Consider the following 56,011-nt stretch of genomic DNA (forward strand, 5'->3'; position numbering starts at 1 on the left):
GTGACGAAGAAGGGGTTCCCGCCGGTCAGCGCGAGCACCGAGGGCGCGTCGATGCCGGTGCCGGCGAGGACCGTCCGGATGGCACCGATCGACAGACCCTTGAGCCCGATGCTGGTGCCTGCGTCGAGCCGGGCGATGTCGCCGAGCAGCGGGCGGAGCACGTGGTCGGGACCGATCTCACCGTCGCGGTAGGTGAGCAGGACGACGAGCGGCAGGGCCTCGACCCGACGGGCGACGAAGCGCAGCACCTCCACCGACGCCTCGTCGACCCACTGGGCGTCCTCGATGACGAGGGTGGTCGGCTCGCTCCCGACCGCGTCGAGCAGGCGTTCGGCCAAGGGCACGGGCGCGCCAGGGTCGGCCCCCACCTTCACGCCGAGGTCGGCCAGCACGTCGCGGACCGGCCCGAGCGGACGCGGGGTCTCCAGTGGGTCGCACAGCCCGCGGGCCACCCGGGTCCACTGCTGCCCGGTGGTGGCGACCCGCACGAGGGCGGACTTGCCGGCGCCGGCCTCTCCGGACACGGCGACGAAGCACCCCTGGGTGCGGCTGCGCTCCAGGGCCGTGCGGAGGTGTTCCAGCTGCGGCTCCCGCTCCACGAGCTCCACCCCGACAGGGTACGAGCCGCCGACCGCGGTCCGGAAGGTCTCGCGGTCGGCGGCCGTGGAGGTCACCGGGATTCGGCCCGGCGACGGCGGCGGACGTCGAGGACGATCCGGCGCGCGCTGCGCGGCCCGACCGGCCGCTGGGCTCCCAGCCGGCCCCCTGCGACCGTCTCGTTGAGGAAGACATGCATCTGGGCGTCGATCATGCCGTCGCCCCCGCCCGTTCGCTCTCGAGCTCGGTCGCGGTGTGCGGACCGAACTCGGCGACGACCTCGGCCACGACCTCGCACGAGAACCCGCCCCGGCGGGCGTGCTCGCGGATGGTCTCGGCGTCGGACGCCTCGTGGAGGCAGTAGATCTTGTCGCCGGCGACGTAGCTGCGGACCCAGTTGTACTGGACCCCGAGCGACTCGACGGCGGCGTTGGAGGTCCGGGAGATCTCGGCGAGCTGCTCGTGGGTGAGCTCGCTGGCGCCCTGGACTTCGCGTTCGATCAGGAAGAGCTTCATCGGATTTCCTTCTGTGGTGGTGTTGGTGATGGTGTGCGACGACCGCGTGCCGCCGCCCTCCAAGAGTCCGGTCGACCGTGGGTCCCGGGCATCGGTAGGCACTGCCCATCTGTCTGCCCGCTGGCTGCCCATCGACCTGCCCACACCGCTGCCCGGGTGACCGGGCTGCGGACGGCGACTTCGCGGCATACCGGGGCTCTGGGAGCATGGAGCCCGTGACCGAGCAGACCGCCACCGCCAGCACCCCCCTCGCCGAGCGCTCCGCCCAGGAGCTCCAGGCCTTCGCCCAGGAGCAGCAGGAGGCGTATGCCGCGCTGAAGGCGCGCGGCCTGTCGCTCGACCTCACGCGAGGCAAGCCCGCCGCGGCCCAGCTCGACCTGTCCGCGGACCTGCTGTCCCTGCCCCACGGCGTCAAGGACGCCGCCGGGGTCGACACCCGCAACTACGGGGGTCTCGAGGGCATCAAGGAGCTGCGCGAGATGTTCGCCGAGCTGCTGTGGGTCGAGCCCGAGCAGGTCGTCGCCGGCGGCAACTCCAGCCTCGTGATGATGCGCGAGGTGCTGGTCGACCTCTGGCTGCACGGCGGGGTCGACAGCGAGCGCCCGTGGAGCCAGGAGGAGAAGGTCACCTTCATCTGCCCGGTGCCCGGGTACGACCGGCACTTCACCCTGCTCGAGTGGTTCGGCATCGACATGGTGACGGTGCCCATGCACGACGACGGCCCGGACATGGACGAGGTCGAGCGGCTGGCCGCCAGCGACCCGAGCATCAAGGGCATGTGGCTGGTGCCGACCTACGCCAACCCCACCGGCTCGGTCGTGACGCAGGAGATCGCCGCGCGACTGGCCTCGATGCCGACCGCCGCCCCCGACTTCAAGATCTTCTGGGACAACGCCTACGCCTTCCACCACCTCACCGACGAGGAGGCCAAGAGCGCCGACATCCTCACGCTGGCGGCGGCGTCGGGACACCCGCACCGGCCGATCCTGTTCGCCTCGACCTCGAAGATCACCCTGGCCGGCGCCGGCGTCGCGTTCCTGGCCGGGTCGGTCGAGACGGTGAAGTGGTACACCACCCACCTCGGCAAGGGCGCCATCGGACCCGACAAGGTCAACCAGCTGCGCCACGCGCAGTTCTTCGGCTCCCCGCAGGGCGTGCGCGACCACATGGTCAAGCACCGGGCGATCATCGCCCCGAAGTTCGCCGAGGTCGAGCGGGTCCTGAGCGAGCGCCTCGGTGGCCTCGGGGTCGCCACCTGGACGAAGCCGACGGGCGGCTACTTCGTGAGCCTCGACGTCCTCGACGGCACGGCGTCCCGTGTCGTCCAGCTGGCCAAGGAGGCCGGCATCGCCCTCACGCCGGCTGGCGCCTCGTTCCCCCACGGCGACGACCCGCGCGACCGCAACATCCGCCTCGCCCCCACCTTCCCGCCGCTCGACCAGGTCAGCGAGGCGATGGAAGCCGTCGCGACGTGCGTCCTGCTGGCGGCGGCGGAGAAGCTCAGCGCCGCCTGACCCGCTCCTCACAGCTTTATCGGGTCTGGCAAGAACCTTGACCTTCACCCCGCTTCCGAAGTCGTGCGCAGGTCATCCTTCCCCCTTGACCCGATAAAGCTGGGTCCGGGCGGGGTATGCCGCGGGCTCCCCTTGCGGGGGCATCGCGGGTCCCGCAAGGTGGACGCATGAGCGACCAACCCGGCACGGAGAGCTTCGACGACGACCTCGGCAGCATCAGCCTCGACGACGCGACCGACTCGGGCAGCGGGCAGGACGACCTGCTCGACGCCAGCGAGGGTGACAACGAGCCCTGGTCGCCGCCGGACAGCCAGCCGCGCAACACCGAGTGGGGCACCACCGCCTGGGAGCAGGGCCAGGAGGAGACCATCGAGCAGCGGATCCGCCAGGAGGAGGCCGACCCGGACTCCGCCTACGGCGCGCCCGACGACGAGGGCGGGCTGGACTCCGGTGCCGTGGACGGCGACGACTTCGAGTCCGGCGCGTCCGACGACGACGAGCCGGACCCCTCCACCGAGTTCGTCGACGACGGTGAGGTCGGCGGCGCCGAGGCCGGGGCGGGCAGTCCCGAGTCGGCAGCCATCCACGTCGTCGACGACTGACCCAGCGGGCCAGCCGCAGGCGGGTGCTCACCGGCGCTGCTGACCCCAGCGGCCGGCGGCGCCGGCGGGTGCTCACCGGCGCTGATCTGCCTGAACGCCCGCCCGCGGGAAGGCCCGCTTCGTAGACTGGCCGCACCGCGCACGGACCCGCGCGGGCACCAGGGGGCGCTCGTGTACCTCGCCGACCGGCACCGCCCGGCTCCACCGGGTGCGCCCGCCACCCGTGGGGGCAGGGCGGCACGTGCACCGGTCGCGCGGACGGTCATCCTGCTCGGGCTGGTCAGCCTCGCCACCGACATCTCGTCCGAGTCCGCCGCGGCCGTGCTGCCGCTCTACCTCACCGCCGGTCTCGGGTTGTCGCCGCTGGCCTACGGTTTGGTCGACGGGCTGTACTCGGCCGCCTCCGTGGTGGTGCGCTACCTCGGCGGGTGGCTGGCCGACCGGCTGGACCGACCCAAGCAGGTGGCGCTGACCGGCTACACCGTGTCAGCGCTGGCCCGCACCGTGCTGCTGTGGCTGCCGGGGGCCGCGGTGGTCGCAGGGGTCCTGGGTGTCGACCGCCTCGGCAAGGGGCTGCGCACCGCCCCCCGTGACGTCCTCATCGCCGCCTCCAGCGACCCGGGGTCGCTCGGTCGCTCGTTCGGCGTGCACCGTGCCCTGGACACCACGGGGGCCATGCTCGGGCCGCTCCTCGCCTTCCTCGCCCTCTGGGCGGTGCCCGAGGACTACCGGCTGGTCTTCGTGATCTCGCTGGCGGCGGCGGTGATCGGGGTCGCCCTGCTCGCCCTGCTCGTGCCCGACCTGCGACCGGCCCGCGCGGCCAGGACGGCGGACCAGCACACCGGAGCAGCCGTGGACGTGGCCCGTCCCACCGTGCGGATGCTCGCCGAGCCCGGGTTCGCCCGGCTCGTGGGGGCGGCTGGCCTGCTGGGCCTGCTGACCCTCAGCGACGCCTTCATCTACCTCGTCCTGCAGGACCGCAACGACCTCGCCGCGCTCTGGTTCCCGTTGCTGTTCGTCGGGACCAACCTGGCCTACCTCGCGCTCGCCGTCCCGTTCGGGCGGGTGGCGGACCGGTTCGGGCGGGCCCGCGTGATGGTCGTGGGGCACCTGTTCCTCGTCGGCGCCTACGTCTGCGCCTCCGGCCCGGTCGGCTCCCTGGTCCTCGGCGCGGGCTGCCTGCTCCTGCTCGGCGCCTTCTACGCCTCCACCGACGGGGTCCTGGCCGCCGCGGCGGCATCGGTGGTCCGCCCGGAGGTGCGGGGCAGCGCGATCGCCACCGCGCAGTCCGCGGTGGCCCTCACCCGGCTCGCGGCGGCGGTCGTCTTCGGCTGGACCTGGACGCTCGTGGGGCCGGGTCGCGCGGCCCTGCTGATGGCCGCCCTGCTGGCCGTCGTCGTCCCGGTGGCGTGGCTGCTCCTGCGGTCCGCGCCCGGGCCCGGAGCCCGGCGATGAGCCAGCGCTCCCGGGTGGTGGCCCTCGCGGTGGTCGTGGTGCTGTGCGTCGGCGGCGTCGTCGCGTATGCCGTGTCGAGCCGGCCGGCGCCCGCCGCACGCACGCCGACGAGCGTCCCGAGCGCCTCGCTGGCCGAGGTGGAGGCCGTGCCGCACCTCGTCTACCGGTCGACGGCCCTGGGTCCCGACTTCGGCAAGGTGGCGATGTCCACGCTGGCCGACCCTGCCGGCCCGCGCGCCGTCACCGCGGACGCCTGCGAGCGCGTCGACCAGCGAGGAGGGACCACGCTCTGCCTCCGCTCGCGACCGGGGGTGGTGCTGGGCAGCTCGGTCACGGCCTGGGACCGCACCGGCCACGTGACCTACCGGCGCAACCTGCCCGGCATACCCAGTCGCGCGCGACTCTCCCCCGACGGCAGGTTGGCTGCCACCACGGCCTTCGTGGCCGGCGACTCGTACCTCAGCGCCGGCTTCGCCACCCGCACCTACGTGCACGACCTGGCGGCGGGCACCGCGGTCCACCTCGAGGACTTCGCGCTCACCCACGAAGGCCGCCGGATCACCCCGGTCGACCGCAACTACTGGGGGGTGACCTTCCTCGACGACAACACCTTCTACCTCACCGTCGCGTTCGACGGACGGCCGTGGCTGGCCCGGGGAAGCGTGTCGAAGCGGTCGGTCACCACGGTGCGCTCGGGCGCGGAGTGCCCCTCGCTGTCACCGGACGGGCGACGGGTGGCCTACAAGAAGCTGCAGCCGTCCTCGCGGGGGTGGCGGATCGCCGTGCTCGACCTGGCCACGGGAAGCGAGCGGCTGCTGGCCGAGACCCGCAGCGTCGACGACCAGGTGCAGTGGCTCGACGACTCCACCGTCCTCTACGGGCTCCCCCTGACCGGCGAGCGAGGCGGTGAGACCGACCTCTGGGCGGTCCCCGCCGACGGGGCCGGTGCGCCGCGCCTCCTCGTGCCGCAGGCCTGGTCGGCGTCGGTCGTCCGCTAGCGGCGGGCCCCGGACCGGTCCGACCACAGCGGATGCAAGACTGCCTCGCATGCCGCGCCCGGTGACCGACCTGCCCAAGGCGCACCTGCACCTGCACTTCACCGGCTCGATGCGCGTGGAGACCGTGCGTGAGCTGGCCGAGAAGCACCACCTCCACCTCCCCGACGCCCTCACGACGGGGTACCCGCCGCAGCTGAGTGCGCGCGACGAGCGCGGGTGGTTCCGGTTCCAACGGTTGTATGACGCGGCCCGCGCCTGTGTGCGCGACGAGGCCGACCTGAGGCGCATCGTCCGGGAGGCCGCGCTGGACGACGCGAGCGAAGGGTCTCGGTGGCTCGAGATCCAGGTGGACCCGACCTCCTACGCGCCCTTCGTCGGTGGCATCACCCCCGCCCTCGAGATTGTGCTCGACGAGGCCGCCGCCGCGTCCCGCGAGGGGTCGACGCAGGTCGCCGTGGTCGTGGCGGCGAGCCGCATCCGCCACCCCCTCGACGCCCGCACCCTCGCCCGGCTGGCGGCCCAGCATGCCGGCGAAGGTGCCGGGACCGTCGTCGGGTTCGGGCTCAGCAACGACGAGCGACGCGGGCAGACCGCCGACTTCGCCCCGGCCTTCGCCATCGCCCGGCGGGCCGGCCTGGCCTTGGTGCCCCACGCCGGTGAGCTGCTCGGCCCCACCGCGGTCGAGTCCACGCTGGAGGCGATCCGGCCGGACCGGATCGGCCACGGCGTGCGCAGCGTGGAGGACCCCCGCGTGCTCGAGCTCGTCGCTGAGTCGGGCGTCGCCCTCGAGGTGTGCCCTCGGAGCAACGTCGCCCTCGGGGTCTACGGCAGCAACGCCGAGGTGCCCCTGCGCACGATCGTCGAGCACGGCATACCGGTGGCACTGGGCGCCGACGACCCGTTGCTGTTCGGGTCCCGGTTGGCCGCCCAGTACCAGCTGGCCCGCGACGCCCTCGGCTTCACGGACGAGGAGCTGGCCACCCTCGCACGGGGCTCGGTGACGGCCTCGCGCGCGCCCGCCGAGGTGCGGGACGCGGTCCTGGCCGACATCGACACCTGGCTGGCGACCCCACCTGACGCGGCCGGACCCGACCCGAGTCTTTGATGGGTCCCCCACGCTCTGGTGGGGTCAACCCATCAAAGACTCGCTGGAGCTCGGGGCTGAGCGTCAGAGCTCGTGGCCGACGAACACCGGCTCGTTCACCAGGGTGACACCGAACGCGTCGTGCACCCCGGCCTGCAGGTGACGAGCCAGCTCGGCGACCTCGGCGGCCGTGGCGGCACCGCGGTTGGTGATCGCCAGGGTGTGCTTGCTCGACAGGGCCGCGCCGCTGCCGGGCAGGGCGAAGCCCTTCTCGAACCCGGCCCTGTCGATCAGCCACGCGGCACTGGTCTTGACGTTGCCGTCAGCGTCGGCGAACCGCGGCGGCGTCGACCCCTCGGCCCCCAGCCGGGTGGCCGCCCGCGACTCCAGCGCGGCGAACCGCCGGGCCGACAGGATCGGGTTGGTGAAGAAGGAGCCGCACGACCACGTGTCGTGGTCGGCCTCGTCGAGCACCATGCCTCGGTTGCGCCGCTGGTGCAGGACCGCCTCGCGGGCAGCGGCCAGCGGCACCCGGTCGCCCACCTCGACCCCGAGCTGGCGGGCCAGGTCGGCATAGCCCACCGGCTGGCTCAGCTCGCTGGGGATGAGCTGGAAGAGCACGTCCAGCACCACGTGGCGCGAGGACGCCTTGAAGATCGAGTGCCGGTAGGTGAAGGCACAGTCGAGCGAGCTGATCGTGCGCACCTGCTGCTGGGCGCGGTCCCACACCCGGACCGACGCGATGGTCTGCGCCACCTCCTGGCCGTAGGCCCCGACGTTCTGCACCGGCGTCGCACCGGTCGAGCCGGGGATGCCGGACAGCGCCTCCACGCCGGACCAGCCCTCGGCGACGGCCCGGGCCACGAACTCGTCCCAGACGACGCCGGCGGCGACGCGGACCATGACCCCGCCGCAGAGGTCGGCCGACTCGACGGTGACCCCGTCGGTCGCCAGGCGCACCACGCTGCCCGCGAACCCGGCATCGGCGATGACCAGGTTGGAGCCGCCGCCGAGGACCAGCAGTGGCTCGTCGGCGTCGTCGACCTCGCGCACGGCGTCGACCACGTCGTCGATCGTCTCGGCCGTGACCAGCCGCGCGGCCGGTCCACCGACGCGCATCGTCGTGAGCGACGCCAGGGCGACGTCGTGCTCGTCATGCATGGGCGCCCCGGTCAGTCGAGCTGGACGACGGCGATGCAGCGCCCGAGCACCTTGGCGCCCTCGCTGGTGGCGGTCAGCTCGACCGTGGCCCGGCGGGTGTCCTCGTCGACGCTCTTGACGACTCCGGAGACCTCGACCTCGCCGCCGCCCTGCGGGACGACCACGGGCTTGGTGAAGCGGGTGCCGAACTCGACGACCCGGCCACCGTCGCCGGCCCACTCCTCGACCACCGAACCGGCCGCACCCAGGGTCCACATGCCGTGGGCGATGACGTCGGGCAGTCCGACGGACTTCGCGAAGTCCTCGTCCTGGTGGATCGGGTTCTGGTCACCGGAGGCGTTCGCGTAGGCGACCAGGGTCTCGCGGGCCACGGCGATGGTGACCGGTCCGATGGTGTCGCCCGCGGCGGTCTGGGCCAGGCTCCGTGCAGCCACGGTCACTCCCCTCCTCGGATGACGATGGTGGAGGTCGAGGTGCACAGCGCCTCGCCCTCCTCGGTGGTGAGCTCGGTGCGGGTGGTGACCATCGCGTGGCCGCCCGCCTCGCGGACGGTGTCGACCGTGAGGGTGCCCAGCACGGAGTCGCCGGCCGTGATCGGGCGGTGGTGGACGAAGCGCTGCTCGCCGTGGACCACCCGGCTGTAGTCGATACCGGCCTCGGGGTCCTGGACGAACACCGCGTCGCACTGCTGCGCGATCGTCACGGCGAAGGTCGGCGGCGCGATCACGTCGCGGTAGCCGGCGGCCTGCGCGGCCTCGGTCGAGGTGTGCACGGGGTCCTGCGAACCCACCGCGGAGGCGAACGCCGCGAGCATCGCCGCGTCCACGGCATACGGGCCACTGGGCGGGTAGCTGCGCCCTGCGAAGTCTGCGTTGACGGCCATGCTCCCCACCCTATGGGGCACCGGCCCGGGCATGACAAAGCCGCCCTGGACCGTGGTCCGGGGCGGCTGTCGGGACGCGTCAGGTCAGCGGGTCTCGCGGTGGACCGTGTGCTTGCCGTCGCGGGGGCAGAACTTCTTCATCTCCAGGCGGTCGGGGTTGTTCCGACGGTTCTTCTTGGTGATGTAGTTGCGCTCCTTGCAATCCACGCACGCCAAGGTGATCTTGGGGCGGACGTCTGCGCTCTTGCTAGCCACGGGGCAACCTGCTCTCGGAACTGACTGGGTGTGAAATCGAGTGGGCCCGCTATACACGGGCAACGACGCATCAGAATACGCGAATCCAGGGTGAATCCTGAAATCGCGGCTGTAGCGGGAGCGGGGCTCGATCCCGCGACCTCACGATTATGAGTCGTGCGCTCTAACCAGCTGAGCTACCCCGCCATGGGGCGTGCGCCTCGCGGCGCCCTTCCCAGAGCCCCCTGTCGGAATCGAACCGACGACCTTTTCCTTACCATGGAAACGCTCTGCCGACTGAGCTAAGGGGGCGGGCACGAACCTCGCGGGCAGGACCCGCGCGGAAGTGCGACGGTGAGACTACACGGTCAGATGCCTCCACCGAAAATCGAGGGTATGCCGCGCGGCCGGGCCCGCGCGACGGCATTCCGCGTCGCCCTCAGATGACCCCGGAGCGGGGCCTTAGCGGAAGGCCTGCTGGCCCGTCATCGCCTGCCCGATCACGAGGGTGTGCATCTCGACGGTGCCCTCGTAGGTGAGCACCGACTCGAGGTTGTTCATGTGCCGGATGATCGGGTACTCGAGGCTGATTCCGTTGGCCCCCAAGATGGTTCGGGACATCCGGCAGATGTCGATCGCCTCACGGATGTTGTTGAGCTTGCCCAGGCTGACCTGCTCCGGCCGCAGTGTCCCGGCGTCCTTGCGACGGCCCAGGTGCAGGGCCAGGAGCTGGCCCTTGACGAGCTCCAGCGCCATGTCGGCGAGCTTCTGCTGGGTCAGCTGGAAGCCGGCCAGCGGGCGGCCGAACTGCTCGCGCTCGATGGAGTAGCGACGGGCGGTGTCGAGGCTGGACCGGGCGGCCCCGAGCGAGCCCCACACGATGCCGTAGCGGGCCTCGGACAGACACGAGAGGGGACCCTTGAGACCCCGGACCTCGGGGAACACCGCGTCGCCCGGGAGCCGGACGCCGTCGAGCACCAGCTCGCTGGTCACCGAGGCCCGCAGCGACAGCTTGTGCTTGATCTCGGGAGCCGAGAACCCCGGGCTGTCGGTGGGGACCACGAAGCCACGGATCCCGCCGTGCTCCTCCCCCGCGTTGGCCCAGACGACCGCGACGTCGGCGATCGAGCCGTTCGTGATCCACATCTTCGCGCCGTCGAGCACCCAGTCGTCGCCGACTCGGCGGGCCCTCGTGCGCATCGACGCGGGGTCGGAGCCGTGGTCGGGCTCGGTCAGGCCGAAGCAGCCGATCGCCTCACCGGTCGCCATCGAGGGCAGCCAGCGCCCCCGGTGCTCCTCGGTGCCCCAGCGGTGGATCGCGAACATCGCCAGCGACCCCTGCACCGAGACCAGGCTCCGCACGCCGGAGTCAGTGGCCTCGAGCTCGAGGCAGGCCAGGCCGTAGTCGACCGCGCTCATCCCGGCGCAGCCGTAGCCCTCCAGGTGCATCCCGAGCAGCCCAAGCGCCCCGAGCTCCTTGGTCAGGCCGCGGATGTCGTCGATCTCGCCCCGCTCGAACCAGTCGGCGACGAACGGCTCCACCCGCTTGTCGAGGAAGGCGCGGACGGTGCCGCGGATCGCCTTCTCCTCGTCGGAGAGCAGGTCGTCGATCCCTGCGAGGTCCATCGGGTCGAGTGGTGACTGCGGGGTCATGCCCGCAGTCTTGCAGCCCGGCTCTCCCCTTCTGTTGGAAGTGGAACTACCGGATATCCGGTAGTTCCACTTCCAACAGGGGGGAGAGCCGGAAGGTCAGTGCCGGTGGTCGACCAGCTCGGAGATGCGGGCGATCGCGTAGGCGTAGCCGCTGGGGCCGCACCCGGTGATGACGCCGTTCGAGACGGCGGACAGGTAGGAGTGGTGCCGGAACTCCTCGCGCTGGTGCACGTTGCTGAGGTGCACCTCGAACACGGGGAAGCTCACCGCCGCGAGCGCGTCGCGCAGCGCGATCGAGGTGTGCGTGTAGGCGCCGGCGTTGATGACCAGGCCCACGGCCGACTTGCGGACCTCGTGGATGGCATCGATGAGGACGCCCTCGTGGTTGCTCTGGCGGAAGTCGATCTCGAGCCCGGCCAGGCCGGCGGCCTTGCGGCACAGGGCCTCGATCTCCGCGAGGGTGTCGGACCCGTAGATCTCGGGCTCGCGCTCGCCGAGCAGGTTGAGGTTCGGTCCGTTGAGGACGACGACGGTCTGCTGGCTCATCGTGGCGTGCTCCTGTGCTGGCAGGGTGCCGCGTGGCCCGCGGCGGTGTGGGGTTGCGGCCACCCTTCCACGCGACCGACCACTTTCAGGGTAGGTCACCGCAGGTCCACATGTCCGGACGACCTCGTCATCGTCCGTTTGGGCGGGTCGGCGGCCATGGGCCGTGCGGTGGGTATGCCGTGGGGCGGGCTAGCCGCTCATCGCCCGCCAGATGACGATGACGGCGACCACGACGACGACGCCGATGGCGACCTGCTTGCCGTAGGACCTGAGCAGGATCGGCAGCACGGTGGAGCCCAGGTCGAGCGCGTCGTCCTGCTCCTTCGGCGGGGTCGGTTGCGGGGCGACCGGGGCCAGCGTGACCGGGGCGGGGACCTCAGCGGCCGGGGTGGGGACCTCGGCAGCCGGCGCGGGGACCTCGGCAGCCGGGGCGGGGACCTCGGGAGCCGGCGTGGGGACCTCGGGCCCTGCGGCAGATGCAGGTTTCGTTCCAATGGGGTGAGATCCCTGCAGCCCGGGGTCTGCAGCATCGTGGGGGTTGGCATCGCCTACCTTGCCCTCGATGCAGGCGATGAACTGGCCGAGCAGCTTGTCGGACACGTCCTGCATGACCCCCCGTCCGAACTGCGCCGGCTTGCCGGTCACGGCCAGGTCGGTCTGCACGTCGGCGCGGGTCGACCCGTTGCCGGCCTCGGCGAGCTGGATCGTCACGGTGGCGCCCGCCGTGCCGTTGCCCCGCTTGTCCTTGCCCTTGGCCTCGATCACGGCCCGGTGGGTGGCGTCGTCCCGCTCGACGAAGGCGCCCGTGCCGGAGTACACCAGCGCAATCGGGCCGAGCTTGACCTTCACCGTGCCGGCGAAACCCTCGTCCGTCAGCTCGGTGACGGTGGCCCCGGGGAAGCAGCCGCCGACCAGGGGCAGGTCCATGAAGGTGGCCCAGGTCTGCTCGACGGTGGCGGGCACGGTGAACGAGTGGCTCAGCTCCACGGGCTCACGCCCCTGCCGCGGCCAGGACGGCCCGTCGGGCGAGGACCGTGGCGAGGTGCCTGCGGTAGTCGCTGTCGCCGTTGAGGTCGGACGGCGGGTTGGTGCCCTCCGCGGCCGCAGCACAGGCCTCCCGCACCGCCTCGTCGGTGGCTGCCTTGCCCACCAGCGCCTGCTCCACGGCGGTGGCCCGCAGCGGGGTGGACCCCATGTTGGTCAGCCCGATCCTCGCCTCGGCGATCGTGCCGCCGTCGACCCGGACCGTCGCGGCGACCGCGACGATCGACCACTGGTGGGAGACCCGGACGAACTTCTCGTAGCGGTGGCCCCAGCCGGTGTGCTTCGGGACGCGGATGGCGGTGAGCAGCTCGCCCTCCCCCACCGCCGTCTCGAACAGGTCCTGGAAGAAGTCGGCTGCCGCGACGGTGCGCTCACCACCGCTGCCGGTGATGACGAACTCCGTCTCGAGCGCGAGCGCCGGAGCCCCCACGTCGCCGGCCGGGTCGGCGTGCACGAGCGCGCCACCGACCGTCCCGCGGTGCCTGATCTGCGGGTCGGCCACCTCGGCGATCGCGTCGGTGAGCAGCCCCGCGTGCTGACGGACGAGGTCGCTCGCCAGCACATCGGCATACGTGGTCATCGCACCGATGACGACGTGGTCGCCGTCCTCGGACACGCCCTTGAGCTCCTCGATCCGGCCGAGGTCGATGACCTTCTCCGGGGCGTTGAGCCGCATCCGGAGGATGGGCAGCAGGCTCTGGCCGCCGGCCAGCACCTTGGCGTCGTCGCCGGCCTCGGCCAGCGCCGCGAGGGCGTCGGCGACCGAGGTGGGGGCGACGTAGTCGAACGATGCGGGGATCACTGGCCTGCTCCGTCCGTCGAGGCGCCGGCATCGTCACCGGGGGTGTCCTGGTTGGGCGCGCCGGCGTCGAAGTGCGGCTGGGCGTCACCGGTGGTGGCCTCGGCCTGGTTCGAGCCGGCCGACTGGATGGCCTTCCAGACCCGCTCGGGGGTGCACGGCATCTGGAGGTCGTTGATGCCCAGCGGTCGCAGGGCGTCGACCAGGGCGTTGACGACGGCTGGCGTGGAGGCGATCGCGCCGGCCTCGCCGACGCCCTTGGTGCCCAAGGTGTTGGTCGTCGACGGTGAGGTGGTGTTCTCGGTGACCAGGCTGATCGTGTCGGCGGCGGTCGGCAGGGTGTAGTCGACGAACGAGCCGGACACGAGGGTGCCCTGGTCGTCGAAGACGGCTTCCTCCCACAGGGCCTGCGCGATGCCCTGGACGACGCCTCCGTGCACCTGCCCCTCGACGATGAGGGGGTTGATGATCTGACCGACGTCGTCGACGGAGACGTACTTGCGCATCGTCACCTGACCGGTCTCGGTGTCGACCTCCATGGCACACAGGTGCGTGCCGTGGGGGAAGGAGAAGTTGTCGGGGTCGAAGGTCGCATCGGCGTCGATGCCGGACTCGACGCCGTCGGGGAGGTTGTGCGAAGTGAACTGCGCCGTGGCGATCTCGGTGATGCCGATCCCGTTGTCCGTGCCCCGCACGGTGAACCGGCCCTGCGAGAACTCCACGTCGTCGATGCTGGCCTCGAGGAGGTGGGCCGCGACGACCTTGGCCTTCTCGACGACCTTGTCGGCGGCTCGCACAACGGCTTCGCCGCCCACGACCAGCGAGCGCGAGCCGTAGGTGTCGAGGCCACGCGGCGAGATCTGGGTGTCGCCGTGGAGGACCTCGATGTCCTCGAAGGGCACACCCAGCCGGTCGGCGGCGATCTGGCTCCAGGCCGTCTCGTGGCCCTGCCCGTGGGGTGAGGTCCCCGTGATCACCTCGACCTTGCCGGTGGCCAGCATCCGGATGGAGGCGTGCTCCCATCCACCGGCGCCGTAGTTGAGGCTGCCCAGGACGCGCGATGGCGCCAGGCCGCACATCTCCGTGAAGGTGGAGACGCCGATCCCCAGCTGGACCGGGTCCTTGCTGGCGCGGCGCTCCTGCTGCTCCCGCCGCAGCCCGTCGTAGTCGAAGAGCTCCTTGGCGCGCGCGGTGGCCGCCTCGTAGTTCCCCGAGTCGTAGGTCATGCCCGCGACGGACGTGAACGGGAACTCCTCGTGCTTGATCCAGTTCTTCTCGCGGATCTCCAACGGGTCGACCCCCACCTCGACCGCGAGCTCGTCCATGAGCCGCTCGACCGCGTAGGTCGCCTCCGGACGGCCCGCACCGCGGTAGGCGTCCACCCAGGTGGTGTTGGTCAGGACGGTCTGGACCGTGAAGCGGTAGGCGCGGAACTTGTAGATGGCGTTGAACATCCAGGCCCCGAGGACGGGAACGCCTCCCCCGACCAGGCCGACGTAGGCGCCGAGGTTGGCGATGAGGTCGACCTTGAGCGCGGTGACGGTGCCGTCCTTGGTCGCGGCCAGGGTCAGCGTCTGGTACTGGTCTCGACCGTGGTGCCCGGAGACGAGCGACTCCGACCGCGTCTCGGTGTACTTCACCGGCTTGCCGACGTGCCGCGCGGCGGCCAGGGTCGCGAACTCCTCAGCGGTCGTCTGCAGCTTGCCGCCGAAGCCACCGCCCACGTCCGGGGCGATGACCCTGACCTTGGACTCCGGCAGGCCGGTCGTGGCGGCGATGAGGAACCGCAGGATGTGGGGGACCTGGGTGGACGTCCACACGGTGATCTGCTCACCTGTGGGGTCGACGACGGTCGAGCGCGGCTCCATGAAGGCCGGGATGAGGCGCTGCTGGCGGTACTCGCGCTCGATCACGATGCCGTCGGCACGAGCCTTGGCGATCTCCTCGTCGACATCGCCGCCGCTGCCCTGCTCACCGGAGTCGAGCCGCCAGAGGGCCGACTTGTTGGTCCCCAGGTCGGGATGGGCCAGGACGGCGTCCTCGACCGCTTCCTTGGCGTCCAGCACGGCCGGCAGCTCGTCGTAGTCGACCTCCACCAGCTCCGCGGCATCGCGCGCCAGCGCGGCGGTCCGGGCCACCACCAGGGCGACGATCTCCCCGGCGCAGGCGACGTGGTCGACGGCGACGGGCAGGTGGGCGGGCGCCTTCTGGTCCGTGGTGATCGGCCAGGCGTTGGCGATCGCGCCCTGGGTGTCCTTGATGTCAGCCCCCGTCAGGACGGCGACCACGCCCGGGGCCTTCTTCGCGGCCGCGGTGTCGATGCCCGTGATCCGGGCGTGGGCGAACGGGCTGCGGACCATGGCCAGGTGCTGCATGCCCGTGAGCTGGATGTTGTCGGTCCACTTGGTCCGGCCGGTGATGAGCCGCTGGTCCTCCTTGCGCTTGCGCGCTGCGCCCACCTCGGTCTTCGGGCGGTCCTCGACGGCGGTCATACCGGCTCACCGCCCAGGGTCGAACCGCTGGTCGTCCCGGCTGACGAACCCGTGGTCGCGCCGGCGCCAGCCGCCTGCTGCACTGCCTTGACGATGTTGTGGTAGCCGGTGCAGCGACACAGGTTGCCCTCGAGCCCGACCCGGATCTGCTCCTCGGACGGGTCCGGTGTGTCGTTGAGGACGTCGATGGCCTGCATGATCATCCCGGGCGTGCAGTAACCGCACTGGAGCGCGTGGCAGTCGTGGAAGGCCTGCTGCATGGGGTGCAGCTCGCCGTCCTTGGCCAGGCCCTCGATCGTGGTCACGTCGTGTCCGTCCGCCTGGACCGCCAGCACGTTGCAGGACTTCACGCTGCGGCCGTCGAGGTGCACGGTGCACGCACCGCAGTTGCTCGTGTCGCACCCGACGACGGTGCCCGTCTTGCCCAGCTGCTCCCTCAGGTAGTGGACGAGGAGCGTTCTCGGCTCCACCTCGTCGGAGTAGTCGACGCCGTCGACCGTGACGCTGATGCGGGTCATTCGATCACCTCTCTGTGACGAACACGAGTGCTTCAGGTACTGGCTGGGCAGGCCCGGCTCCTTCGGATACTTCTCCGTCCGGAGGGCTGGGACAACGGTCAATCCGGGTGGTTTCCGGTGGCCTCCTCGGATCGCGACGTCGCGGCCACCAGACCGGGTGCGTGGTGGTGGATCGGGCCCTCGCGGTGGCCCAGGCGCTCGCCCCGGCCGCCCCACTGGAGGGCGATGATCTCCGCCGCGATGCTCACCGCGGTCTCCTCCGGCGTGCGGGCGCCGAGGTCCAGACCGACCGGGCTCGACAGGCGCGCCAGCTCGACCTCGGTGAGGCCGGCCTCGCGCAGCCGCGCCAGCCGGTCGTCGTGGGTGCGGCGCGAGCCCATCGCCCCGACGTAGGCCACCTCGGGGAGGCGGAGGGCGACCTCGAGGACCGGCACGTCGAACTTGGGGTCGTGGGTCAGCACGCAGATGACGGTGCGCGCGTCGATCCGGCCGGCGTCGCGCTCGGCCTCGAGGTAGCGGTGTGGCCAGGTGACGACGACCTCGTCGGCCGACGGGAAGCGGGAGGTGGTGGCGAAGACGGGCCGGGCGTCGCAGACCGTCACGTGGAAGCCGAGGAAGTGCCCCTGGTGGGCCACCGCAGCGGCGAAGTCGATGGCGCCGAAGACCAGCATCCGCGGCTTGGGCGCGAACGACGAGACGAAGACCCGCATGCCCTCACCGCGGCGCTCGCCGTCCGGGCCGTAGGTCAGCGTCTCGGTGCGTCCGGAGGCCAGCATGCCGCGGGCGTCGTCGGTGACGGCGTCGTCGGCCCGGGGTGAGCCCAGTGACCCGGTCGACGCGCCGGCGCTGCTGTCCTGCTCGGGCCGCACGATGAGCCGGCGCCCGAGCCAGGCCGGGTCGGGGTGCTCGATGACGGTGGCCACGGCGACCGGTCGCCCGGCCTCGATGTCCCGGGCCACTTCGTCGAGCTCCGGGAAGCTCTCCCGGCTCACCCGCTCGACGAACACGTCGAGGATGCCCCCACAGGTGAGGCCGACGGCATACGCGTCGTCGTCACTCACGCCGTAGCGCTGCAGCACCGGTGTCCCGTCGGCGACGACTGACTGGGCGAGCTCGTAGACGGCTCCCTCGACGCAGCCGCCGCTGACCGAGCCGACCGCCTCCCCGCCCGGCCCCACGAGCATCGCTGCCCCGGCCGGTCGCGGCGCCGACCGCCAGGTGCCCACGACCGTCCCGACGCCGACGGTCGCACCCGCCCGCCACCAGCGGAGCAGCTCGGGAAGCACCTCACGCACGGCCGACCACCTCCACCAGCTCCTCGAAGGCGGCCATCGAGTGGCCTGCCACGAAGTCGTCAACGTGCGGCAGCGCAGCCACGATCCCCTGCTGCACCGGTTGGTAGCCGGGCTTGCCACGGTGCGGGTTCACCCAGACGACCCGGTGCGCCAGTGCCTGCAGACGACGCATCTGCTCGCCCAGCGCCTCGGGCTCGTCGCGCTCCCAGCCGTCACTGAAGAGGACGACGACCGCACCTCGCGCCATCCCGCGCCGACCCCACCTGTCGAGGAAGGCGCGCACCCCCTCGGCCAGCCGGGTGCCGCCCGACCAGTCGGGGACGCTCGCCCCGCAGGCGACGAGGGCCCGCTCCGGATCGCGCTGTCGCAGGGGCCGGGTCACGTGGGTCAGCCGGGTGCCGAGCGTGAAGACCTCGACCGGCAGGCCGGTGGCCACGTAGGCGTGGGCCAGTCGCAGCAGGGCGTCGGCATATGCGCTCATCGACCCCGAGACGTCGACCAGCAGGACCACTCGGCGGGCCCGAGTCCCCCTGTGGCGCCAGGCGATCGGGCCCGGTTCGCCCATCCTGCGCAGCTGCTCCCTCAGGGTCTTCCGGGCGTCGACCGCTCCGCGGCGGGCCGGGGTCTGTCGGTGCGCCGGCCGGCGTGGCGCGCGTGGCCGCAGGGCTCCGAACATCGCGGCGAGCCTGGCCCGCTCGGCGCTGCTGAGCGAGGCGACGTCGCGGTGCCGGAGCACCTCGGCCGCACTCGCCTGGGCGCGGACCACGTCCTCGGGCGACTGCGGGTCCTCGGTCGAACCCCGCCCGAGGTCGAGCGGGGCCTGCGCCACGGTGTGGGTCGAGTCGCGGCGCCGCCGGGTGCCGGCGCGCTCGAGGCCGAACCACGCGGCATACACCTGGTCGTGCCGCTCGAGGTCGGCGGGCGAGGCGCACAACGTCGCCCGGCCGGCCCAGAAGGCTGCCGACTGGTCGTCGGCGCCCACGGCCTCGACCGCCTCGAGGTAGGTGCGCTCACGGTCGGCGGTGACGTTGACCCCGGCGGCCCGCAGGGCGCGCGCGAACCCGAGGAGGATCTCGTCCGCGGCGTGCGCCGGCGCGATGGTCATCGGGCCAGGATCCGGTCGAGGGCGGCCCTGACCCGCTCCGCGTCCTCGCGGTACTTCACGGCGACGCCCAGGCTGGCGGCTGCCGTGTCGAGGTCGAGGTCCGAGGCACCGAGCTCGTCGAGGGCGCGGGCCCAGTCGAGCGTCTCCGCGACCCCCGGCGGCTTGATCAGGTCGTGCTCGTTGCGCAGTCGCTGCACCGTCGAGACGACTTGTGCCGCAAGGGATTCTGAGACGTGCGGCGCCCGCGACCGGACGATCTGCAGCTCGCGTTCGAGGCTGGGGTGGTCGATCCAGTGGTAGAGACATCGACGCTTGAGCGCGTCGTGGAGCTCGCGGGTGCGGTTGGAGGTCAGCACGACGATCGGTGGCGTCGCCGCCGTGACGGTGCCCAGCTCGGGGATGGTCACCTGCCACGTCGAGAGCACCTCGAGCAGGAACGCCTCGAACTCGTCGTCGGCCCGGTCGATCTCGTCGACGAGCAGCACGACCGGCGACTCGCGCAGCGCCCGCAGCACGGGACGGGCGAGCAGGAAGCGCTGGTCGAACAGCTGGTCCTCCACGGCAGCAAGGTCCTGGCCGTCGGACGCCACTGCCTCGACGGCGCGCAGGTGCAGGATCTGCCGGGGGAAGTCCCAGTCGTAGAGGGCCTGCGTCGCGTCGATGCCCTCGTAGCACTGGAGCCGGATGAGGGGCAGGTCGAGGGCCGCCGCGATGGCCTCGGCGAGCGCGGTCTTGCCGGTGCCGGGCTCCCCCTCGAGCAGCAGCGGCCGCTCCAGCCGGAGCGCGAGCCAGGCAACCGTCGCGAGGGCGTCGTCGGCGAGGTAACCCGTGTCGGCAAGCCCCTGCGTCAGTGCCCCCGCGGACGAGAACGCCTCGCGTGGCTCCATGTCCACAGCATCACTCATCGCGACGCCTAATTGAAGGGGCAAGATCTCACTCCGGCGTCGGACGGCCGACGCAGGTCGATCCGGGGCGTCGAGGTCGCGGATGGTCGCGCTCGGGCGCGGCAGAGGGTGATCGGTGCCTTCAGGGGCGCAGATCGACCCCGCTGTCAGTCAGAGGTCGTCGGGGCTGTCGACGTCGCGTCCGGTGGCGAGGTCACCGCACTCGACGAGCGCGTGGTCGTGGGTGGCGAGGTAGTCGCGAGCGCCCCTGTCCCCGGCCGCGACGTCGAGGACGCCCTGCCAGTGGTCGCGTCCCATGACGACCGGGTGCCCCGGGACGCCGTGGTATGCCGCGCGCGCCAGCGCCGCGGCTCCGGCACCGACCGCGGCGGTCACCCGCTCCACGACGGCGGCGCCGACGTCGGGCAGGTCGACGAGCAGGATGCACACGACCGCTGCGTCCGTCGACTGGAGCGCGGCAACGCCGGCGCGCAGTGAAGCGCTCTGTCCCCGGGCCCAGTCCGGGGCCTCGACCACGAGGTCGGCCCCGGCCGCCGTCGCCAGCTCGGTGGCCCGTGCCGCCTCGGCGCCCACCACGACGACCACCGGCGAGCACCTGCCGGCCCGCAGCACGCGCACGCCCCGCTCGACGAACGAGCCACCGGCGGGGTCGTCGACCAGCGCCTTCGGGGTGCCCATGCGGCGACCTCCCCCGGCAGCGAGGAGCAGCCCGGCTGGTTTCACCGGGCCACCTTCCCACGGGCGGGCCCGGTCAGACCGGCGGCTCGGTCAGACCGGCGGCTCGGCCTGGCGCGGGTCCTCGACGTAGCGGTGCCCGGTGGAGAGCGCCACGGAGACGGCCTCGAGCCAGCGCGGTGGCTGCTCGCCGATCCCCCGCGCGGCCAGGCCTGCCGCCAGGTCGGCCCGGAGGTCGGCGGGGTCACGGCCCTCCGCGTCGCGGCCGAGCCCGTCGATGACCTCCTGGATGACGGTCTGGACGACCCGGTGGCGGTCGACGTCACCTTCGTCCATCGACGCCAGGTCACGGTCGTGCTCACTCATGGTTCCTCCTGCGGTCGGGTATCCGTCGACCCTCCCGTACCCGCCCGGCGGGAAGCCATGCGTCCGGGTGGTCAGCTCCTGCGGGCCAGCCCGGCCTCGATGGCCGCGATGATCCTCGGCCGCAGCTCGTGCGGGTCGATGACGGCGTCGACCGAGCCGACACTGACCGCCCGGTGGATGCTGTGCACCGCGTCGAACTCCGACGCGACCTCACCGAGCTTCTCGCTGCGCACCGCGGTGCGCAGGTCGGCCAGCTCGGTCGCGATGAGCGCCCGCTCGGCGCCGGTGGCCTCGCCCAGGCGGGACTCGGCCTCCGTGACCCGGGGGTCGGCCGCGGTACGGGCATCGACGTCGCGGGAGAACACGACCGCGGCGGCCGGGGCGCCACCGATCACTGAGGCGAACGACCCCTCGACGGCGAGCACGGTCATCTCGGGGTTGAGGGCCTTGGAGAACACCACGAACGCGCCACCGTGGTAGCGGCTGACGACGCAGAAGACGATCGGGCCCTCGAAGTTGACGATGGCCCGGCCGATCTCGGCGCCGTACTCGAGCTGCAGGTTGCGCATCGACTCGGGAGACCCGTCGAAGCCGGACAGGTTGGCCAGCACGACGAGGGGACGGTTGCCACTGGCGGCGTTGATCGCGCGGGCGGCCTTCTTCGACGACCGCGGGAAGAGCGTGCCGGCCGTGTAGGTGTCCGGGCCGTCGGTGGGCGGGAACCCGCGCCGCGCGACGGTCTTCGACTCGATCCCGAGGAGGCAGACCGGGATGCCGCCGAGGTGGGCGTCCTGGACCACTGCGGTCTCGGCGTCGGCCATGCCGGCCCAGCGCTCGAGGGTGGGGTGGTCCTGGTCGGCGACCGCAGCCATCAGGATCCGGATGTCGAACGCCTTCTTGCGGTCGGGGTTCGTGGCCGGCGAGAAGATGTCGCCCACCGTGGTGAACCCCGAGTCCGGGATGACGTGCGGGTATGCCGTGACGTCCCGGTCCGCGGGGTCCGTGGTCTTCGCGCGGCGCGGGCCGGGCTCACCCGGGTGGACGTAGGTGTGGTCGTAGTGCGCCATCAGCACGTCACGCGCCCCGGCGAGGTCCGGCGCCCAGTACTGCGCCTGGCCGTTCGGGCCCATCACGCGGTCGTAGCCGCCGATCCCGAAGTTGTCCTCGGCGGAGACGCCACCGGAGAAGTCCAGCGACTGCTTGCCGGTCAGCACCATCGCGCTGTCCGGGGTCATCACGAGGATGCCCTTGGTGTGCATCAGCATCGTCGCCTCGGCGTTCCAGTAGGGCTGGGCGCCGACGTTGATCCCCGCGACCACGATGTTGATCTCGCCGCCGGACTGGGTGAACTCGATGATCCGCTTGAGGGCCTTCGCGACCCAGTCCATGTTCTCGGTGCCCGAGTCCATCGAGATCCGGGCGCCGGCGGACAGCGCGAACCACTCGACCGGCACCTGCAGCTGCTCGGCCAGGTCGAGGGCGGCGATGACCCGGGTGCACTCGGCCTCGGACACGGCGCCGAGGGCCTTGAGCGGGTCGCCGCACAGCAGCACCCTGGTCATGCCTTCGGGGTAGCGCTCGGTGGGCGTCGTGATGAGCCCGGCGATGATCCCGGCCTTGTTGAGGCCGTATGGACGGTCGACGGGGGCGAGCGCGCCGGTGTCGTCGAGGTCGTACTCGGTGGCCGTCCCACCGGGACCGGCGATCATGGCCTGCAGCTCGTAGGGGTAGACGACGCCCCGACGCCGCGCCCGGACCACCTTCTGCGCGTAGTCGTCGAGCGGCTGCAGCCGCGTGGTCGGGGGCTCCTGCACCGAGGTGACGACACCGGAGCCGGGCTGGAAGTGGAACCGGGCGGCCAGTGGCGCGATGGCGCCTCCGGGCGCCGCGATCCGGCCCTGCACCAGGACCTCCTCGATGCCCGCACCCGCGGTGAGCGGGGCGATCTTGGCCTGGAGGGCCGTCAGCTGGTCGAGGTCGGCCTCGATCGGGGGCCAGATGTGCACCCAGACGTGGTTCATGTCGAGCTTGGCGCCCGCTGCTCCTCGCGCGGCGCGGGCGCGGCGGATGGCCTCGAGGCAGTTGGCGATGGCGCGCTCCGCGTGGGGCAGGGCGGTGACCCGACCCTGGTCGTCGCGAACGACGACGAGCTGGCGCACCTGGGCCAGCGCCACGAGGCGCTGGTCGGCCTCGTTGCCGGGGGCGGTGCAGAGGTAGAGCAGCACGTCCTCGGGGGCGTCGAGGCGGGTGACGTCGAAGTCGCGCAGCCGCCAGAGGTTCAGCCGCCGCCCGACCATGGGGTGCACGCCGCGGACGAGGCGGTCCTCGACCATTCCTCCGGACCCGTCGGGACGGAAGGTGAAGTAGGCGACCGGGCGACCCGCGCCGGGGCAGACGGCGATCGCGACCCGGCGCAGGCCGTGCGCGAACGGCATGGCGGCGAGGAGCTCGCCCAGCCGCGCCGAGGCGTCCTCGGGTGACGCGGGCTCGTCCGGCCAGGACAGGTAGAGGTCGACGACGCCCTCCGAGCCCGCGGCCGTCTCGTCGAGCTGGGCCGCCACGGCCTGCTCGAGCTCACCGCCGGGGACGAGCTCGTCGACCCGGCCGACACTCGTGACCAGGTGGGTGCCGCGGCCGTCGAGCGTGTAGTCAGCCACCGCGAAGGGACGGCCGTCGACCGCGAGCTCGCGCAGGCCGGTGAGGTCGTGCTCGCGGTAGTGCCGCTTGATCAGGACCGCGAGCATCGGCTCGCGCTGCGGGACACCGCCTTCGAGGCGCTCGGCCAGGAACTGCACGATCTGCTCCGGGATGGCGGCCAGCGCGTCGATGCGGCGGGCGCGGTCCTCGCCACCCGGCATACCCTCCAGCGCGGTGAGCTCGTCGCTCACGCCACCGAGGACGCTCGCCCGGTCGGCGTCGACCAGCGGCTGGTCGAACCACCGGAACCGCACGCTCCGCGCGAGGTCGCCCACGACGGGGAAGCGCAGCTGGGTCGCGACCACGAGGCGGTCGAGCACCTCGCGGGCGGCCGCGTCCAGCGGCGGCTCGGGGCACGGCTCGACCATCCAGCGCTGCAGCAGCGAGGTGGCCAGGGCGACGTCGGGGGCCGAGCGCTGCTGCGACAGGAAGACCCGGAAGACCGCCTGCTCGAGCTCGGGGGTGCGGTCGAGGCTGTCGAGGCCGTAGTGGCGCAGGACGTTGGCGAGCTTGCTCCGGAACTGCTCCGGCAGCGCGCCACGGTCGGGGTCGAGGCTCTGGAGGTAGGTGTGGAAGTGCTCGCGCGGGCTGTGCACCCGGTGCTCGACGTGCGCCTCCTCCCCTGCCGGCCGGTTGCGGCTGAGCTCGGCGAAGTCGGCGAACACCTCGAGGACGTCCACCTCGTCGCGGATCTGCGAGGCGCCCTGCGCGGTCAGCTCGTCGCGGGCGGACAGGTAGCTGGTCAGGGTGGCGCCCTCGTCGCGCTGGTCGAGGTCATAGCCGAGGAGCATGGCCGCGAGCGCGTCGCGGGCGTGGTCGGCGGTGGCGGCGGCGCCGTCACCGGACCTGGCGCCCTCGGGGAGGTCGAGGTCGATCGGCTCGTCGTCGACACCCTCGGCTGCCGCCTCGTCACCGTCACCGACGGGCTCCAGCCGCACCAGGGGGGTGCCGGTCTCGACCTGGCTGCCCGCGGAGACCAGCAGCTCCTTCACGCGACCGGCGAAGGGCGCGGGCAGGACGGTCTCCATCTTCATCGACTCGAGCACGAGGACCGGCGCACCTGCGGCGACCTCGGCGCCGACCGCGACGGGGGTCGCGACGACGAGCGCCGGTGCGGGAGAACGCAGCACGCCGCCCTCGTCACGGCTCACGCGGTGGGTCACCCCGTCGACCTCGACGAGCTGGATCGGGCCGTGGGTGGCCGTGATGAGGCGGTGCGTGCGGCCGGCGATGGTGATCCGGCTGGTGTACTCGTCGAGGCGGTCGAGGTCGGCGTCGACGGTCTGCTCGGTCGCCCCGGCAGCGATCGCCACCCGGAACCGGTGCGGCCCGATCCGCCACACCGTGACCTTGTATGCCGTGCCGCGGAGCTTGAGGTCGATGGCGCGACCGGTGCGGTGCTGCACCTGGGGTCGGCCGCCTCGGGAGGTCTCGAGCAGGCGGGTGCGCTCGAGGGCCTCCTCGTCCTCGTAGCCCTCGATGCCAGCGGCGACCAGCGCGATGCCGGAGTGCCGGTGGGACACCAGTCGGCCCTCGGCGCGGACCCGGTCGATCCAGCCGGTGTCGGCGCTGCCGTCGATGACCTCGGGCTGGTCGAGCAGGTCGAGGATGAAGCTCTTGTTCGTGGCACCGCCCTCGATGACCACTGTCGTCTCGCCCATCGCACGGCGCAGGCGGGCCAGCGCCTCGTCCCGGTCCCGCCCGACGGCGATGATCTTGGCGATCATCGAGTCGAAGTCGGCAGGGATCGAGTCGCCCTCGCCCACGCCGGTGTCGACCCGGATCCCGGGACCCGACGGCAGGTTGAGGAGGGTGATCCGTCCGGGCGACGGCGCGAAGTCGCGGTCGGGGTCCTCGGCGTTCAGCCGGGCCTCGACGGCGTGCCCCTCCTCCGTGGGGCGCTCCCCCTCCAGGCGACCGCCCCCGGCCACGTGGATCTGCAGCTTGACCAGGTCGGTGTCGGTGGTGACCTCGGTGATCGGGTGCTCGACCTGGAGGCGGGTGTTGACCTCGAGGAAGGCGAAGAACTTCTCGCCCGGGTGGTAGAGGAACTCGACGGTGCCGGCACCGGCATACCCGACCGCGACGGCGAGCCGCTCGGCACTGGCCTTGACCTCGGCCACCTGCTCCGGCGCGAGGACCGGCGAGGCGGACTCCTCGATGACCTTCTGGTTGCGGCGCTGGACGGAGCAGTCGCGCACGCCGATGGCCCACGCCGTGCCCTGTCCGTCGGCGATGACCTGCACCTCGACGTGGCGGGCGCCGGTCACCAGCCGCTCGAGGAAGACCACACCGGAGCCGAAGGCGCGCTGCGCCTCGTCCCGGGTGCGCTCGTAGGCGTCGGTGAGGTCGGCGTCGCTGGCGACCATGCGGATGCCGCGGCCACCACCACCGGCGGTCGCCTTGAGCATCAGGGGGTAGCCGATCCGTGCTGCCGCGGTCTTGGCGTCCTCAAGGGTGTCGACGCCACCGCCGCTCCACGGGGCCACCGGGACCCCGACCTCCTCGGCGATGATCTTCGACCCGATCTTGTCGCCCAGCTTGCGCATCGCCTCCGGGCTCGGGCCGATGAAGGTGACGCCGATCCGGCCGCAGACCTCGGCGAAGCTCGGGTCCTCGGCGACGAAGCCCCAGCCGACCCAGGCGGCGTCGGCGCCGGTCTCGCGCAGGGCCTTCTCGAGCACGGCGTAGTCGAGGTAGGGACGGTTCGCGGCCGGACCGAGGTTGTAGGCGTGGTCGGCCTCGCGGACGAACATGGCCCGCTTCTCGCCCTCGGTGTGCAGCGCGATGGTCTCGATGCGGTGCCCGTCGACCCCCGCCTGCGCATTGAGGTCGCGCACCGCGTGAATGAGCCGCATGGCGGCCTCGCCGCGGTTGACGATGGCGATGCGCGAGAACATCGGGTGGGCCTCCCAGCGACGACGGACTGCGGAACGCTGCCGAGCCTGCCACCGATCACGGGTGACTCGCGAGTAATGCGACCTCGGACCGCGAGGCGCGCGCTCGCCCGCCACGCGGCATACCGTGGTTGCCACCTGCGTGCTTGCCAACATCGGACGGCACCTGCGACACTATTACAGACCGTTCGGTCAGTTAATCGCCTCACCGCGGAGGGTTGCATGACGGACACCACCACGGCCCAGTCCGGGACCGACGAGGGCGACCTGCTGGCCGGGTTCGAGGCCACCATCGCCCGCAACGACCGCATCGAGCCCCGCGACTGGATGCCCGAGGGCTACCGCAAGACGCTGGTGCGCCAGGTCGCCCAGCACGCGCACTCCGAGATCATCGGCATGCAGCCCGAGGGCAACTGGATCGGCCGGGCCCCCTCGCTGCGCCGCAAGGCCATCCTGCTCGCCAAGGTGCAGGACGAAGCCGGCCACGGGCTCTACCTCTACTCCGCGTGCGAGACCCTCGGGGTCAGCCGCGGGCAGCTCACCGAGATGCTCATCGAGGGCCGCCAGAAGTACTCCTCGATCTTCAACTACCCGACCCTGTCCTACGCCGACGTCGGCACCATCGGCTGGCTGGTCGACGGCGCCGCGATCTGCAACCAGGTGCCGCTGTGCCGCACGTCGTTCGGGCCCTACGGCCGGGCGATGATCCGGATCTGCAAGGAGGAGTCCTTCCACCAGCGCCAGGGCTACGAGCTGCTCATGACGATGATGCGTGGCACCGACGAGCAGCGCGCGATGGTGCAGGAGTCGGTGAACCGGTTCTGGTGGCCGGCGCTGATGATGTTCGGCCCGCCCGACGACGAGTCCCCCAACTCGGCGCAGTCGATGGCGTGGGGCATCAAGCGCAACACCAACGACGACCTGCGCCAGCGGTTCGTCGACATGTCCGTGCCCCAGGCCGAGGCGCTCGGCGTCACCTTCCCCGACCCCGACCTGCGGTGGAACGAGGAGCGCCAGGCGCACGACTTCGGCCAGCCCGACTGGGACGAGTTCATGCAGGTCGTCAAGGGCAACGGCCCGTGCAACACCCAGCGCATCGCGCACCGGCGGGCCGCGCACGAGGACGGTGCCTGGGTGCGGGAAGCGGCCACCGCGTATGCCGCGTCCTCGGCTGCGGAGGTGTCGGCATGAGCGCCGACGAGCGGGTGCGCGCCGAGTGGCCGCTCTACGAGGTGTTCGTCCGGGGCAAGCGCGGGCTCAACCACGTGCACGTCGGCTCGCTGCACGCGGCCGACGACGAGATGGCGCTGCGGCACGCGCGCGACGTCTACACCCGCCGCAACGAGGGCGTGAGCATCTGGGTCGTGAAGTCGACCGACATCGCGGCGTCGAGCCCCGACGAGAAGGACCCGCTCTTCGCCCCGAGCGGCGACAAGGTCTACCGGCACCCCACGTTCTACGAGATCCCCGACAACGTCCCCCACATGTGAGCTGCTGACCATGCCTGAATCACCGCAGCCCGACCCGACGGGTCCGGACGAGCTGGACGCGATCCAGTCGGTGGCCGACGACGTCGCCCACCAGCCGTCGCACCCTGCCCCGGACCCCAACGACGCCCACGGCTCCGTCTACGACGGGCTGCTCGGCGGCGACCCGTCGCACTGGGCCTTCGGCACCGACTTCGAGGACCCGCTGGCCGGCGTCGACACGACCATCCCCGACGGCGTCGACGCGGCCGACCTGGGCACCTACTGCCTGATGCTGGCCGACGACGCGCTCATCGCGTCGCAGCGGCTCTCGGAGTGGACCAGCCGCGCACCCGACCTCGAGGACGACATCGCGCTGTCCAACATCGCGCTCGACCTCCTCGGTCAGGCCCGGTTGCTGCTCGCTCGCGCGGCGGCCGCCGACCCGTCGCTGGTCCCGGCCCTTCCCGAGGGGTCCCCCGTGCCGCCCGAGGACGCGCTGGCCTTCTTCCGCAGTGACCGCGAGTTCCGCAACGTGCGGCTCGTCGAGCTCGACAACGGCGACTTCGCGGTGACCATCGTCAAGCTGCTGCTCTTCTCCAGCGCCCGCATCGCGGTCTTCGAGCAGCTCGTCGACAGCCGTGACCACGTGCTCTCCGCCGTGGCCGCCAAGGGCATCAAGGAGCTGACCTACCACCGCGACTACGCGGGGCGCTGGTTCCTCACCCTGGCCCGCGGCACGCAGGAGTCCCGGCGCCGCATCGACGCCGCCCTGGTGCAGGTCTGGCCGCTGCAGGCCGAGCAGTTCGCGACCCACGAGGTCGAGGCCCGCGTCGCCGAGGCCGGGGTCGGGGTCGACCCGGCGACGGTCTCCGACGCGGTCGCGGTCGTCCTGGCCCAGGTCTTCGCGCTCAGCGGCGTGGAGCAGCCGACCGGTGCGCCGATGGCCGCCGTCCAGGGACGGCAAGGGCGCGACGGCATGCACACCGAGGCCCTGAGCCGGATCCTCGGCGAGCTGCAGGTCGTGGCCCGCGCGCACCCGATGGGTCAGTGGTGACCATGCCCCCGACGACGACCACGAGCGCCACCCGGCCCTCCCGCCGGTTCGATGTAAACACGCCGGATGAACCCGGCGTGTTTACATCGAACCAGGAGCTGCGCGAGCGGGCCCTTGCGCTCGCTCGGACGGTCACCGACCCCGAGATGCCGATGCTCACCCTCGACGACCTCGGCGTGCTCCGCTCGGTGGAGGTCTCCGAGACCGGCGCGGTGACGGTCGCGATCACGCCGACCTACACGGGCTGCCCCGCCATGGCCACGATGAGGGACGACCTCGTGCGGGTGCTCGGCGAGGCCGGGCTCGCCGCGACGGTGCGGGTCTCGCTGTCGCCCGCCTGGTCGAGCGACTGGATCACCGAACGTGGACGCCAGGCACTGGCCGACCACGGCCTCTCGGCGCCCGGTCGCGTGCCGGCCCGCTCGGGGCCCGTCGCGCTGTCCCTGCTGCCCACCCGCCGCGAGCTGCACTGCCCCCGCTGCGGCTCGGACGCCGTCGAGCTGACCTCGGAGTTCGGCCCCACCGCCTGCAAGGCGCTCTACCGCTGCACGAGCTGCCTCGAGCCGTTCGAGCACGTCAAGGAGATCTAGGTCGTGACCGCCTCCACCGGCTCCCTGCTGCTCCCGAAGAAGACCCGGACCACCCCCGTCTTCCACACCCTCACCGTGCACTCAGTGGAACAGCTCACCGACGACGCCGTCGCGGTGAGCTTCGACGTCCCAGCCGAGCTCGCCGCGGCGTACGACTTCGCTGCGGGGCAGTCGCTCACGCTGCGGCGCCGCATCGACGGCGAGGAACACCGCCGCACCTACTCGATCTGCGCCGCCGTCGGTGAGCGACCGCGGATCGGGGTCCGCGAGATCCCGGACGGCCTCTTCTCGCACTGGCTGGTCCACGAGGTCACCCCCGGCACCGAGATCGAGGTGCAGACGCCGTCGGGCAGCTTCCGGGCCGATCCCGCGACCGGAGGTCGGCACCTCTGCATCGCGGCAGGCTCCGGGATCACGCCGATGCTGTCGATCGCGACGACCATGCTCTCGAACCCCGAGTCCGAGGTGACCCTCATCTACGGCAACCGCACCACGGGGTCGGTGATGTTCGCCGAGGAGCTGGCCGACCTCAAGAACCGGTACGGCTCGCGCCTGCAGCTGATCCACGTGCTGTCCCGCGAGCCCCGCGACGTCGAGCTCTTCTCCGGCCGGATCGATGCCGAGCGACTGCGTCGGCTGCTCGACCTGCTCGTGCCGGTGCAGGACGTCGACGACGTGTGGCTGTGCGGGCCGTTCGCGATGATCGGTGCGGCCCGCGAGGTGCTGGCCGAGGTCGGCGTCGCCGAGGAGCACATCCACTTCGAGCTCTTCTACGTCGACGAGCCGCCGCCGGAGCTGCACCGCGCCGACGCCGTGGTCGAGGGCGAGACCAGCGACGTCACCGTCGTCCTCGACGGGTCGAGCTCCACCGCCCCCATGCCGCGCAGCCAGTCGATCCTCGATGCAGCCCAGGCCACCCGCACGGACCTGCCGTTCGCCTGCAAGGGCGGGGTCTGCGGCACCTGCCGCGCCCTCGTCCGCGAGGGCGAGGTCGACATGCGCCGCAACTACGCGCTCGAGAAGGGTGAGGTCGAGCAGGGCTTCGTCCTCACCTGTCAGTCCTACCCCGTCAGCGACGCCGTCACCGTCGACTTCGACGCCTGACCTTCGCCGAGCTCCAGGAGGCCCGCATTTCCAGCAAGCAGAGCGTGACCGAGGCGTTCATCGTCGACGGAGTGCGCACCCCGATCGGCCGGTATGCCGGTGGGCTGGCTTCGGTGCGCCCGGACGACCTCGCCGCCCTCGTCGTGCGCGAGGTGGTGGCCCGGTCCGGCATCGACCCCGAGCTGGTCGACGAGGTGGTCCTCGGCGCGGCCAACCAGGCCGGCGAGGACAACCGCAACGTCGCCCGGATGGCCCTCCTCCTGGCCGGGCTCCCCCAGTCGGTGCCCGGCTTCACGGTGAACCGGCTCTGCGCCTCGGGCCTGACCGCCATCGCCACGGCCCGCCAGATGATCGCCTCGGGGGACGCCGACGTCGTCATCGCCGGTGGGGTCGAGTCGATGACCCGCGCGCCGTGGGTGACCGAGAAGCCGACCAAGGCGTTCGCCCGCCCGGGCGCGACCTTCGACACCTCGATCGGGTGGCGCTTCACCAACCCGCGCTTCGATGCCGACACCACGCTGACCATGCCGCAGACCGCGGAACGCGTTGCGCAGCAATGGAACCTGACGCGTGACGAGCTCGACGCGTTCGCCCTGCGCTCCCACGAACGCGCGCTCGACGCGATCAAGAACGGCCGGTTCGAGGCCGAGACGGTCGCGGTGCCGCTGCGGGACGGCGAGTTCGCCGTCGACGAGGGACCGCGCGCGGACACCAGCCTCGAACGGCTGGCCGCGCTGCGCCCGCTGCACGGTCCTGAGGGGCTGGTCACGGCCGGCAACTCCAGCGCCCTCAACGATGGTGCCGCGGCCGTCGTGGTGGCGAGCGAGCGGTTCATCGAGCAGCACGGCCTCACCCCGCGGGCGCGCGTCGTCGCGGCGGCCAGCGCCGGCGTGGCTCCCGAGGTGATGGGCATCGGCCCGGTCCCCGCGACGCGCAAGGCCCTGGCCCGCGTCGGGTGGACCGTCGACGACCTCGACGCCGTCGAGCTCAACGAGGCCTTCGCCTCCCAGTCCATCGCCTGCGTGCGCGACCTGGGGCTCGACCCCCACCTGGTCAACGCCGACGGTGGCGCGATCGCCCTCGGCCACCCCCTCGGCTGCTCCGGCACCCGCATCGTCGTCACCCTGCTCGGACGGCTCGAGCGCGCTGGTGCCCACCGCGGCTTGGCAACGATGTGTGTCGGCGTCGGTCAGGGCAGCGCCCTCCTGCTCGAACGCCCATGACCCGCAACACTTTTCGACCAGCTTGAGCCTTCCGAACGGAGCACCCATGACCGACTCCACCGCGCTGCCCACGCGGGTCCTCGTCTACGGCGGGGGGCGGATGGGCGCAGGGATCGCGCACGCCTTCCTCGCGGCCGGGTCCTCGGTCCACGTCATCGAGAGCGACACCGAGTCCGCCCGGGCCGCCCTCGAGCGGGTGGCGGGAAGCCTGCGCAAGGCGGCCGACAAGGGCGCGCTGGCGGAGGACCTCGAGGTCATCCTGGGTCGCGTCCGGGTGAGCGCCGGGCCACACCCCGACTACGACGACGCGCAGCTGGCCATCGAGGCCGTTCCAGAGGACCTCGAGCTCAAGCAGACCGTGTTCCAGCGTCTCGAACAGGAGCTGCCCGGGGCAGTCCTGGCCACCAACACCAGCTCGCTGTCGATCGACGCCATCGCCGACGGGCTGCAGGCTCCGGAGCGTGTCATCGGGCTGCACTTCTTCAACCCGGTCCCCTCCAGCGACCTCCTGGAGGTGGTCGTCGGGAGCCGGACCGCGCCCGAGCTCGTCGAGCAGGCGCGTGGCTGGGCCACCTCGCTCGGCAAGACGGCCATCGTCGTCAAGGACTCACCCGGGTTCGCGAGCAGCCGCCTGGGTGTCGCCATCGCGCTGGAGGCGGTGCGGATGGTGCAGGAGGGCGTCGCGTCGGCGGAGGACATCGACACCGCGATGACGCTCGGCTACCGACACCCCATCGGTCCACTGCGCACCACCGACATCGTCGGGCTCGACGTGCGGCTGGCCATCGCGGAGCACCTCGCCCGCGAGCTGGGCCCGCGGTTCGAGCCGCCGCAGCTGTTGCGCGACAAGGTGGCCGCCGGTGAGCTGGGTCGCAAGACCGGACGGGGCTTCTACGACTGGTGAGGCTGGTCGAGCGCCAGGCCGTCGAACACGATGGTGGTGATCGCCTCGGAGAGCTGCTGGCCCTCGACGCCACCCCCGGCGCGGTGCCACTCGACGAGTGAGTTGACCATGCCGAACAGCAGCCGGCTGACCAGGGCCGGCGGCACGTCGGTGCGCAGCGACCCCTCGTCGATGGCTTCCTTGACGAGCGCGGCGAGCCGCGCGTCGATCTCGCGGCGGCGCCGCAGCGCGGCCCGCTCCACCTCACTGTTGCCGCGCACGCGCAGGAGCAGCGTGACCGCTGGCTGGTGTTCGACCAGCACCTCGACACTGCGGTGCACCGCCTGCCGCAGTCGGGCGTATGCCGTGCGACCGGCCGCGTCGTTGCTGGCCTCCTCGATGACGCGGGTCAGCCCGTCGAGGGCCTCGTCGAGGGCGAGGGACAGCAGGTGGGTCTTGCTCGGGACGTGGTGGTAGATCGCCGACTTGCTGAACCCGAGCTCCCGGGCCAGGTCACCCATGCTGGTGCCGTCGTACCCTTGCTCGTTGAAGAGCTCGATCGCCCTGCGCAGGACCGTCTCCTGGTCGTAGCCGGGGCGCCCGCGCCGCGGTGAGCCAGAGGTCGCAGGTGCTGGTTCGCTCACGTCGGCCAGACTCTCACAGCCACACCGGGTCGATCGCCGTCCAAGGGGCGCCGCGCGGGCGGGATGGCCAGGGACCAGACTCGGGACATGGCTGTCTTCTCCTCATCCAAGCGCTCGACCGCTGTCGTGCCGCACCCGCGCGACGCGGTCTGGGCGGTGCTGAGCGACGCGAAGCTGGTGGCGCGGCTGACTCCGATGGTGCGGTCGATCGAGGACCACGGCAGCACCTGGCTCTGGAAGCTCGCGCCGATCGAGGTGCTCGGCAAGAGCATCGGGCTCTCGTTCACCGAGCGGATGGAGTTCACCCCGAAGGAACGGATCGTCTACACCCACGAGCCGAAGGGGGCCGAGCGGGCCGGGGTCGAGGGCACCTACCAGCTGGCCGACAGCGGCACCGGGACCCGACTCACGATCGAGCTCGGAGTCGAGGTCGACCTGCCGTTCCCCAAGCTGGCCAAACCCGCCGTCCAAGCGTCCATGCACGCCGTCATCGCCGCCATGGGAGTCGGGTTCGCCCGCAACCTCGAGCGTGAGCTGGCTCGTCGGGAGCGCTGACCTCGGCCGCCCGGCGTCAGCCTGACAGCGATCCGGTCCAGGCCGCATCGGAGCTCAGTGGGCCGAGGATGTCGCGACCAGGGTCCGGGACCGCGGCGTCGGGGACCGCGAGCGCCCGGTCGATCGCCTCGGCGACCGGCGTGCGGGCGTGGCCCCGGGGTATCAGCTGGACCATCAAGTCCGGTCGACCGCAGACCATGTCGTGGTGCAGGCTCTCGACCAGCGACTGCACGGTGGAGGCGGGTGCGCGGGTGAGCGCGGGCGCCAGCCGGGACACCAGCGCCGTCGGCAGGCCCGGCACCCGCACCTGCACCCGGCGCAGCCCGGCGCGGTCGGCGTAGAGCCGCAGCAACGCGGCATACGGCATCCGCTCGCCGCTGCCCAGGTCGAAAGCGCGGCTCACAGCCGGTGCGGTGACGGCGCCGACGAGGGCGGCGACCACGTCCGTGACGGCGACGGGTTCGACCCGGCTGTCCATCCAGCGCGGCAGCACCTGGACCGGCAGCCGTTCGCTCAGCTGGCGCATGATCTCGAACGAGGTCGACCCGCTGCCGACCACCATCGCCGCGCGGAGGGCCAGGGTCGGGACGCCCGAGTCGGTGAGCACCTGTTCGACCTCGCGCCGCGACCTCAGGTGCGGGGACAGGTCGCCGTCCGCGACGGCCGGGACCAGGCCGCCGAGGTAGACGATCCGGCCGAGGCCGGCGCGCACCGCGGCGTGCGCCGCGTTGTAGGCACCCTCGCGGTCACTGGTCGCGAAGTCGTCGCCCCCGAGCCCATGAACGAGGTAGTAGAGCGCCTCGGCGCCGGCGACGGCCGATCGCACCGTGGGGCGGTCGAGGACGTCGACCTCGACCACCTCCACCCGGTCGACCCACCAGAACCGCTCCGCGGCTGCCGCCCTGGTGAAGGTGGCCGTCACCTGGTGGCCGGCCGCGAGCAGGGCCGGCACGAGACGGCTGCCGACGTAGCCGCCCGCGCCCATGACGACGACTCGCACCAACGACTCCCGGGGTTCGGCCGTGGCCGCCGGCGGCACCCACGAATGCCTCGAACCTACCTCGCGGGTGCGGCGACCTCCCCACTCACCTCAGCCGCCGGGCCCGGCACCGCCACGGGGGACCACACGACGGACCGCAGCGCCAGCATGCGGGCCTGGGTCACCCTGGCCCGGACCGCGGCGACCTCCTCACGGGTGACCAGGCCGACCGCCTCGGTGTGCTGCCAGCCCGGCCCGTGGACCGTCACGGTGAGCTGCACGCTGCCGGTCGCCCCGGCACCGGTCGGGGCGCGTCGCCACACCCTGCGCCGCGGGGGTCCCTGCTCCTTCAGGGTCCACCGCACGCCGTTCACCGGCGCGCTGCCGGCCGGGGTGAGCACGGTGCGACTGGTCGCCGAGACCGCACCGATCCTCAGGATGAGTCGTTCCGTTCCACGCGCCTGCACTGCTTCCACGGGCTCTGCTCCTCATTGACGAGGCCGGGTGGGGACCCCGGCGCCTGCACGGGCGCCGACACGTGGCGCCTCCCCCTCAAGGAGTGCGCACGGCGGTGCTCGTGACGCGCGACGCCGGTATTCCCCACCGTCGTCCCCGCTCGCCGGCGAGGCCTAGTGACGTCGGCTGCGTCGGCCGAGCCCGGTGAGCAGGATGCCCGACCCCAGCAGGACCGCCGCGGCCCCCGCGAGGTGCACGGCGTCGAGGCCGGTGAAGGCCAGCGCAGAGTCGTCCGTCAGGCCCAGGGCTCCGCCGGTGGTGCCGCTCCCGGTGGTGACGAGCACGCCGCCGGTCGTGACCGGCGCGGTGACGGTGCCCGTCCCCGTGGCGGTCGTGCTGGGCGAGGTCGTGGGCGAGGTCGTGGACGAACTGGTGGGTGCGGTCGTGGACGACGGCGACGGCGACGTCGTGGACGTGGTCGTGGACGTGGACGTGGTCGTGGTCGTGGTGGGGGACGGCGTGCCCTCTCCGTCACCGCCCGCGTCGCTGTGGCGGACCGTGTCGTGGACCGGCGTCGTGCGACCGTCCATGGTCACCGAGCCGTCGTTGCCGTAGGTCGCGAGTGACGGGTCGACGACATCCGCCCGGACCCACAGCTCGGCGTACTCCCCTGCCGGGACGTCCGACCACGTGACCGAGAGCGCTTGGGTCGTGCACGAGATCTCGGGGACGTACTGCGCGTCGTCCCGGGGTGCGGTGACGTTGCCGTCGGCGTCGAGGACCTTGCCGATCGACGCCTTGAGCGAGCCGCAGTCGAGCGCCAGACCGGGGCCGGGCGCGTCGGTGATGGTCACGTCGCTGACCTCCGAGGTCGTGGCGGGCGTGCGGATCACCGACCGGGTCTTGGTCTGGCTGGTGTCGTCCCACCACATGTACTTGCTGGCCTCGGTCCGGTCGACGGCGCAGTCGTGGGTGCAGGGGCCGACCGTGGGCAGGTCGACCCGGACCACCTGGTCGCCGACCTGGAAGTCCAGGTGGACGGTCTCGTCGGTGGTCTCGGCGCTGTACCGGGTCGAGAAGTGACAGGTCCCGTGCAGGTCGACGGGATGAGTGCGGACGTAGTCCGTCAGGGTGAACACCACGAGGCCGTCGGCGCCGGCATGGGCGTGGGCCACCGGCTGGCCGTCCGGCGCAGCGAGGTCGAAGTCCGCCGAGCCGAACCACTGCAGCTGCGGTGGCAGCTGGAGGCTGAAGGTGTCGCCGGGCGACGATCCGTCCGGGACGGCCCACCTGCAGGCGAGATCGACGCGGTCCCACTGAGTCGTGCTCGTCGCGGTCGTCGTGATCGAGGTGATGGCCCCGTCGATCGTGGCCGCCCGAGCCGCCCCGGCCCCCAGCAGCGTCGCGCCAGCCAGCACCAGGCAGGCGGCCAGTGCTGCGAGCCATCGGCCGACTCCCGGCAGCCGGATCAGCGTCGTCCCCGGTCCTGCGTGTCCGACGTCAGCGTTCGTCATGTATCCCCCAGCGAGAAGTTCGTGTCCGTCACAGTTCGATCCATCCAGGCAGCCGCGAGCGGCCCCTGCTGACCGAGACGCGGTCGCCCTCGATGTGTGACGTGGGTGGCCGGACACCGGCATCCGGCCCCGGAGGTCATCGGCAGCGAGCGGCTCACGCGTCACGAAATGGCGGCGGCATCGTCTCAGCGGCGGCGACGAGATGAGGGGTGGTGAGGGCCTTGGCGCTGGGTGGCGCCCGATGCCGGGGCCCTCACGCGAGGGAGCTGCGTCACCAAAGGTGCCGCAGTCAGTCCTCCAGTTGAAGCCGCGTCCTCCAGCCGAAGGCGTGACCGGGGGGCCGGTGTCGGCCGACCTGACCCGCGTGCCCCTCGTCCAGTCGACCCGCGCACGTCGACCACCGACCGAAGGGGGACCTCGGAATGACATCGACAGGCAGCAGCTTTCCCGAACCCGCCGACTGCCCGGAGCCGGACGGGGCCGGCGGGATCGGCAGGTGGACGTTCGGCCTCGAGGCCGAGGAGGTCGAGCGACCCCACGTCGTCGTGACCCTCGACACCCGCACTGGAGGCGCGACCTTCTCCGGCCCCTACCGCACCGCCATCGGCGCCCTCTGCGCGGCGGATGTGGAGTACCAGGTGGACCGGGACCAGGGTGGTCGGGGCGAGCTCACCTTCCACGTCGCAGCCCTGCACGCTCCGATCAGCGACGCCGAGCAGGACGTGCTCTTCGACGGGGAGGGCGACGCCCTCGCCCGTGGCCACGGGCCACGACCGCTGGCGCAGGTCCTGGCGTTGTTGGCCACGGTGGCGCAGCGCACCATCCGACGCCGACCGCTGCTCACGGCGGGCAGCATCGCCGTCACTGCGGCGGCCCGCGCCTCCAGCGCAGGCGACGGCTGGATGCGGCGTGGGCGCACCCCGCGCCACCGCCATCTCGGGCGCGACCACCTGCTCGGACGCGGGGCCCGGTGAGCGCAGACCCGCTGGCCACCGACCTGGACCTCGTCGAACGGGCTCGCGACGGGTCCCAGGAAGCCGTCGTCGAGCTCTGGGTGCGGCACTACCCGGCTGCCCTCGCGGCCGCGCGCAGGAGCTCCCGGCAACCGCGCGACGCGGAGGAGCTCGCCTCCGACGCCTTCTCCAACATGCTGGGCGCCTTCGCGTCCGGGGGCGGTCCCACGGGGTCCGTGCGCGCCTACCTGCTCACCTCTGTGCGCAACCTCGCGGTCACCCGCTCGCGCCGCGCGTCGTCCTCCGAGGTCCTCAGCGACGACGTCGCCGTCTTCGAGGACGGCTCGCGCGGACCGGTCGACCCGATGGCCCGCCAGACCGAGGTCTCGATGATGCGCCAGGCCTTCGCGGCGCTGCCTCGCCGCTGGCAGCTCATCCTGTGGCGCACGGCGGTCGACCATGACCGCAACATCGAGATCGGCCAGGACCTGGGCATCTCCCCGAACGCCGTCGCCGCCCTCGCCAAACGAGCCAGGCGGGGGCTGCGGCAGGCCTACCTCCAGACCCACCTGAGCACCAACGGCCTGGAGCCCGGCTGTGAGCCCTTCGTGCGCCGGCTGCCGATGCTGGCCGTCGACGGGTCCGTCGCCGCCGACGACCTGGCCCGCCACCTGTCGACCTGCCCCACCTGTCCTGGTCGGCTCGCCGAGCTGCAACGCGTGGAGCAGCAGCTGGGCTCGATGCTGGGGCCAGCGGTGCTGCTGACGGCACCGGGGTTCCTGACCCACGCGATGGCGACGACGGCAGGCGCGTCCGTCGCGGGCGCCTCCGCAGCGGCCGGAGGGGGTGGGGCAGCCGCGTCCAGCCTCGTGGGTGGGACCGGGGCAGCCGCGCCGGCGGCCGCCGGCGGGTCGGGAGCAACCACCACGACCTCGTCCCTGGTCGCCAAGCTGAGCGTCGGCAAGGTCGTCGCCACCGCCGTGGGGGCCGCGGCGGCGGTCTCGGCCGGCTTGCTGATCCTGCCCGACGACCCGCCCCCCAGTCCGCCCTCCGCGCAGGTGACCCCGACCACGACGCCGCCGATCGCGTCGACGGATCCCCCGAGCCCCTCCCCGACCGAGACGGCGGCCCCGACCACGACCCGCGAGACCAGCGCGCCGCGGACCACGAGCCCTCCGCCGGCGAAGCCATCGCCGAGCGCCCCGGCGCCGCCGCCGCGTCCTGCCGCGACCACGCCTTCGTCCTCTTCGCCGACCCCGACCCGCAGCCCGTCGACGACCGTGGCCACCACGCAGCTGCAGGTCTGGATGAGGATCTCCGGACCGGCCGACGCGACGTCGATCGAGGTGGACGCGCAGGCCCAGGGCACGACCGGTGCCGTCAGCCTCACCCTGCGGGTGCCGTCCGGCGTCGTCCTTCGCCGTGCGTCGGGCGACTGGAGCTCCTGCGAGCAGAGCGGTGACCTGATCTCATGCACCGCCAGGTCGGCATCAGGGGACTGGTCCGGGATCATCGTCACGCGCTGGGACGACGACGCCTCCGGCCGGGTGACGGCGGAGGTCGAGGCCACCTACCGCAACGGCGGCCGCGTCAACGCCTCGGCCTCCGCCAGCTGGCCGCCGTAGGACCTCGAGCAACTTCGTTCCCTCGATCTGGCTGGACGCCTGGCCGGTGCAGGGTTTCAGCGATTGGTCGGACCCTCATCGGGATGGGTTCAGCGGCCGTTCGGGCCAGAGCTACGCAGTTTGCTAGAGGTACGGGTCACCCATCAGCGGGAGGATGCGCTGTGCAGGATGGGTCAGGAGGGATCCTCGATGAACGCCACTCCGAACTTCGTCCGTCGCCAGCTGTGGCTGTTGGTGCCCGCTGCGCTCGTCACCGCCATGCTGTCGCCCGCCGGGGCGACACAGGCCGCCCCGGCGAAATCGCCGGACAAGCTGAAGCCGAAGTTTACGACGGCCGCGGCGTTCGACGTGTCGCCGTCACTTCGTGAGCTGGCCAAGGCAGCCAAGCACGGCACAGCGCGGCCCGACGTCGTGGGCCGAGACCCGAACCTGAGGTCGGCCGTCGCCCGTGCAGGCGCGGCCGACGGCGCGCTGCAGTCCGACGCCTCGCCCAGCGCCCTCGCCATCCCCGGCACCCTGGCCAACTTCGAGGGCCTCAGCAACCAGGACAACTTCACCGTCCTGGGCGGCCGGGTCAACCCACCCGATCCCAACGGTGAGGTCGGGCCGAACCACTACGTGGAGATGGTCAACCTCGTCTTCGCGGTGTACTCCAAGAACGGCACGCGGTTGCTCGGACCCGTGGAGACCGGCACGTTGTGGAACAACTTCCCGATCGACGAGTGCACCGAGCCGTCCGGTGACCCCGTGGTCATCTACGACCAGGTGGCCGACCGCTGGATCCTGACGCAGTTCACCACGCGCGGGATCGACTACCCGGACGAGCCGCTCAACCTGTTCTACAACTGCGTCGCCGTCTCGACGAGCCCTGACCCGACCGGCTCGTACTACCGCTACGCGTTCACCACCGGGTACAACTTCCCCGACTACCCCAAGTACGGCGTGTGGAAGGACTCGTACCTCATCACCACCCGCGAGTTCGGCATTCTCGACCCGAGCATCTACGGCATCGGTGTCTACGGGCTCGAGCGGAACAAGATGATCGTGGGCGACCCAGCCGCGCGTGCGGTGAGCTTCCTGGTGACCGACAGTGCCGTGCCGCTCAACCTGATCGGCGACGGGCTGCTGCCACCGGACGTCGACGGAAAGACCAAGCCCAGGAACGACGCCCCCGCACCGATCGTGGGGACCCAGGACGACAACGCCCCCTATGGAGCGACCTTCGACGCGCTGAACATCTGGGAGTTCGACGCCAAGTGGCGCTCGACCCCGACGGCGTCGATGGTCCTCAAGACTCAGCTGCCAGTCGCGTCGTTCGACTCGGACTTCCCGTGTGTCGGTGGCTTCGGCTCCAGGGACTGCCTCCCCCAGCCGGGCATCACGAACACGGCGCAGTACCTCGACATCCTGTCCTACCGGCAGCGGCCCTCCTTCCGGTTGGCCTACCGCAACCTCGGCACCTCCGAGTCCCTGCTGACGAACCAGTCCGTGGAGGCCGCTCCGGGTGTGGCCGGGGTGCGCTGGTACGAGATCCGGCGCACCAACGGCGTCTACAGCGTGCGCCAGCAGGGCACCTACGCGCCCGCTGACGGTGTCCATCGGTGGATGGGAAGCATCGCCGCCGACAAGAAGGGCAACTTCGGGCTCGGCTACAGCGTGGTCAACGGCACCGACGTGTTCCCGGGCATCCGCTACACCGGGCGGATGGCGGCTGACCCGCTCGGCCAGATGCCCCTGGGCGAAGGCACCATCGTCAACGGGACCGCAGCCCAGACCACAGCCAACTCGCGCTGGGGCGACTACACCGACCTGACCGTGGACCCCGTGGACGACTGCACGTTCTGGTACGTCAACGAGTACTACACCGTGGCCAGCGCGGCGTCGGCACCCAACGGAAACGGGTGGACGACCCGGATCGCCAGCTTCAAGCTGCCCGGGTGTTGACCCGCCCGCACCCGGACGCCCCCGCTCTGCGCTCAGACGGTCGCCCAGGCGTCAGATCCCCCTAGTTGAAGAGGAAGTGGGAAATGTTCGAAACACTACGAGCGACGCCGACCATCGCGGTGTCAGACCTCGAGAGGGCCAAGAAGTTCTACGGCGAGACGTTGGGCCTGCAGGTCAAGGACGAGCGGGCCGATGGGGTCCGGTACGAGGCGGGTGGCGGATCGCTGGTGCTCGTCTATCCCTCCCAGTTCGCCGGAACTGCCCAGAGCACCTACATGGGCTTCGACGTGGACGACGTCGAGAAGGCGGTGGGTGAGCTCCGCGAGCGCGGGGTGGTCTTCGAGGAGTACGACATGCCGGGCTTGAAGACAGTGGACGGCATCGCCGAGATCGAGGGCGTGAAGGGCGCCTGGTTCAAGGATCCCGACGGCAACATCCTGTCGATCGGCCAGGAGACCTGACACCGCCCGGCCCGACCTCCGGTCACCCCGTCGCGACACCACTCCCGGTCCGCGTTCCTGACTCCGCGTCGCCCTGCGTCTCTGCCATCGTGGCGAGGACGAGCTTGCGGACGTCGGTGGCGCCGGGCAGCGTCAGCGCCTGCCCCGCCAAGGACGCGCAGTGCTCGACGTCGAGCTGACGGATGGCCGCCTTGACCCTGGCGACCGCGGGAGGCGAGACGCTGAGCTCTCGCACGCCGAGCCCGACGAGAATCGGGATGGCCAGCTCGTCGGAAGCGGCCTCGCCACAGACAGCCACGTCGACCCGACCACTCGCTGCTCGACAGACGTGGTCGATCAAGCGGAGCACGCCCGGGTCGAGAGCGTCCGAGAGTGCGGCGACGGCGCCGTTTCCGCGTTCGGCCGCAAGGGTGTACTGGGTCAGGTCGTTGGTGCCGATGCTCACGAAGTCGACGTAAGGCAGGAGAGCCTCGATCTTGAGCGCGGCCGAGGGGACTTCGATCATGGTGCCGATGTGCAGACCCGCCGGAAGGCCCGACGATCCGGCAGCTTCGACGAGGACCTGTCGCGCCTCGATCAGCTCGTCGGGTGTCGACACCATCGGGAGCATGATGCTGGTCGGCGAGTGCCGCGCCGTGTGGCAGATGGCGGCCATCTGGTCGCGCAGCAGGTCCCGGTTCCTCAGGCTCAGCCGGATGCCGCGCTGGCCGAGGAACGGGTTGGCCTCGGGGGGCATGGGCAGGTACGGCAGTGGCTTGTCGCCGCCCACGTCGAGGGTTCGCAGGGTGATCCGCCGACCCTCCATGGCCTCGGCGATGGAGTCGTACTGATCCTGTTGTTCGTTGATGTCGGGAGCTGCGGTCCGGTCGAGGAAGAGGAACTCCGTGCGCACCAGTCCGGCGCCGTCCGCCCCGGCCGCGAGCGCGGCACGCGCGTCGCTCACCGATCCCAGGTTGGCCGCCACGAGGATGCGGGTGCCGTCACGAGACACCGCGGGGTGGTCGGCGAGGGCGACCTGGCGAACGCGTTGCTCCGCGGCCTCGGCGGCGCGGCGCTGGTACTCCTCGATCAGCTCGGGCGCGGGATCGAGGTGCAGCGCACCGGTGGCCCCGTCCAAGAGGATCGTCCTGCCTTCGGGGATGCCCAGCACCTCGGGGCCGGCCGCGACCACGACCGGGATGTCGCGGGCCCGCGCCAGGATGGCCGCGTGCGAGGTCGGACTCCCCTGGGCGAGGACCACTCCGGTCACCAGCGCGAGGTCCAGGCCTGCGGTCTCGGCGGGCGTGAGGTCGCTGGCAACCAGCACACCCTCTCCCGTCATCCGGCGGGCCGGTTGACCGGTCAGAGCCTGCAGCACCTGTTCTCCGACCGCGCGGACGTCGGCGGCCCGCTCCCTGAGGTAGGGGTCGGGAAGCTCGGCCCACTGACGTTCGACCTCGGCGAGTGAGCCGGCCCAGGCTGCCACCGCGCCGGTGCCAGGGCGAATGCGCGCCTTGACGTCGCCCAGCAGCTCGGTGTCGGTGAGGAGGGACAGGTGCGCGTCGAAGATGCTGGCCTGGTCGGGCCCGAGCTCGCGCTCTGTGAGGACCCGGACGTGCTCGATCTCCCGACGCACGGCCGCCACCGACGCCAGGACCCGCCGCCACTCCTGAGCCGGCTCTCCTGCGGGGTGGAGGGCGGGATCGACCGGCTCGGCAGCCAGTCGGCGGACCGGGCCGACCGCGATTCCCGGGGACGCGGCAAGCGGCCCGCTGCGGCTGGGGGTGGGTCGCGGCGGAGCGGGTGGGGCGGAGACCTGCTCGGGGGGTTCGTCGAACCGTCGCTTGGCGAGCGCGAGGACGTGCTCGACGGCCTCCTGGGCCTGCGGCCCGGTGGCGCGGACCTCGACCTCGTGCCCGTGCAGAGCCGTGAGCGTCGCGACTCGGCTCAGGCTGGCGGCGGGGACGGGTCCGGCGCCGGTGGTGAGGTTGCGCAGCTGGACGGACGCATCGAGGGCGCGGACCTCGCTGACGAGTCGGGCGGCCGGTCGGGCGTGCAGACCGTGCGGGTTGGCCACCGGAAACACTCCGACGATGGCTGCCTGCGCCTGGTCCTCCGGCTCGGGCGCGACTCCGGGCTCCGGGGTCGACAGGTGGGCGGCCTTGCCCATCACCGCGTTGCGGGCCTCGGCCGCGACCTCTTCCCTGCTGGCGCCACCCGCGGCGGCGACGGCGGCCACGATGAGGCCTTCGACCAGGGGGGCCGGCGACAGCGTGACCCGATCGCGGATGGAGGAGTCCTGGAGGAGGTCGAGCGCGAGCTCGGCACTGAGCACGGCGCTCCCGAGGTCCATGAGGACCACGACGCCCGCTGGGCTGTCCGCCCGTTCGATCGCCTGCATGATGCTGACCGCGTCGGTACCGAAGGTCGTGTCGTCCAGACCAGCCGCTACTTCGATCGTCAGTGGGCGGCCATGGAGCATCTCCCCTGCCAGCGTCACGGCGGCCAGGGCGAGTGCGCGGCTGTGGGAGACCACGATCAGCCCGACCCGGCGCTCGGCATCCGTTGCCGGCGCGTTGGCCGATGTGCTCTCGGTCATGTCACTGCCTCCGCTGCTGGTCGTGCTGACGTGGGTGGTGGATCGGGGGCTGGCTCAGGAGGCTGCATCTGCTGCAGCGTCCAGCAGCAGCGCCACGCTCGCCGCCCCGGGATCCTGATGGCCCACGCTGCGTTCGCCGAGGTAGCTGGCTCGCCCTTTGCGCGCCAGCATGGGCGTCGTGGCGTCACGACCCGCCGCGGCGGCATCCCGGGCGGCCTTGAGCCCGGTGGCCAGGGTGGCCTGGTCCGTCAGCGCTGCTTCCAGCGCTTCGACGGCAGGCGCGAGGGCGTCATACATCGTCTTGTCACCGGGGGCGGCCTTGCCTCGATCGACGATGCCCCCGAGCCCGGCTCGCAGCGCCGCTGCGACATCGCCTGCCGAGACCGTTTCGGCGGTGGCCCCCAGCGAGCCCCCCATCCTCATGAAGAAGGTCCCGAACAGGGGCCCGCTGGCCCCACCCACCGTCGAGACCAACGTCATCCCCACCTTGGTCAGGAGCGCGCCGGCCGTCGGCGGCCGGCTCTCATCGAGCGCGGCCACGGCGGCCTTCATGCCCCGGTCCATGTTCGACCCGTGGTCGGCATCGCCGATCGCCGCGTCGAGCTCGGTCAGGTGCTCGCGGTTGGCGGCGATGAGGTCCGCGAACCCGCGCACCCATTGCTCGAAGACCGCCGTGGTCACGTTCTCGCTCATCCTCAGATGCCCCATCTCAGTGCAGCAGTGTTGACAGGAGCGTCCCAGAGGGAGAGCAGCTCGTCATCGACCCTGAGCAGGGTGATCGACACGCCGGCCATGTCGAGCGAGGTGATGTACGAGCCGACGAGCGACCGAGCGATGGGCACGCCGCGCCCGCCGAGGATCTTCTGGACCTCGTTGAAGACCACGTAGAGCTCGATGAGCGGAGTGCCGCCGAGACCGTTGACGAACGCGATGACGGGGTTGCCCCTGGTGAACGGCAGGTCGGAGAGAATCGGCTCGACCAGGAGCGAAGCGATCTCGCTCGCCGGGGCGAGCGGCAACCGCGCGCGGCCCGGTTCTCCGTGGATGCCGACACCGAGCTCCATCTCGTCGTCGCCCAGGTCGAAGGTCGGGTGGCCTGCAGCCGGCACCGTGCACGAGGTGAGGGCCAGGCCCATGCTCCGGCCGTTCTCGTTGACCGTCCTGGCGACCTGGGCGACCTCGTCGAGGTCGCGCCCCTGCTCTGCGGCCGCCCCCGCGATCTTCTCGAGGAGGACGGTGACGCCGACTCCGCGTCGCCCTGCCGTCCAGGTGCTGTCCTGGACCGCCACGTCGTCGTCGGTGACCACCGACACGATGCGGGCACCGGTCTCTGCCGCCGCCATCTCAGCGGCCATCTCGAAGTTCATCACGTCGCCGGTGTAGTTCTTGACGACGTGCAGGATCCCTGCGCCTCCGTCCACCAGCTTGGTCGCGGCCAGGATCTGCCCGGGGACCGGGGAGGTGAAGATCTCGCCGGCACACGCTGCGTCGAGCATGCCCAGGCCGACGAATCCACCGTGGAGCGGTTCGTGTCCGGACCCTCCTCCGGAGATGAGGCCCACCTTGCCTCGCTTCGGGGCGTCACCGCGGTAGATGACCTTGCTCTCGTGGTCGACCCGCAGTTCGGGGTGAGCGGCTTCGATGCCACGCAGTGCCTCCACGACGACGTCGTTCGGGTCGTTGATCAACTTCTTCATCAGAGTCTCTTTTCGCAGTCAACGGGTTCGGGACGCGTCAGACGGTGCTGGTCTGGCGGGAGATGGCGGCCTGGGGGTCCGGGTCACCGAGGTCCAGCCCGGGAGCCGCGACGGCGCGGTCAGCCGGGGTACGGGTGAGCAGGCCGTAGAGGAGGGCGGCGACGACTCCGGCGAGGAGCTCGGCCGCCAGGTAGACCGGCAGCTGGTGCCACTTCACCTCGCCACCCGCGAGCTGCTGGACGAGCATGGGACCAACGGTACGAGCCGGGTTGATGGATGCGCCCGTGGCCGGAGCGACGGGGATGATGGCGGCGAAGACGACCAGGCCGATGGCGACGCCGGCGAACCCCGCGGCGGCCTTGCGATGGATGACGCCGAAGATGGTGAACACGAGGATGAAGGTGCCCACGAACTCGGCCGTGAAGGCCTGCAGCCAGCTGATGTCGCCGTAGGCGGCAACTCCCAGGCCCACGTCGCTCGCTTGGTGTCCGAGGACCCCGATGATCGCGGCCGCCCCGACGATCGCACCGACGACCTGGGCTCCGAGGTAGGCCGGCACCTGGGCCCACGGGAACTTGCCCGACACGGCCAGGCCCAGGGTGACCGCCGGGTTGATGTGGTTGCCGCCCACGTGCCCCAAGGCGTAGACGGTGGCCACGACCACGGTGCCGAACGCCAGGGAGATGACGCCCAGGTCGGCCATGGTGAACGGCGCCTTGCCGTTGACGATGAGGGTGGCGGGGACCGACCCCACGCCGATGAACACCAGGAAAGCCGTTCCGATGACCTCAGCGCCCAAACGCTGGAGGAGATTGGTCTCGTCAAGCATCGCCCTTGCCCCTTTGCAAGTTGTCTGAATTTCATTCGATATTGTCGAACGTGATTTGGAGGCTACCCCTATGATTCACTGGGAGGCAAGAGTTTTCGTGAAGTAGGTCACAGCGGAGAGGACAAACGTGATCCAATCGGTCGATCGCGCCATCCGGGTGCTCAGCGCGCTTCAGGGCGCGCGGCGGATGAGCCTGTCCGAGCTGGCCGCGCGCCTCGAGCTGGCACCCTCGACCACTCACGGGATCGTCCGCAGCCTGGTCGAGCACGGGATGGTGGTGCAGGAGCGCGGCTCGAGCCGGTACCAGCTCGGCCCCGCCGTCCTGCGGCTCGGCAACGTCTACCTCGACACGCTGGAACTGCGGTCCAAGGCCATTCCCTGGGCCGAGGATCTCGCCCGGCGCACGGGTCTTGCCGTGCGCACCGGGGTGCTGCTCGTCGACGACGTCGTGATCATCCACCACGAGCCGCGCCCGGATGGCAGTCGCCAGATGCCGGAGGTGGGCATCGTCATCCCGGCCCATGCGAGCGCCCTCGGCAAGGCTCTGCTCGCCTTCCTCCCTGACGACGAGAAGCGAGTGCTCACCTCGGCAGAGCTGCGCAGCATGACCGGCGAGACGATCACCTCCGCCGACCAGCTGCGCGAGCAGCTGGAGGTGATCCGGTCGACCGGCATCGCCCTCGAGCAGGACGAGGCCGTGCTCGGTGAGAGCTCGCTGGCCAGCCCCGTCTTCGACTCGTACGGAGAGGCCGTGGGGGCCGTGGGGGTCGTGATCCCCTCAGACGGCGACGTGGCCCGCCACGAGGCGCGCGACCTGGTTCGCGACACCGCGCGATCCGTGTCGCGCGAGCTGGGCGCCCAGGCGTGGCCCCCTCGCCCCGATGGCCAGAACCTCCGGTGATCGCCGTTGCGCCGCCACCTGGGGTCTCACGCGATTCCCACGTAGGTCGTCTCGAGGTACTCCTCGATGCCTTCGAGCCCGCCCTCGCGCCCGAACCCAGAGGCCTTCATCCCGCCGAAGGGCGCGGCGGGGTTGGACACGATGCCCTGGTTGACCCCGACCATGCCGACCTCCAGCTGCTCTGCGAGCCGTAGCACTCTCGAGAGGTCGCGGCTGAAGACGTAGGCCGCCAGCCCGTACTCGGTGTCGTTGGCTCGCGAGATGGCCTCGTCCTCGGTGTCGAAGGTCGCGATGGCCGCCACCGGGCCGAAGATCTCCTCACGCAGGAGCCGAGCGTCGGCAGGCACATCGGTGAGGACGGTGGGTGCGTAGAAATGGCCCGTCTCCCCCACTGGCTTGCCCCCGCAGGCAACCCGGGCGCCGCGCAGGACGGCGTCGTCCACGAGCTCTTCGACCTTCGCCTGCGCCGGCGCGTCGATCAGCGGCCCGACGTCGACGCCGGCCTCGGTGCCGCGCCCGATGGACAGCTGCTCCATCCGCGCCGTCAGGCGGGTGGCGAACTCGTCGGCCACACCTGACTGCACGAGGAACCGGTTGGCTGCCGTGCACGCCTCCCCCATGTTGCGCATCTTGGCCAGCATCGCGCCGTCCACTGCTGCATCGAGGTCGGCATCGTCGAACACGATGAACGGGGCGTTGCCGCCCAGCTCCATGGAGACCCGCAGCAGCTGGGTGGCCGACTGCTCGACGAGCGTGCGGCCGACAGGCGTCGACCCGGTGAAGGTGAGCTTGCGGGCCCGCGGGTCCCGGATGAGCGGCTCCATCACCGCAGCGGTCCGGGTCGTGGTGATGACGTTGAGCACCCCGGCCGGGAGCCCGACCTCGTCGAGCAGGGCGGCCAGGGCGAGCATCGACAGCGGTGTCTGCGTCGCGGGCTTGACCACCATGGTGCAGCCGGCGGCGATGGCAGGGCCGATCTTGCGGGTCCCCATCGCGAGCGGGAAGTTCCACGGCGTGACCATCAGGGTGGGTCCGACCGGCTTCTTCATGGTGAGCAGTCGCGTGGCGCCGTTGGGCGCGGTCATCCACCGCCCCGAGATGCGCACCGCCTCCTCGGAGAACCACCGGAAGAACTCGGCGCCGTAGGCCACCTCTCCCCGCGCCTCGGCCAGCGGCTTGCCCATCTCGAGGGTCATCAGCGTCGCGAAGTCCTCGGCCCGCTCGGTGAGCAGCTCGTATGCCGCCAGCAGCAGCTCCCCGCGCTCGCGCGGCGCCGTGGCGGCCCAGCTCGCTTGCGCCGCCGAGGCGGCGGCGAGGGCGTCGCCTCCGTCGGTCACGGTGGCGTCAGCGACGCTGGCGAAGGCCAGACCCGTGGAGGGGTCCTCCACCGGTACTCGCGCGCCGTCAGACGCTTCGCACCAGGCGCCGTTGATGAACAGGCCGGTGGGAACAGCTGCAACGAGCGCCTGCTCGGCGGGTGACAGTGTCATGTGGTGAATCTCCCTGTGCTGCAGCGGTTGTCAGGCGTGGGCCGCGAAGGCCTGCTCGAGGATGTCGAGCCCTTCGTGAAGCAGCTCGTCGGAGATGGCCAGCGGCGGCAGGAAGCGCAGCACGTTGCCGAAGGTCCCTGCGGTGAGGGTGACCAGACCCTGCTGGTGACACGCCGCGTTGATCCGAGCGGTGAGACCGGGGTTGGGGGTGTCGTCCCCGCCGCCGGTGACCAGCTCGACCGCGAGCATGGCGCCGCGGCCGCGGACCTCCCCGACGACGTCGAACTTCTCGGCGAGCTGACGGAGCCGTTCCGTGAACAGCGCACCCACCTGGCGGGCACGACCACACAGGTCCTCCGCCTCCATGGTCTCGATGGCGCCGAGCGCCGCGGCGCAGGCCACCGGGTTGCCTCCGTAGGTGCCACCCAGCCCGCCCGCGTGGACGGCGTCCATCATCTCGGCGCGGCCGGTCACGGCAGCCAGGGGCAGGCCGCCCGCGATCCCCTTCGCCGTCGTGATGAGGTCCGGGACCACACCCTCGTGGTGGCAGGCGAACCAGTCACCCGTGCGGCAGAAGCCGGTCTGGATCTCGTCGGCGATGAACACGATGTCGTGCTCGCGGCACCAGTCGGCCACCCGGCGCAACCAGCCCTCTGGGGGCACGATGAAACCGCCCTCCCCCTGGATCGGCTCGATGATCACGGCCGCGACGTTGTCCTCGCCCACCTGGGCGTGCACCTGCGACGTGAAGGCCTCGAAGGCCTCGTCTGCCACCCGGGTGCGATCGCCCGCCCAACGGTAGGGATAGGCCATCGGGACCCGGTAGACCTCGGAGGCGAACGGCCCGAACCCGTGCTTGTAGGGCATGTTCTTCGCGGTCAGGGCCATGGTGAGGTTGGTCCGCCCGTGGTAGGCGTGGTCGAAGGCCACGATGGCCGTGCGGCCGGTGAACACCCGCGCGATCTTCACGGCGTTCTCGACTGCCTCGGCACCGGAGTTGAACAGTGCCGACCGCTTCTCGTGCGTCCCCGGCGTGAGGGCAGCGAGCTTCTCGCAGACCGCGAGGTACTCCTCGTACGGCGTCACCATGAAGCAGGTGTGGGTGAACTCCTCCACCTGCCTCTGCACGCGCTCGACGACCCGCGGCGCCGAGCTGCCCACGGTGGTCACCGCGATACCCGAGCCGAAGTCGATGAGGTGGTTGCCGTCGACGTCGACCAGCACTCCCCCCGCAGCCCGCTCGATGTAGACCGGCAGACCCGTCCCGACCCCAGCGGCGACGGTCGCCACCTTGCGCTCCTGCAGGGCCTGCGAACGCGGACCCGGGATGGCAGTGACGAGGCGACGACGCTGCTCGACGGCTACAGACATGGGATCTCCTTGGGGGCCAGCGGAAAGACGCAGGTGTTACGGGTGGTCACCGCCCAGCCTCGGGCGCCGCCTGCCATGCTGTCCAATACCTGTTGAGCCTCGTCCCCATGCCTCGGAGGCATACCGTGGAGATCCGCACCCTGCGCTACCTCGTCGCCGTCGCCGACCTGGGATCGGTGACCGCGGCGGCCACCGCGGTGCACGTCACCCAGCCCTCGTTGTCGCGCCAGCTGCGCCAGCTGGAACGCGAGCTCGGAGTCGACCTCTTCGTCCGCGACGACGGCCGGCTGCGGCTGAGCGCGGCCGGTGCGGAGTTCCTCCCGGTCGCCCGGTCCCTCGTGGTCCAGGCCGAAGCAGCACGCAACATCGCCGCGGCCATCGCCGCCGGTCGGCTGCAGCGCGTCACGATCGCCGCCCCCGGGACCACCCTGACCGATGTCGTGGCTCCGTTCCTCGCCACCCTCGAGGCTGACGACCCGATGCCTGCCGTCCTGGAGGAGACCCCCGCCTCGGTCTACGCCACCCTCACCCTGGGGGCAGACCTGGCGATCGGCACGACGCCTCCTCCGGACCAGCTCGCCGGGATCGCCCTCGCCGACCTGCCCGTCTGGGCCTATGTCCCACGCACCCATGAGTGGGCCGGTCGCGGCCAGGTCCCACTCGCCGACCTGGTGGACCGCCCCCTCCTGACCCAGGACCGCGACTACCACCCGCGTCGCGCCCTCGACAGTGCGGTGGCGGCGGCACGCCTCGCCTACACGGAGCTTCACGAGTTCGGCTCCCCTGAGGTCGCGCAGGCGGTCGCCGCGTCAGGCCGTGGCATAGCCGTCGTCTCGGACGACCCGCGGTTCGACCTCCAGCCGCTCACCATCGACGGCCCCACCGGGCCGTTGGGGATCAGCCTGTATGCCGCGTGGCAGCCAGGCCACCACGGCGCGGCCACCATCGGCCGCCTTGCCGCGCGGCTGGCCGCCTTCTGCGTGGCCCGCTACGGCGAACAGGTGACGCCACCACGGCGCCGGGCACGGCGGCATACCGCGACGCCGTGAGTGGTCACGAGGCGTGGCTGCTCATCACGTGCTTGATGCGGGTGTAGTCCTCGAGCCCGAAGATCGACAGGTCCTTGCCGACGCCGGACTGCTTGAAACCGCCGTGCGGCATCTCGGACGGGATGACCTGGTGGCAGTTGACCCACACGACGCCGAAGTCCAGGTCGGCCGACAGTCGGGTCGCGCGCCCGTGGTCGCGGGTCCAGACGCTCGAGGCCAGCGCGAAGTCGACGCCGTTGGCCTTGGCCAGCGCGTCGGCCTCGTCACGGAAGGACTGCACCGTCAGCACCGGACCGAAGATCTCGCGCTGCACGACCTCGTCGTCCTGCTGCACTCCTGCGACCACCGTGGCGTCGACGAAGTAGCCCGGGCCGTGGCTCGTCCCGCCCGCGACCACGGAGGCGTGGGCGGGCAGCCGTTCGAGGAAGCCCTCGACCTGCGCCTGCTGCGTCACGCTGTTCACCGGACCGAAGGCGACATCGGCGTCGTCGGGATGGCCAGCACGCCGGGCCGAGGCGGCCGACGCCAGCAGCCCCACGAACTCGTCGTGCACCCGCGCGTGCACGAGGACCCGGGTGGCGGCCGTGCAGTCCTGACCGGCGTTGTAGTAGCCGGCACCGGCGATCGCCTCGGCGGTCGAGGCCAGGTCGACGTCGTCGAACACCACGGCCGGAGCCTTGCCCCCCAGCTCGAGGTGGACGTTCTTGAGGGTCTCGGCCGCCGAGGCCATCACCTGGGACCCCGCCCGCGTGCTCCCGGTGATGGCCACCATGTCCGGCCGCGGATGGGACACCAGTGCGCGACCCGTGTCGCGGTCGCCACAGACCACGTTCAGCACCCCGGGTGGCAGCACCTCCTGGGCCAGCTCGGCCAGGCGGACCGTGGACCACGGCGTGGTGTCGGACGGCTTGAGGACCACGGTGTTCCCCGCCGCCAGGGCCGGCGCGATCTTCCAGATCGCCATCATCAACGGGTAGTTCCACGGGGTCACCTGCGAGATGACCCCGACGGGCTCGCGCCGGATCGAGGAGGTGAAGCCGGCTTCGTACTCCGCGCTGGCCACACCTTGGAGGACCCGCGCTGCGCCGGCGAAGAAGCGGAGCTGGTCGATGCACGGCAGCAGCTCCACCTCGCGGGTCAGGGCCCGCGGCTTGCCGGTGTTGCGCACCTCGCAGTCCAGCAGCTCCTCGGCGTGCACCTCGACCAGGTCGGCGAGCTGCAGCAGTGCTCGCTGGCGCTGGGCAGGCGTGGTCCGACGCCAGCCGACGAAGGCGTCGGAGGCGGCGCCCACGGCCGCATCCACGTCTGCCGCGGACGACAGCGGGGATTCGCCCAGCACGGCCCCGGTGGCGGGGTCGTGGAACTCCATCGAGGCGGCCGACGAGACGGCCCGCCCGTTGACGATGTTGCGCAAGGAAGGCATGACGAGCTCCAGCAGGGTGTCGGTGGGTGGAGGTGAGTGTGTCGATGGGCCGGGATGCCTGGGGGTGGTGCGTCGGCGACTGCGACCCGGCGAAGGACTGCGGTCAGACGCGGTGGTAGATGACCGTGGGGCGGTCGGCCGAGAGCGCCTGTGCCGCAAGGGGTCCGAGCTCGTCGACGGAGGTGGCTTCGACACCGTGGGCTCCGATGGCCCTGGCCAGCGCCGGGATGTCGGGACGGTAGAGGTCGACGGCTTGGGGCACGATGCCGCGGTCGACCATCTGCTCCCGGATCTCCGCGTAGCCACCGTTGTCGACGATCACGACCGGGATGGCCAGGCCCTGCTCGGTGGCCGTGATGAGCTCCTGGATGGAGAACATGGCGGCACCATCGCCGAAGAGGGCGACGACTGACCGGTCGGGGGCAGCGATCTTGGCACCGATGGCGGCGGGCAGGCCGTAGCCGAGCGTCGCGTAGCCGGTCGGGTAGAGCAACCGGTTCGCCGGCGTGAACGGCCACGAGTGCACGGTCCCGTAGTAGGTGACCTGCGAGCTGTCACCGGCCACCACCGTGTCGGCTGGGAGCGCCGCGGCGAGGGACCGCTGGATCGGCTCCCAGGCGGCACCGGACCGGGCCGCCTCCGCGTCGATCTGGCCACGGAGCGTCAGGGCCCGCGCGGTGTCCCAGCCCCGGATCCCCTTGTCGCGCAGTGCCTCCACGAGGTCCCGGAGGGTCAGCCGGGCATCGGCGACGATGGCGAGGTCGGCTCGGACGTTCTTGTGTGCCTGGGCGGCGTCGAGGTCGATGCGGACCACCGTGCGCTCCCCCGGACGGCCGGGAGCGACCGTGCCGCCCCAGAGGTCGGAGTCGCCCAGCTCCGACCCGACGACGAGCAGCACGTCGGCGCCGTTGACGGCATCGTGGGCGGTACTGAGCCGGGCGCCGGCCCCCAGCGACGCGGGATGAGCCTCGTCGAGGACGCCCTTGCCGTTGACCGTCGTCAGGACCGGGATGCCGAGCTCGGCCAGGGCGCGCAGCTCGGCCGTCGCACCTCGCGCACCACCACCGGCGACGACGAGGGGGTTGGCGGCGCCCAGCAGCGCAGCTGCGACGGCGTCGACGGCTGGGCGGTCGGCACGGGCCGCGCCCGGCAGCGGGCGGCGAGCACACGGCACCCGGGTCCAGTCGCCCTCGAGGACATCGACCGGCACTTCGAGGTGCACGGGTCGCGGGCGGCGGCTGGCAAAGCCCTCGAAGATGTCGGCCACGATGTCGGGGATGTCGTCCGCGGACTCCGCGCGGATGCTCCGCCCGGTGACGGCGTCAAGAGCAGCCTGTTGGTTCTTCACCTCGTGCAGCCACCCGACGTCGGCGCCGACGCGCCCGCGCGGGGCGCCGGGCGAGACGGCGAGGATCGGGATCGAGTCGGCATAGGCGGTGGCGAGGGCCGTCACGGCGTTGGTGATGCCCGGCCCGGAGGTCGTGATCAGCACGCCCGGACGTCCGCTGACGCGCGCAAAGCCGTCCGCGGCATACCCGGCGCCCTGCTCGTGCCTGGTGACGACGTGCCGGATCCCCGACTGCGGCAGGTAGCGGTAGAGCTCGAGGTTGTGGGTCCCCGGGATGCCGAACACATCCGAGACCCCTTGTGCCGCAAGGGAGTCGATGACGGCGGCGCCACCCGTGACCGGCTCGCTCATGACGTGGCTCCTTCGCGCGGTGCCATCGCCGAGATCAGCTCGTATGCCGCGTGGGCGGCCGCGATGCCGGTGATCTCCGCGTGGTCGTAGGCGGGTGACACCTCGACGACGTCCGCGCCGACGAGGTTGAGCTCGCTGAACGCCCGCAGGATGTTGAGCAGCTCACGGCTGGTCAGCCCGCCCGCCTCAGGGGTGCCCGTGCCGGGGGCGAAGGCGGGGTCGAGCACGTCGATGTCGAGGGACACGTAGGTCGGCCGGTCCCCCACCCGGGCCTTGATCCGCTCGACCGCCCCCTTCCAGCCCAGGTCGTCCATGTCGTGGCACCCGATGACCTGGAAGCCGAGCACCTGGTCGTCGCTGAGGTCCTGGGGCGAGTACAACGGCCCGCGGATCCCGACGTGGATGCTGCCGGTCTTGTCGATCAGGCCCTCCTCACTGGCGCGACGGAAGGGCGTGCCGTGGGTGATGGGCGCTCCGAAGTAGGTGTCCCACGTGTCGAGGTGTGCGTCGAAGTGGACGACCGCGATCTCGCCGTGCTGTTCGTGCAGCACGCGCAGGAGCGGCAGCGCGATGGTGTGGTCGCCGCCGATCGTCATCAGCTTGGCGCCGGTCCCGGCGATCTCACGAGCCGCCCCGTCGATCTGGCGGACGGCCTCGAGGATGTCGAACGGGTTGCAGGCGACGTCGCCGGCATCGACGACCTGCTGCACCGCGAACGGCTCGACATCCTGGACCGGGTTGTAGGTGCGGAGCAGCTTGGACGCGGCCCGGACGTGTCCGGGACCGAACCTGGCGCCGGGACGATAGCTGACCCCGGAGTCGAAGGGGACACCCAACACCGCGACATCGGCGCGCTCGACCTCGTCGAGACGCGGGAGTCGGGCGAAGGTGGCCGGCCCGCCGTACCGGGGGGTGACGGTCGCGTCGACGGGACCGCGCGGAGGTGTGGCGGTGGCATGGTCAGCCATGGTCAGAGCACTTTCGAGAGGAACGACTGGGTGCGGGCATGCTGCGGGTTGCTGAAGACGTCGTGGGGTTTGCCCTCCTCGACGATGACGCCGCCGTCCATGAAGACGACGCGGTCGCACACCTCGCGGGCGAAGCCGATCTCGTGGGTGACGACGATCATCGTCATCCCGTCGGCAGCGAGCCCCTTCATGACGTCGAGCACCTCGCCGACGAGCTCGGGGTCGAGCGCGGACGTGGGCTCGTCGAACAACATCAGGGCCGGCTCCATGGCCAGCGCCCGGGCGATCGCCACGCGCTGCTGCTGGCCACCTGAGAGCTGCGCGGGGTAGGCCGCCGGCTTGTCGGCCAGGCCGACCCGGTCCAGGAGCTCGCGGGCTCGGGACTGCGCCTCGGCCTTGGGGACGCCCTTGACGAACACGGGCGCCTCCATGACGTTCTGCAGGGCCGTCAGGTGCGGGAAGAGGTTGAACCGCTGGAAGACCATCCCCACGTCGCGCCGCGCCGCCGCGACCTCC

52 protein-coding genes and 2 tRNA genes (2 of these 54 running past the window's edge) are annotated in these 56,011 nt (G+C 71.7%); 19 read left to right on the forward strand and 35 right to left on the reverse strand.

Annotated elements, in window-relative coordinates:
- The 3 genes in view from ASG91_RS18025 to ASG91_RS18030 are tightly spaced (each overlapping or abutting the next) and all read right to left on the reverse strand, a layout consistent with a single transcriptional unit that may run on beyond the window.
- A protein-coding gene (locus ASG91_RS18025) for a LuxR family transcriptional regulator (protein WP_056924023.1) crosses the window boundary here: on the reverse strand, nt 1-674 show its beginning. 1,990 nt of this gene lie to the left of the window's left edge; only the first 674 of its 2,664 coding nucleotides appear in the window; it begins with the start codon at nt 672-674; its stop codon lies off the left edge, out of view.
- Nucleotides 671-811, reverse strand: coding sequence for a hypothetical protein (locus ASG91_RS20810; protein ID WP_157582196.1), 141 nt, complete (start codon nt 809-811; stop codon nt 671-673). The genes ASG91_RS18025 and ASG91_RS20810 overlap by 4 nt, the downstream gene beginning before the upstream one ends.
- Nucleotides 808-1,113 carry a DUF4242 domain-containing protein gene (locus ASG91_RS18030; RefSeq protein WP_056924024.1) on the reverse strand — a complete coding sequence of 102 codons (306 nt, stop codon included), beginning with the start codon at nt 1,111-1,113 and terminating at the stop codon, nt 808-810. The genes ASG91_RS20810 and ASG91_RS18030 overlap by 4 nt, the downstream gene beginning before the upstream one ends.
- 215 nt (nt 1,114-1,328) lie before the next feature.
- Between ASG91_RS18030 and ASG91_RS18035 the strand changes: the two genes are divergently transcribed.
- From ASG91_RS18035 to ASG91_RS18055, 5 genes are all read left to right on the forward strand, one after another.
- Nucleotides 1,329-2,627, forward strand: a complete 1,299-nt coding sequence (locus ASG91_RS18035) for an aminotransferase class I/II-fold pyridoxal phosphate-dependent enzyme (RefSeq protein WP_235543966.1) — start codon at nt 1,329-1,331, stop codon at nt 2,625-2,627.
- A 167-nt stretch (nt 2,628-2,794) separates the two neighbouring features.
- Nucleotides 2,795-3,229, forward strand: a complete 435-nt coding sequence (locus ASG91_RS21115; RefSeq protein WP_056924026.1) for a hypothetical protein — start codon at nt 2,795-2,797, stop codon at nt 3,227-3,229.
- A 171-nt stretch (nt 3,230-3,400) separates the two neighbouring features.
- A complete protein-coding gene (locus ASG91_RS18045) occupies nt 3,401-4,684 on the forward strand; it encodes an MFS transporter (protein WP_082594299.1) in 1,284 nt (427 codons plus the stop codon).
- Nucleotides 4,681-5,682 (forward strand): PD40 domain-containing protein, encoded by a 1,002-nt coding sequence (locus ASG91_RS18050; RefSeq protein ID WP_157606419.1) that lies wholly within the window; start codon nt 4,681-4,683, stop codon nt 5,680-5,682. Before ASG91_RS18045 ends, ASG91_RS18050 begins: the two co-directional genes overlap by 4 nt.
- A 49-nt stretch (nt 5,683-5,731) precedes the next feature.
- The gene (locus tag ASG91_RS18055; protein ID WP_056924028.1) at nt 5,732-6,787 is read left to right on the forward strand and encodes an adenosine deaminase; all 1,056 of its coding nucleotides are present in this window, start codon (nt 5,732-5,734) and stop codon (nt 6,785-6,787) included.
- Nucleotides 6,788-6,850: 63 nt separating this feature from the next.
- Here the strand turns inward: ASG91_RS18055 and ASG91_RS18060 are convergent, their stop codons facing one another.
- From ASG91_RS18060 to ASG91_RS18145, 18 genes are all read right to left on the reverse strand, one after another.
- On the reverse strand, nt 6,851-7,927 hold the full coding sequence (locus tag ASG91_RS18060) for a UDP-N-acetylmuramate dehydrogenase (protein WP_056924029.1): 1,077 nt from the start codon (nt 7,925-7,927) through the stop codon (nt 6,851-6,853).
- A gap of 11 nt (nt 7,928-7,938) precedes the next feature.
- A complete protein-coding gene (locus ASG91_RS18065) occupies nt 7,939-8,361 on the reverse strand; it encodes a MaoC family dehydratase (protein WP_056924260.1) in 423 nt (140 codons plus the stop codon).
- A gap of 2 nt (nt 8,362-8,363) precedes the next feature.
- Complete coding sequence (locus ASG91_RS18070; RefSeq protein ID WP_056924030.1) at nt 8,364-8,810, reverse strand: MaoC family dehydratase N-terminal domain-containing protein; 447 nt, start codon at nt 8,808-8,810, stop codon at nt 8,364-8,366.
- Nucleotides 8,811-8,894: 84 nt separating this feature from the next.
- The gene (gene rpmG / locus ASG91_RS18075; RefSeq protein ID WP_056882210.1) at nt 8,895-9,065 is read right to left on the reverse strand and encodes a 50S ribosomal protein L33; all 171 of its coding nucleotides are present in this window, start codon (nt 9,063-9,065) and stop codon (nt 8,895-8,897) included.
- A gap of 112 nt (nt 9,066-9,177) precedes the next feature.
- Nucleotides 9,178-9,251 (reverse strand) — tRNA-Met (locus ASG91_RS18080).
- Nucleotides 9,252-9,283: 32 nt separating this feature from the next.
- Nucleotides 9,284-9,356: transfer RNA gene (locus tag ASG91_RS18085), tRNA-Thr, on the reverse strand.
- A 150-nt stretch (nt 9,357-9,506) separates the two neighbouring features.
- Nucleotides 9,507-10,697: an acyl-CoA dehydrogenase family protein gene (locus ASG91_RS18090; protein WP_056924031.1), complete on the reverse strand. Its 1,191-nt coding sequence runs from the start codon at nt 10,695-10,697 to the stop codon at nt 9,507-9,509.
- 96 nt (nt 10,698-10,793) lie between these two features.
- On the reverse strand, nt 10,794-11,243 hold the full coding sequence (gene aroQ, locus ASG91_RS18095) for a type II 3-dehydroquinate dehydratase (protein WP_056924032.1): 450 nt from the start codon (nt 11,241-11,243) through the stop codon (nt 10,794-10,796).
- 189 nt (nt 11,244-11,432) lie between these two features.
- A complete protein-coding gene (locus ASG91_RS18100; RefSeq protein WP_056924033.1) occupies nt 11,433-12,230 on the reverse strand; it encodes an SRPBCC family protein in 798 nt (265 codons plus the stop codon).
- Between the two features lie 4 nt (nt 12,231-12,234).
- Entirely contained in the window at nt 12,235-13,089 is an 855-nt protein-coding gene (locus tag ASG91_RS18105) for a xanthine dehydrogenase family protein subunit M (protein WP_056924034.1), read from the reverse strand.
- The gene (locus tag ASG91_RS18110; RefSeq protein ID WP_056924035.1) at nt 13,086-15,578 is read right to left on the reverse strand and encodes a xanthine dehydrogenase family protein molybdopterin-binding subunit; all 2,493 of its coding nucleotides are present in this window, start codon (nt 15,576-15,578) and stop codon (nt 13,086-13,088) included. The genes ASG91_RS18105 and ASG91_RS18110 overlap by 4 nt, the downstream gene beginning before the upstream one ends.
- A complete protein-coding gene (locus tag ASG91_RS18115; protein ID WP_056924036.1) occupies nt 15,575-16,096 on the reverse strand; it encodes a (2Fe-2S)-binding protein in 522 nt (173 codons plus the stop codon). The genes ASG91_RS18110 and ASG91_RS18115 overlap by 4 nt, the downstream gene beginning before the upstream one ends.
- A 98-nt stretch (nt 16,097-16,194) precedes the next feature.
- Entirely contained in the window at nt 16,195-17,391 is a 1,197-nt protein-coding gene (locus ASG91_RS18120; RefSeq protein ID WP_056924037.1) for an XdhC/CoxI family protein, read from the reverse strand.
- Nucleotides 17,384-18,496, reverse strand: a complete 1,113-nt coding sequence (locus ASG91_RS18125; protein ID WP_056924038.1) for a VWA domain-containing protein — start codon at nt 18,494-18,496, stop codon at nt 17,384-17,386. The genes ASG91_RS18120 and ASG91_RS18125 overlap by 8 nt, the downstream gene beginning before the upstream one ends.
- The gene (locus tag ASG91_RS18130; protein ID WP_056924261.1) at nt 18,493-19,383 is read right to left on the reverse strand and encodes a MoxR family ATPase; all 891 of its coding nucleotides are present in this window, start codon (nt 19,381-19,383) and stop codon (nt 18,493-18,495) included. Before ASG91_RS18130 ends, ASG91_RS18125 begins: the two co-directional genes overlap by 4 nt.
- 168 nt (nt 19,384-19,551) lie before the next feature.
- Nucleotides 19,552-20,124 carry an NTP transferase domain-containing protein gene (locus ASG91_RS18135; protein ID WP_235543970.1) on the reverse strand — a complete coding sequence of 191 codons (573 nt, stop codon included), beginning with the start codon at nt 20,122-20,124 and terminating at the stop codon, nt 19,552-19,554.
- Nucleotides 20,125-20,169: 45 nt separating this feature from the next.
- A complete protein-coding gene (locus ASG91_RS18140; protein ID WP_056924040.1) occupies nt 20,170-20,442 on the reverse strand; it encodes a hypothetical protein in 273 nt (90 codons plus the stop codon).
- A gap of 71 nt (nt 20,443-20,513) precedes the next feature.
- The gene (locus tag ASG91_RS18145; protein WP_056924041.1) at nt 20,514-26,039 is read right to left on the reverse strand and encodes a carboxyl transferase domain-containing protein; all 5,526 of its coding nucleotides are present in this window, start codon (nt 26,037-26,039) and stop codon (nt 20,514-20,516) included.
- 219 nt (nt 26,040-26,258) lie between these two features.
- Here ASG91_RS18145 and paaA point away from each other — a divergent pair, with 219 nt between their 5' ends.
- Genes paaA through ASG91_RS18180 form a run of 7 tightly spaced genes read left to right on the forward strand, consistent with a single transcriptional unit; the run spans nt 26,259 to nt 32,380 of the window.
- Entirely contained in the window at nt 26,259-27,227 is a 969-nt protein-coding gene (paaA, locus tag ASG91_RS18150; protein ID WP_056924042.1) for a 1,2-phenylacetyl-CoA epoxidase subunit PaaA, read from the forward strand.
- On the forward strand, nt 27,224-27,526 hold the full coding sequence (gene paaB / locus ASG91_RS18155; RefSeq protein WP_056924043.1) for a 1,2-phenylacetyl-CoA epoxidase subunit PaaB: 303 nt from the start codon (nt 27,224-27,226) through the stop codon (nt 27,524-27,526). Before paaA ends, paaB begins: the two co-directional genes overlap by 4 nt.
- Before the next feature lie 10 nt (nt 27,527-27,536).
- A complete protein-coding gene (paaC, locus tag ASG91_RS18160; protein WP_082592734.1) occupies nt 27,537-28,559 on the forward strand; it encodes a 1,2-phenylacetyl-CoA epoxidase subunit PaaC in 1,023 nt (340 codons plus the stop codon).
- A gap of 2 nt (nt 28,560-28,561) precedes the next feature.
- Nucleotides 28,562-29,149 (forward strand): 1,2-phenylacetyl-CoA epoxidase subunit PaaD, encoded by a 588-nt coding sequence (paaD, locus tag ASG91_RS18165; protein WP_082593278.1) that lies wholly within the window; start codon nt 28,562-28,564, stop codon nt 29,147-29,149.
- Between the two features lie 3 nt (nt 29,150-29,152).
- Nucleotides 29,153-30,253 (forward strand): 1,2-phenylacetyl-CoA epoxidase subunit PaaE, encoded by a 1,101-nt coding sequence (gene paaE, locus ASG91_RS18170; protein WP_082594301.1) that lies wholly within the window; start codon nt 29,153-29,155, stop codon nt 30,251-30,253.
- A 44-nt stretch (nt 30,254-30,297) separates the two neighbouring features.
- A complete protein-coding gene (locus ASG91_RS18175; protein ID WP_056924044.1) occupies nt 30,298-31,476 on the forward strand; it encodes an acetyl-CoA C-acyltransferase in 1,179 nt (392 codons plus the stop codon).
- 46 nt (nt 31,477-31,522) lie between these two features.
- Nucleotides 31,523-32,380: a 3-hydroxyacyl-CoA dehydrogenase family protein gene (locus ASG91_RS18180; protein WP_056924045.1), complete on the forward strand. Its 858-nt coding sequence runs from the start codon at nt 31,523-31,525 to the stop codon at nt 32,378-32,380.
- On the opposite strand, the gene ASG91_RS18185 is transcribed toward ASG91_RS18180, so the two are convergent.
- Nucleotides 32,368-33,003, reverse strand: coding sequence for a TetR/AcrR family transcriptional regulator (locus ASG91_RS18185; protein ID WP_056924046.1), 636 nt, complete (start codon nt 33,001-33,003; stop codon nt 32,368-32,370). The two genes, ASG91_RS18180 and ASG91_RS18185, sit on opposite strands and share 13 nt — an antisense overlap.
- A gap of 87 nt (nt 33,004-33,090) precedes the next feature.
- Here ASG91_RS18185 and ASG91_RS18190 point away from each other — a divergent pair, with 87 nt between their 5' ends.
- Nucleotides 33,091-33,558 (forward strand): SRPBCC family protein, encoded by a 468-nt coding sequence (locus ASG91_RS18190; RefSeq protein ID WP_056924047.1) that lies wholly within the window; start codon nt 33,091-33,093, stop codon nt 33,556-33,558.
- Nucleotides 33,559-33,574: 16 nt separating this feature from the next.
- Here ASG91_RS18190 and ASG91_RS18195 read toward each other — a convergent pair whose 3' ends face one another.
- The 3 genes from ASG91_RS18195 to ASG91_RS18205 form a co-directional block, all read right to left on the reverse strand.
- On the reverse strand, nt 33,575-34,558 hold the full coding sequence (locus tag ASG91_RS18195) for an NAD(P)H-binding protein (protein WP_056924048.1): 984 nt from the start codon (nt 34,556-34,558) through the stop codon (nt 33,575-33,577).
- A gap of 56 nt (nt 34,559-34,614) precedes the next feature.
- Nucleotides 34,615-35,013 (reverse strand): hypothetical protein, encoded by a 399-nt coding sequence (locus ASG91_RS18200; protein ID WP_157606420.1) that lies wholly within the window; start codon nt 35,011-35,013, stop codon nt 34,615-34,617.
- A 153-nt stretch (nt 35,014-35,166) separates the two neighbouring features.
- Nucleotides 35,167-36,507 carry an Ig-like domain-containing protein gene (locus tag ASG91_RS18205; protein ID WP_056924050.1) on the reverse strand — a complete coding sequence of 447 codons (1,341 nt, stop codon included), beginning with the start codon at nt 36,505-36,507 and terminating at the stop codon, nt 35,167-35,169.
- Nucleotides 36,508-36,929: 422 nt separating this feature from the next.
- On the opposite strand from ASG91_RS18205, the gene ASG91_RS20930 reads away from it, so the two are divergent.
- The 4 genes from ASG91_RS20930 (at nt 36,930) to ASG91_RS18225 (ending at nt 41,490) form a co-directional block, all read left to right on the forward strand.
- Nucleotides 36,930-37,481, forward strand: a complete 552-nt coding sequence (locus tag ASG91_RS20930; protein WP_056924051.1) for a hypothetical protein — start codon at nt 36,930-36,932, stop codon at nt 37,479-37,481.
- Entirely contained in the window at nt 37,478-39,085 is a 1,608-nt protein-coding gene (locus ASG91_RS18215) for an RNA polymerase sigma factor (RefSeq protein WP_056924052.1), read from the forward strand. Before ASG91_RS20930 ends, ASG91_RS18215 begins: the two co-directional genes overlap by 4 nt.
- 189 nt (nt 39,086-39,274) lie before the next feature.
- Nucleotides 39,275-41,029, forward strand: a complete 1,755-nt coding sequence (locus tag ASG91_RS18220; RefSeq protein WP_056924053.1) for a hypothetical protein — start codon at nt 39,275-39,277, stop codon at nt 41,027-41,029.
- A gap of 83 nt (nt 41,030-41,112) precedes the next feature.
- Entirely contained in the window at nt 41,113-41,490 is a 378-nt protein-coding gene (locus ASG91_RS18225; RefSeq protein ID WP_056924054.1) for a VOC family protein, read from the forward strand.
- 22 nt (nt 41,491-41,512) lie between these two features.
- Here ASG91_RS18225 and ptsP read toward each other — a convergent pair whose 3' ends face one another.
- The 4 genes from ptsP to ASG91_RS18245 are packed head-to-tail and all read right to left on the reverse strand — an operon-like array spanning nt 41,513 to nt 46,594.
- On the reverse strand, nt 41,513-44,068 hold the full coding sequence (ptsP, locus tag ASG91_RS18230; protein ID WP_082594304.1) for a phosphoenolpyruvate--protein phosphotransferase: 2,556 nt from the start codon (nt 44,066-44,068) through the stop codon (nt 41,513-41,515).
- A gap of 54 nt (nt 44,069-44,122) precedes the next feature.
- Nucleotides 44,123-44,761, reverse strand: a complete 639-nt coding sequence (dhaL, locus tag ASG91_RS18235) for a dihydroxyacetone kinase subunit DhaL (RefSeq protein WP_056924055.1) — start codon at nt 44,759-44,761, stop codon at nt 44,123-44,125.
- Nucleotides 44,762-44,763: 2 nt separating this feature from the next.
- Nucleotides 44,764-45,765, reverse strand: a complete 1,002-nt coding sequence (dhaK, locus tag ASG91_RS18240; protein WP_056924056.1) for a dihydroxyacetone kinase subunit DhaK — start codon at nt 45,763-45,765, stop codon at nt 44,764-44,766.
- Between the two features lie 37 nt (nt 45,766-45,802).
- Nucleotides 45,803-46,594 (reverse strand): MIP/aquaporin family protein, encoded by a 792-nt coding sequence (locus ASG91_RS18245; protein WP_082592746.1) that lies wholly within the window; start codon nt 46,592-46,594, stop codon nt 45,803-45,805.
- Between the two features lie 127 nt (nt 46,595-46,721).
- Here ASG91_RS18245 and ASG91_RS18250 point away from each other — a divergent pair, with 127 nt between their 5' ends.
- On the forward strand, nt 46,722-47,495 hold the full coding sequence (locus tag ASG91_RS18250) for an IclR family transcriptional regulator (RefSeq protein ID WP_056924057.1): 774 nt from the start codon (nt 46,722-46,724) through the stop codon (nt 47,493-47,495).
- A gap of 26 nt (nt 47,496-47,521) precedes the next feature.
- Here ASG91_RS18250 and ASG91_RS18255 read toward each other — a convergent pair whose 3' ends face one another.
- Both ASG91_RS18255 and gabT read right to left on the reverse strand, forming a co-directional pair.
- The gene (locus tag ASG91_RS18255; RefSeq protein ID WP_056924058.1) at nt 47,522-48,985 is read right to left on the reverse strand and encodes an NAD-dependent succinate-semialdehyde dehydrogenase; all 1,464 of its coding nucleotides are present in this window, start codon (nt 48,983-48,985) and stop codon (nt 47,522-47,524) included.
- A 30-nt stretch (nt 48,986-49,015) separates the two neighbouring features.
- On the reverse strand, nt 49,016-50,356 hold the full coding sequence (gabT, locus tag ASG91_RS18260) for a 4-aminobutyrate--2-oxoglutarate transaminase (RefSeq protein WP_056924059.1): 1,341 nt from the start codon (nt 50,354-50,356) through the stop codon (nt 49,016-49,018).
- A gap of 107 nt (nt 50,357-50,463) precedes the next feature.
- Here gabT and ASG91_RS18265 point away from each other — a divergent pair, with 107 nt between their 5' ends.
- On the forward strand, nt 50,464-51,405 hold the full coding sequence (locus ASG91_RS18265; RefSeq protein WP_235545769.1) for a LysR family transcriptional regulator: 942 nt from the start codon (nt 50,464-50,466) through the stop codon (nt 51,403-51,405).
- Between the two features lie 4 nt (nt 51,406-51,409).
- Here ASG91_RS18265 and ASG91_RS18270 read toward each other — a convergent pair whose 3' ends face one another.
- The 4 genes from ASG91_RS18270 to ASG91_RS18285 all read right to left on the reverse strand — a co-directional run.
- The gene (locus ASG91_RS18270; RefSeq protein WP_056924061.1) at nt 51,410-52,828 is read right to left on the reverse strand and encodes a gamma-aminobutyraldehyde dehydrogenase; all 1,419 of its coding nucleotides are present in this window, start codon (nt 52,826-52,828) and stop codon (nt 51,410-51,412) included.
- 103 nt (nt 52,829-52,931) lie between these two features.
- Nucleotides 52,932-54,527 carry a thiamine pyrophosphate-binding protein gene (locus ASG91_RS18275; protein ID WP_056924062.1) on the reverse strand — a complete coding sequence of 532 codons (1,596 nt, stop codon included), beginning with the start codon at nt 54,525-54,527 and terminating at the stop codon, nt 52,932-52,934.
- Nucleotides 54,524-55,495, reverse strand: a complete 972-nt coding sequence (gene speB / locus ASG91_RS18280) for an agmatinase (RefSeq protein WP_056924063.1) — start codon at nt 55,493-55,495, stop codon at nt 54,524-54,526. Before speB ends, ASG91_RS18275 begins: the two co-directional genes overlap by 4 nt.
- 2 nt (nt 55,496-55,497) lie before the next feature.
- On the reverse strand, nt 55,498-56,011 hold the 3' portion of the coding sequence (locus tag ASG91_RS18285; protein ID WP_056924064.1) for an amino acid ABC transporter ATP-binding protein. 272 nt of this gene lie beyond the right edge of the window; 514 of the gene's 786 nt are visible here — the last part of the coding sequence; its start codon lies off the right edge, out of view; its stop codon occupies nt 55,498-55,500.

The organism is Phycicoccus sp. Soil802 (assembly GCF_001429605.1).
Taxonomy (GTDB): domain Bacteria; phylum Actinomycetota; class Actinomycetes; order Actinomycetales; family Dermatophilaceae; genus Pedococcus.

What these genes read in the sequence shown, in the direction of transcription:
- dhaK (WP_056924056.1), bottom strand. Translation starts at nt 45,765, where the DNA reads ATGAAGAAGTTGATCAACGACCCGAACGACGTCGTCGTGGAGGCACTG.
- ASG91_RS18275 (WP_056924062.1), bottom strand. Translation starts at nt 54,527, where the DNA reads ATGAGCGAGCCGGTCACGGGTGGCGCCGCCGTCATCGACTCCCTTGCG.
- ASG91_RS18030 (WP_056924024.1), bottom strand. Translation starts at nt 1,113, where the DNA reads ATGAAGCTCTTCCTGATCGAACGCGAAGTCCAGGGCGCCAGCGAGCTC.
- paaD (WP_082593278.1), top strand. Translation starts at nt 28,562, where the DNA reads ATGCCCCCGACGACGACCACGAGCGCCACCCGGCCCTCCCGCCGGTTC.
- ASG91_RS18140 (WP_056924040.1), bottom strand. Translation starts at nt 20,442, where the DNA reads ATGAGTGAGCACGACCGTGACCTGGCGTCGATGGACGAAGGTGACGTC.
- ASG91_RS18110 (WP_056924035.1), bottom strand. Translation starts at nt 15,578, where the DNA reads ATGACCGCCGTCGAGGACCGCCCGAAGACCGAGGTGGGCGCAGCGCGC.
- ASG91_RS18270 (WP_056924061.1), bottom strand. Translation starts at nt 52,828, where the DNA reads ATGCCTTCCTTGCGCAACATCGTCAACGGGCGGGCCGTCTCGTCGGCC.
- ASG91_RS18050 (WP_157606419.1), top strand. Translation starts at nt 4,681, where the DNA reads ATGAGCCAGCGCTCCCGGGTGGTGGCCCTCGCGGTGGTCGTGGTGCTG.
- ASG91_RS18115 (WP_056924036.1), bottom strand. Translation starts at nt 16,096, where the DNA reads ATGACCCGCATCAGCGTCACGGTCGACGGCGTCGACTACTCCGACGAG.
- ASG91_RS18090 (WP_056924031.1), bottom strand. Translation starts at nt 10,697, where the DNA reads ATGACCCCGCAGTCACCACTCGACCCGATGGACCTCGCAGGGATCGAC.
- ASG91_RS18265 (WP_235545769.1), top strand. Translation starts at nt 50,464, where the DNA reads ATGCCTCGGAGGCATACCGTGGAGATCCGCACCCTGCGCTACCTCGTC.
- ASG91_RS18070 (WP_056924030.1), bottom strand. Translation starts at nt 8,810, where the DNA reads ATGGCCGTCAACGCAGACTTCGCAGGGCGCAGCTACCCGCCCAGTGGC.
- ASG91_RS18055 (WP_056924028.1), top strand. Translation starts at nt 5,732, where the DNA reads ATGCCGCGCCCGGTGACCGACCTGCCCAAGGCGCACCTGCACCTGCAC.
- gabT (WP_056924059.1), bottom strand. Translation starts at nt 50,356, where the DNA reads ATGTCTGTAGCCGTCGAGCAGCGTCGTCGCCTCGTCACTGCCATCCCG.
- ASG91_RS18220 (WP_056924053.1), top strand. Translation starts at nt 39,275, where the DNA reads ATGAACGCCACTCCGAACTTCGTCCGTCGCCAGCTGTGGCTGTTGGTG.
- ASG91_RS18255 (WP_056924058.1), bottom strand. Translation starts at nt 48,985, where the DNA reads ATGACACTGTCACCCGCCGAGCAGGCGCTCGTTGCAGCTGTTCCCACC.
- ASG91_RS18060 (WP_056924029.1), bottom strand. Translation starts at nt 7,927, where the DNA reads ATGCATGACGAGCACGACGTCGCCCTGGCGTCGCTCACGACGATGCGC.
- ASG91_RS18145 (WP_056924041.1), bottom strand. Translation starts at nt 26,039, where the DNA reads ATGTTCTCGCGCATCGCCATCGTCAACCGCGGCGAGGCCGCCATGCGG.
- paaC (WP_082592734.1), top strand. Translation starts at nt 27,537, where the DNA reads ATGCCTGAATCACCGCAGCCCGACCCGACGGGTCCGGACGAGCTGGAC.
- ASG91_RS18190 (WP_056924047.1), top strand. Translation starts at nt 33,091, where the DNA reads ATGGCTGTCTTCTCCTCATCCAAGCGCTCGACCGCTGTCGTGCCGCAC.
- ASG91_RS21115 (WP_056924026.1), top strand. Translation starts at nt 2,795, where the DNA reads ATGAGCGACCAACCCGGCACGGAGAGCTTCGACGACGACCTCGGCAGC.
- paaB (WP_056924043.1), top strand. Translation starts at nt 27,224, where the DNA reads ATGAGCGCCGACGAGCGGGTGCGCGCCGAGTGGCCGCTCTACGAGGTG.
- ASG91_RS18205 (WP_056924050.1), bottom strand. Translation starts at nt 36,507, where the DNA reads ATGACGAACGCTGACGTCGGACACGCAGGACCGGGGACGACGCTGATC.
- dhaL (WP_056924055.1), bottom strand. Translation starts at nt 44,761, where the DNA reads ATGAGCGAGAACGTGACCACGGCGGTCTTCGAGCAATGGGTGCGCGGG.
- aroQ (WP_056924032.1), bottom strand. Translation starts at nt 11,243, where the DNA reads ATGAGCCAGCAGACCGTCGTCGTCCTCAACGGACCGAACCTCAACCTG.
- ASG91_RS20930 (WP_056924051.1), top strand. Translation starts at nt 36,930, where the DNA reads ATGACATCGACAGGCAGCAGCTTTCCCGAACCCGCCGACTGCCCGGAG.
- ASG91_RS20810 (WP_157582196.1), bottom strand. Translation starts at nt 811, where the DNA reads ATGATCGACGCCCAGATGCATGTCTTCCTCAACGAGACGGTCGCAGGG.
- ASG91_RS18130 (WP_056924261.1), bottom strand. Translation starts at nt 19,383, where the DNA reads ATGGAGCCACGCGAGGCGTTCTCGTCCGCGGGGGCACTGACGCAGGGG.
- paaA (WP_056924042.1), top strand. Translation starts at nt 26,259, where the DNA reads ATGACGGACACCACCACGGCCCAGTCCGGGACCGACGAGGGCGACCTG.
- ptsP (WP_082594304.1), bottom strand. Translation starts at nt 44,068, where the DNA reads ATGACCGAGAGCACATCGGCCAACGCGCCGGCAACGGATGCCGAGCGC.
- ASG91_RS18245 (WP_082592746.1), bottom strand. Translation starts at nt 46,594, where the DNA reads ATGCTTGACGAGACCAATCTCCTCCAGCGTTTGGGCGCTGAGGTCATC.
- speB (WP_056924063.1), bottom strand. Translation starts at nt 55,495, where the DNA reads ATGGCTGACCATGCCACCGCCACACCTCCGCGCGGTCCCGTCGACGCG.
- ASG91_RS18180 (WP_056924045.1), top strand. Translation starts at nt 31,523, where the DNA reads ATGACCGACTCCACCGCGCTGCCCACGCGGGTCCTCGTCTACGGCGGG.
- ASG91_RS18225 (WP_056924054.1), top strand. Translation starts at nt 41,113, where the DNA reads ATGTTCGAAACACTACGAGCGACGCCGACCATCGCGGTGTCAGACCTC.
- ASG91_RS18125 (WP_056924038.1), bottom strand. Translation starts at nt 18,496, where the DNA reads ATGACCATCGCGCCGGCGCACGCCGCGGACGAGATCCTCCTCGGGTTC.